The sequence below is a fragment of the Microbacterium sp. AR7-10 genome, from assembly GCF_001878835.1.
Taxonomy (GTDB): Bacteria; Actinomycetota; Actinomycetes; order Actinomycetales; family Microbacteriaceae; genus Microbacterium; species Microbacterium commune.
In genome coordinates this window covers 1-56,748 of sequence record NZ_MJIR01000075.1, presented here as the reverse complement: position 1 = coordinate 56,748, position 56,748 = coordinate 1, and the positions used below count along the sequence as shown (strand labels likewise).

Genomic DNA, 56,748 nt, shown 5'->3' with positions numbered 1-56,748 from the left:
GTCGATCCGACCAGCGACTTCCTCACCCTGCTCAACCTGTGGAACCACCTGCGCGAGCAGCAGAAGGCCCTCGGCTCCAGCGCCTTCCGGCGGATGTGCCGCACCGAGCACCTGAACTACGTGCGCGTGCGAGAGTGGTTCGATGTGCATCGGCAGCTGCGCACGCTCGTCAAGACGGGGTCGCGTACGGCTCCCGAGCGAGGCGCCGAGCGACCAGGCGAGGGCGCGGATGCCGTCCACCGGGCGATTCTGGCCGGCCTGCTCTCGCAGATCGGCATCCTCGACGAGCGGACGGCAGCCGGCAGCGCGAACAAGGCGAAGGGCGAGAAGGGCCGGCGCATCGCGGAGTACCGGGGCGCCCGCGGCATCCGGTTCTCGATCTTCCCCGGGTCGGGTCTGCGCAAGAAGTCCCCGCAGGCGGTGATGGCGGCCGAGATCGTGGAGACGTCGCGCACCTTCGCCCGCACGGTCGCCGCGATCGATCCGGCGTGGGCAGAGGCCCTCGCCGGCGATCTCGCCAAGCGGCAGGTCACCGAACCGCACTGGTCGAAGGACGCGGGAGCCGCCGTCGCCTACGAGAAGGTGACGCTGTTCGGCGTCGAGATCATCCCGAAGCGTCGGGTGCAGTTCGCGCGCATCGACCGCGCCGGCGCCCGCGAGCTGTTCCTGCGGCACGCACTCGTCGAGGGCGAATGGGACCCGCACCGCTCGGACAAGCGGGTGAGTGCGTTCTGGCGGGCCAACGCCGAGCTGCGCCGCCGGCTCGAGAAGCTCGAGGAGCGCGAGCGTCGCCGCGACATCCTCGCCGGCGACGAGTCGGTGTTCGCGTTCTACGACGAGCGCATCCCGCGCGAGGTGTTCGACGTGCGATCGTTCGAGAAGTGGTGGCGCGACGCGCTGCAGACCACGCCGAAGCTGCTCGTGATGCGTGAGAGCGACCTCGTCGACGACGACAGCAGGTCCGACCAGAGCGAGTTCCCCACCCGCTGGCAGCAGGACGACCAGGTGCTGGGACTCGCGTACCGCTTCGAACCCGGCGCCGACGACGACGGCGTGAGCGTGGTGGTGCCGCTCGCGCTGCTGCAGCAGATCCGCGACACCGGCTTCGACTGGCAGGTGTCCGGCCTTCGTGCCGAGCTGATCACCGCACTGCTGCGATCGCTGCCGAAGGCGATCCGCCGGCACGTCGTGCCCGCGGCCGACTGGGCCGAGAGGTTCGGAGAGCAGCTGGCGGCCGACGGCCCCGAGCACCACTCCGGCGTGCCGGCGCGCTCGCTCAAGGAGGCGCTGGCGACGCTCATCCAGCCGCTCGCCAATCAGCCGGTCTCCGCCGGCGACTTCGAGGATGCCCGCGTTCCCGGGCACCTGATGATGAACTTCAGGGCCGTCGATGAGAGAGGACGGGTCGTCGGATCCGACCGCCGGCTCACGGTGCTGCAGCAGCGGCTGTCCGACCGGTCGCGGCAGAGCGTGACCCGGTCGCTCAACCGGCCCGAGCAGGCCCGCACGCCTCGCCCTGGGCCTCTGAGCGCGTCGACGGGCGAGGCGTCCGCCCGCGGACCGATCGAGCAGGACGACCTGACCGACTGGACCTTCGGCGATCTTCCCGAGCGGCTCGACACGAAGGTCGCGGGCGGCACGGTGCGCGGCTACCCCGCGGTCGTCGACCGCGGCCGGTCGGTCTCGCTCCGGGTCGAGGCGACGGCGGATGCCGCGACGGATGCCATCCGCGACGGCGTGCTCCGCCTCGTTCTGCTGACCGTGCCGTCTCCCGCGTCGTATGTGCAGAACCACCTGACGGCGCCCGAGAAGCTCGCGCTCGCGGCCTCTCCCTACCCGAACGTCGCGAACCTCATCGAAGACGCCCGCACGGCGGTCGTGCGGGCCCTCATCGACGAGCGCGTGCCGGGCGGTGTGATCCGCACCGAGGCGGAGTTCCGTCGTGTGCGCGACGAGGTGAACGCCCAGCTCGTCGATCGTCTCTTCGCGTGCGTGTCGCTCGTCGCGAAGCTCCTGACGAAGAGCCGCGACGTCGAGCGCGGCATCAAGTCGCAGAACTCGCTCGCGCTGCTCGGTCCGCTGAACGACATCCGCTCGCAGCTGAGCGGTCTGATCCGCTCCGGGTTCATCGCGGCCACGGGCGTCGAGCGGCTGGCGCACCTGCCCCGGTACCTGGATGGGATGCTCGAGCGGCTGAAGACCCTCGCGAACGAGCCGGGCAGGGACCGCGCGCGGATGACCGAGTACGAGCGGGTCGCGACGGCGTTCGCTGACGCGGGCGGCAGCATCCCCCTCGACCCGGGAGCACCGGCAAACCTCGTCGAGGCGCGCTGGCTGCTCGAGGAGTACCGGATCAGCGTCTTCGCGCAGCGGCTGGGCACCGCACAGCCGGTCTCGCCGCAGCGCATTCTGAAGGTCCTGAGCAGCTCGAGCGGGTCCTGACGAGTCCGGGTAGCGTGGGCGGCATGGCTCACGCAATCGTCTATTCCGAGATCGGCACCCCCGACGTCCTGCGGCTGACCGAGATCCCGGATCCGGTCGCCGGCCCCGGCGAGGTCGTGGTGCGCATCGAGGCGGCCGGGGTGAATCCGCTGGATGCCAAGCTGCGCCGTGGCGCACGCCCCTCCCCGCCCATCGTCGAGCCGCGTCGCGTGGGCTTCGACGGTGCCGGCGTCGTGGCGAGCCTCGGGGAGGGCGTCACCGGATTCGCGATCGGCGATCGCGTCGTCATCGACAATGTGCTGGGTACCTACGCCAGCGCACTCGCCGTGCCGGTGTCGAAGGTGTTCCGCCTCTCCGACGGCGTCACGATGGCGGAGGGCGCGAGCCTGGGAATCCCCGTGGGCACGGCGTATCAGTGCCTGCGGTCGCTCGGCGTCGCGAAGGGCGACACGCTGCTGGTGCACGCCGGGTCGGGCGCGGTCGGCCAGGCCGCCGTGCAGTTCGCGGTGCTCTGGGGCGCGCGGGTGATCGCCACGGCCAGCCCCGGCCGCTTCGATCAGCTGCGCTCGCTCGGCGCCGAACCGGTCGCCTACGGAGAGGGGCTGACCGAGCGTGTGCGCGAGCTCGCCCCCGAGGGGGTCACCGTCGCGCTCGACTGCGCCGGCACCGACGAGGCGATCCAGACCTCCCTCGCCCTCGTCGACGACCGCGAGCGCATCGCGACGATCGTCCGCGGTCCGGATGCGGCCGATTTCGGCATCCGCGCCTTCTCCGGTGGCAGCCCCGTCCCGCTCACCGACGAGGAGCAGAGCTGGCGGCAGGACGCGATCCCGCTGACGATCAACCTCATCGAAGCCGGCGACTTCCAGGTCGAGCTGGGCCCCGAGCTCCCGCTCGCCGACGCCGCCAGAGCGCACGAGCTGATCGAGCGGCACGCGGCGAACGGCAAGATCGTCCTCGTTCCCTGATCAAGCACGATGCCAGGCACGCGCGCCGGGCAGGTCGCAACAGTTCGACACACGAGGGGCGTCCGCGCGGCGCCGCAGAGCATCATGAGCACATGACTTCCCCGTGTAGCGCGACTCCGCAGGGCTTCGCGACCGCCCAGGTGCAGGCCGGGTACCAGCCCACCGGCGTGGTCAGCGCCGTGCCGCCGATCCACCAGACCGCTGCCTACGAGTTCGCATCGCTGGCCGAGGCCGCCGACCTGTTCGCCCTGCGCCGTCCCGGCATCATCTACAGCCGCAACGCCAACCCGACGCAGCAGATCCTCGAGGAGCGGGTCGCGCTGCTGGAGGGCGGGGCGAGCGCGGTGGCCGTCGCGTCGGGGCAGGCCGCGGTCGCGGTCACCATCCTCGCGCTCGTGCACCGCGGCGGGCACGTGGTCGCCGCCGACCAGCTGTACGGCGGCACCATCGATCTGCTGCAGGAGACGCTCGACGACTTCGGCATCTCGGTCACCTTCGTCGACCAGGACGACATCGCCGCGTGGCGGGATGCCGTCACACCGCGCACCCGCCTGCTGTTCGCCGAGTCCGTGGCCAATCCGATCGCCCAGGTGCTCGACATCCGTGCGGTCGCCGACGTGGCGCACGCGGCCGGGGTGCCCCTCGTCATCGACAACACGGTCGGCACCCCGCACCTGGTGCGCCCGGGCGAGCACGGCGCGGACTTCGTCGTGCACTCGGCCACGAAGTTCCTCTCCGGTCACGGCAGCTCGCTGGGCGGTGTGGTGGTCGACCAGGGCACCTTCGACTTCGGCGCCGAGCCCGCACGGTGGCCGCAGTTCACCGCGCCGTACACCCGCTTCGGCGACCTGATCCTGTGGGATCGGTTCGGCAGCGGCCAGGCCTTCGCGGCACTCGTGAAGTCGAAGTACGTGCACGACCTCGGCCCGTCCCTGTCTCCGTTCAACGCGTGGCAGATCCTGCAGGGCATCGAGACGCTCGACCTGCGGGTCTCCCGGCAGTCGGCGACAGCGCGTCTGATCGCCGAGCATCTGGCCGGGCATCCGGCGGTCGCCCGCGTGCACCACCCTGCGCTCGCCGACAACCCGTGGCACGGCGCCGCAGCACGCTACCTGCCGAACGGCGCGCCCTCGGTGTTCTCGTTCGACATCGTGGGCGCCGAGGACGACGGGTCGTTCGACCGCGTCGCCGCGGTCGTCGACGAGCTGCGGGTGTTCCGGCTCGTCGCCAACATCGGCGATGCCCGCAGCATGGTGGCGCACCCGGCGTCGATGACCCACTCGCACCTGACCGCCGATCAGCGAACGGCGGCCGGCATCTCGGTGAACACCGTCCGGGTCTCGGCAGGCCTCGAAGACCCGGCCGACCTCATCGCCGATCTCGACCGGGTGCTCGCGCCGCTGCTCGAGGACGCGCTGGTGGCAGCCCGCTGACCTGAGAGCCTCCTGGCCCTGGATGTCGCTCGCCCCGATACGCTGATGCCATGACCGGACTTCGATGGGGCATCCTCGCCACCGGCGGCATCGCCGCAGCCTTCACCTCCGACCTGCGCACCGCAGGCCTCGACGTCGTCGCGGTGGGCTCACGCACTCAGGAGTCAGCCGACGAGTTCGCCGCGCGCTTCGACATCCCCCGCGCGCACGGCTCGTACGTCGACCTCGCCGAAGACCCCGAGGTCGACATCATCTACGTCGCGACCCCGCACCCGATGCACCACGAGGATGCCCGTCTGGCGCTGCAGAACGGCAAGCACGTGCTGGTCGAGAAGGCGTTCACCGTCAACCGCGCCGAGGCCGATGACCTCCGCTCGCTCGCCGCGGGGAAGGGCCTGCTCGCCATGGAGGCGATGTGGACCAGATATCTGCCGCACATGGTGCGGCTGCGCGAGGTCATCGCCTCGGGCACGCTCGGCGAGATCCGCTCGGTGTCCGCGGACCACACCCAGAGCCTTCCCACCGACCCCGCGCACCGCATCAACGCCCTCTCGCTCGGCGGCGGTGCGCTGCTCGACCTCGGGATCTACCCGATCTCGTTCATCTGGGACGTGCTGGGCGCGCCGACGCAGATCACCGCGGTCGGGCGCCTGCTGGACACGGGGGCGGATGCCGAGGTCGCCACGATCATGACCCACGCCGGCGGGGCGATCTCGACCTCGCTCTCCTCGTCGCGCACCGTCGGGCCGAACACGGCCGCCGTGCTCGGCACCGAGGCTCGCATCGAGATCGATCGGGTCTGGTACACGCCGACGTCTTTCCGTGTGATCGCCGCCGACGGCACCGTGCTCGAGGAGTACGAGTCGCACGTCGAGGGCCGCGGCATGCAGTACCAGGCGCTGGCTGCCGAGGCGGCTGTCGCCTCAGGCGACACCGCCGGCGCTCGACTCGCGCTGCCGACCGCGGAGTCGGTCGAGATCATGGGCGCCCTCGATGAGATCCGTCGCCAGATCGGCGTCGTCTACCCGAGCGAGAGCTGACATGGCAGAGACCACGGGCCGCGTGGCGGTCTACCTCGACTTCGACAACATCGTCATCTCCTGGTACGACCGGGTGCACGGGCGCAACGCCTACGGCAAGGATCGCCAGCGCATCACCGACAACCCGAACGACGCCGAGGTCGCCGAGCGCCTCAAGCAGGCGACGATCGAGGTCGGAGCGATCATCGACTACGCCTCATCCTTCGGCACGCTCGTGCTCACCAGGGCGTACGCCGACTGGTCGTCTCCGGTGAACGCCGAGTACCGCTCGCAGCTGGTCGCTCGTGCGGTCGATCTCGTGCAGCTGTTCCCCGCAGCGGCGTACGCGAAGAACGGTGCTGACATCCGCCTCGCGGTCGATGCCGTGGAAGACATGTTCCGGCTGCCGGATCTCACGCACGTGGTGATCGTCGCCGGCGACAGCGACTACGTACCGCTGGCGCAGCGCTGCAAGCGGCTGGGCCGGTATGTGATCGGCGTGGGGGTCGCCGGGTCCACGGCCAAGTCGCTGGCCGCGGCCTGCGACGAGTTCGAGTCGTACGACTCGCTTCCCGGTGTCGTGCGCCCCACGGCGGATGCTCCGGCCGAGGTGTCCGCGAAGGACAAGCCCGAGCCGAAGAGCACCACCCGAAGCCGTCGCACCCGCACCGCCGCTCCCAAGCAGGACGACCAGTCCGAGGCGACCTCGCTTCTCGTGCGAGCGCTGCGTCTCGGCCACGACAAGACCGACTCCGATGAATGGCTGCACGCCTCGGCCGTGAAGACGCAGATGCGCCGGATGGACCCCTCGTTCAGCGAGAAGGCGCTCGGATACCGGTCGTTCAACGACTTCCTGCGCTCGCGCGACGACGTCGCCGCTCTGGAGGAGAGCGGACACGAGCGTCTGGTGCGCCTGCAGGAGGCCTGACCGGCGGCGGGGCGGCGCGGCCCCGTGCGCGTCGTCCACCGTGCGAGGGCTCAGTCCTCGCTGACGCTGTCGCCGCGTTCCTGCTTGCGCTTCTCGATCTCCTGACGCAGCCGCCATTCCTCGATCTCACGATCGAGGTCGGCGATCTGCTGCTCGGTCGATCGGGTGTCGACCGGCGGTGCGCTCACCACCGGCGAAGCGGGCGCCGTCCGGTGCCGTGCGGGACGCCCGAGCCGGATGCCGCCCTCGGGGTACTCGCGACCGATCGCGAACCAGAGCGCGCTGCCCAGCAGCGGCAGCAGCACGACGAGCAGCAGCCAGACGAGCTTCGGCAGGAACCGCACCTGGCTGTCGTCGCGACGGATGATGTCGACGAGCGCGAACACCATCAACGCGATGGTGATCAGGGTGAACAGGAACGGCATGATCTCAGATTAGACGACCGGTGAGACGGTGTCGCCGTCACTCCACGCCGGTCGCGATCGGCAGTCCCGGTGTGTTCGACCACGCGCTCCACGAGCCGGGATACACGCTCACCTCGCGGGCCGCTATGGACCCCGCGAGCGCGAGCTGCGCCGCGGTGATGCCCGAGCCGCAGTAGGCGGCGATCGGTGTGCCCTCCGCCGCTCCGACGGCGTCGAATGCGGCGGCGATGTCGGTCGTCGCCCGGAACCTGCCGTCCTCGGTGAGCACGCGGGCGATCGGGAGGTTCTTCGCACCGGGGATGTGACCTGCGACCGGGTCGATCGGCTCGACCTCGCCGCGGTAGCGCTCGGCGGCGCGTGCGTCGAGCAGCACCCCGGCATCCGGCCAGCTCGCCGCGGAGCGCGTGTCGATGACACCGGCATCACCGGGCGCGAGGAGGTCGACGTCCCCCTCGGCAGCCGTGGTCTCGCCCGTCTCGACCGCTCCGCCCGCCGCAAGCCATGCACGCCAGCCGCCGTCGAGCACCCGCACCTCGATCCCTGCGCGCCGCAGCGCCCACCAGGCGCGTGACGCCGGCAGCATCCGGTCGTCGTCGTAGACCACGACGGGCACGCCCTGACGGAGTCCCCACCGGCGCGCGGCGCCGGCGAGCGCCGCGTCGTCGGGCAGCGGGTGACGACCTTCATGCGGTTCGCCATGGCGGGTGAGGTCGCGCTCGACATCGACGAACACCGCGCCGGGGATGTGGCCGGCGACGTACTGCGCGTGTCCGTCGCTGCGACCCAGCGACCAGCGGACATCGAGCAGGTGGAACGCGCCGAGCCGGTCATGCAGGTCGGCGGCGGAGATCAGCGGATGCACGGGTGGGTCCTCGTCAGGGAACGATGTGGCCGCCGACGCGGAACAGCTCGTACCATTCGGGACGGGTCAGCTCGATGTCGGCGCCCGCCGCCGCATCCGCCACCCGCCGCGGTGTGGTCGTGCCGAGCACGACCTGCATGTTCGCCGGGTGGCGGGTGATCCACGCCGTGGCGATCGCCGTCGGCGTGACGTCGTACTTCGCTGCGAGGCGGTCGATGACGGCGTTGAGCTCGGCGTAGGCGGGGTTGCCGAGGAACACGCCGTCGAAGAATCCGGCCTGATACGGCGACCAGGCCTGCACGGTGATGCCGTTGATGCGGCAGTATTCGACGATGCCGCCCCCGTCGAGGACGACGCTCTGCTTCTCCCCCGTCATGTTGGCCGCGATCCCCTGGGCGATGATCGGCGAGTGCGTGATCGACAGCTGCAGCTGGTTCGCCACGAGCGGCTGCTCGACCGCGGTGCGCAGCAGGTCGATCTGGCGGGGGGTGTGGTTCGAGACTCCGAACGCGCGCACCTTCCCGGCCGCCTCCAGCTCGTCGAACGCACGGGCGACCTCGTCGGGTTCCACCAGGGCGTCCGGGCGATGCAGCAGCAGCACATCGATGTAGTCGGTCTGCAGCGCCGAGAGCGACCCCTCGACCTGGGTCATGATGTGCGCATACGAGAAATCGAACATCTGCTGCGACGGCACGATGCCGCACTTGGTCTGCAGCACGATCTCCTCGCGCTCGGCGGCGCTCAGCTGCAGCGCAGCCGCGAAACGGTCCTCGCAGACGTGCATGGCGCCGCCGTAGATGTCTGCGTGATCGAAGAAGTCGATCCCCGCCGATCGGGCGGTGTCGTACAGCTCGCGCACCTCGGCATCCGTCTTCTCGGGGATGCGCATCATCCCGGCGATCACCGCGGGTGCGGTGCGGGTTCCGAACGGGATGGTCTTCATCGTTCCTCCTGAGGTCGCTGACCACGCTACCGGCAGGCGGCCGCCACGTCATCGACCGCGTCGAGATGCGGTCGCGGCGCTAACGTTGCTTGCATGAGCGCACCGATCGACCCCACCTCCACGTCCGCCTGGGCTGAGCTGTCGGCCATCCGGGATTCGTTCTCGCCCGACCTGCGCGGCTGGTTCGCGCCGGATGCGACGCGCGTCGAGCGCCTGTCGCTGCCGCTCGCGGATCTGCACGTCGACCTGTCGAAGAACCTCGTGACCGACGAGATCGTCGGCGCGCTGGTGCGGCTGGCGGAGCAGACCGGGGTCGCGGAGCGCTACGCCGCGATGCTCGAGGGAGCGCACATCAACACCACGGAGGATCGTGCGGTGCTGCACACGGCCCTGCGTCGGCCGGAGGGCGCGTCGCCCGAGCTCGTCGTCGACGGGCAGGACGTGGATGCCGACGTGCAGGACGTGCTGGCATCGCTGTCGGCGTTCGCCGACCGGGTGCGCTCGGGCGATTGGCTGGGCACCACCGGCAAGAAGGTCACGCACGTCGTGAACATCGGCATCGGCGGGTCCGACCTCGGGCCGGTGATGGTCTACGAGGCGCTCAAGCCCTACGCCGACGCCGGTATCGAGGCGCGCTTCGTGTCGAACATCGACCCGACCGACATCGCGCAGAAGACCGCGGATCTCGACCCCGAGACCACTCTGTTCATCGTCGCGTCGAAGACGTTCACCACGCTCGAGACCCTGACCAACGCCCGCCTCGCGCGCGAATGGCTGTGGGCGGGCCTTTCGGCTGCGGGTGCGATGGACGACGACGACGCGAGCCGAAAGGGAGCCGTCGCGCACCACTTCGTCGCCGTCTCGACCGCGCTCGACAAGGTCGAGGCGTTCGGCATCGACCCGAAGAACGCCTTCGGCTTCTGGGACTGGGTGGGCGGTCGCTACTCGGTCGACTCGGCGATCGGACTGTCGCTCGCCGTGGTCTTCGGCCCGCACGCGTTCCGTGAGCTGCTCGCGGGCTTCCACGCCGTCGACGAGCACGTCCGCACGACCCCGCTCACGCAGAACGTGCCCGTGCTGATGGGTCTGTTCAACATCTGGTACACGAACTTCCTCAACGCGCAGACCCACGCCGTGCTGCCGTACGCCCAGCAGCTGAGCCGCTTCGCCGCGTATCTGCAGCAGCTGACCATGGAATCGAACGGCAAGTCGGTGCGCTGGGACGGCACACCCGTCACGACCGACACCGGCGAGGTGTTCTGGGGCGAGCCGGGTACCAACGGTCAGCACGCCTTCTACCAGCTGATCCACCAGGGCACGAGACTGATCCCCGCCGACTTCATCGCCTTCGTCAACCCCGCCTATCCGCTCGCCGATGACGGGCGCGACGTGCACGGGCTCTTCCTCGCGAACTTCCTTGCGCAGACCAAGGCGCTCGCGTTCGGCAAGACCGCCGAGGAGGTCGAGGCGGAGGGCACGACAGGCGCTCTCGTCGCCGCGCGCACGTTCGGCGGCAACCGTCCGACCACGTCGATCTTCGCGCCGTCGCTGACGCCCGCGGTTCTCGGTCAGCTGATCGCGCTGTACGAGCACATCACCTTCACCCAGGGCGTGATCTGGGGCATCAACTCCTTCGACCAGTGGGGCGTCGAGCTCGGCAAGCAGCTCGCGCTTCAGATCGCTCCCGCGCTCGAGGGCGATGCGGATGCGCTCGCCGCGCAGGACCCATCCACCAAGGCGCTGCTCGCGTACTACCAGGCCAACCGGAAGCACTGAGTCACCCGCGGTCGTCGTCTCCTCGCGCCAGCCGCTCGAGGAAACGTGCGACGACGTCGCGCTCGCCCGGCGTGAGCTCGGCGACCGCGGCGAACCGGTCGGCGTGCACCCTGCCGACGCTGTCGCGCACCTGCTCGTGCGTGTCGGGGGTGATGCTCACCGTCACCGCGCGCCGATCCGTCGGGTGCGGGGTGCGGGTGACGTGCCCCGCCCTGGCGAGGCGGTCGAGCATCTTCGTCGTCGAGCTCGTCGAGATGCGCAGATGATCGGCGAGCATGCCTGCGGTCACCAGGACGCCGTTGTTGAGCGATGCGACGAGGAAGCGCAGTGCTTCCATGTCGGTCTCGTTGAGCTTCATCTCGGTGCGCGATTGCCAGCTGATGCGCTGCTCGGTCTCCCGCCAGCGGCGCAGAGCCGACAGCACGCGCACGACCTGGTCGATCTCGCTGTCGGACAGGCCCTCGACGCTGACCAGCTGCTGGCCGGGGTCGATCACGCGCGGATCGATCATGGCGCTTGCGCGCGCGGCAGCACCTTCCCTGCGCGAGTTCATGCGCACAGCATATCGGTGCGGCTGCAAGCAAGCCAGGCTATTTGCATGCTCGGCTAGGTAAACCGTGGCATTCTTGCTCGGTGATCATCGCACCGCACAAGTGGCTCAGCCTCGTCTTCATCAGCGTCGCCGTGTCGCTGATCATCGTCGATTCCACGATCGTCAACGTCGCCATCCCGTCGATCGTCGACGAGCTCGCGATCAGCTCGACGCAGGTGCAGTGGGTGCAGGAGAGCTACACGCTCGTGTTCGCCGCACTGCTGCTGGTCTTCGGCACGCTCTCCGACCGGTATGGACGCCGACTGATGCTCCTGGTCGGCATCGCCGTCTTCGTCGTCGCCTCTGTGCTCATCGCCCTCGCGCCCACGGGTGATCTCCTGATCGGCGCACGGGTGATTCAGGGAGTCGGCGGCGCCATGGTGCTCCCGACGACGCTGTCGCTCATCAACGCGGGCTTCCGCGGGCGCGAACGCGGCATCGCCTTCGCGGTGTGGGGGTCGACGATCGGCGGCATGGTCGCCCTCGGCCCGCTCCTGGGCGGCTGGTTGACCACCTACTTCTCATGGCGGTGGGCGTTCGGGATCAACATCCCCCTCGGTCTGATCGTCGCCGTGGGCGTGCTCCTCACCGTCGCGGAATCGCGCGATGCTCACGACGGCCGCCGCATCGACGTGGTCGGCGCCGTGCTGTCGGTGCTCGCCAGCGCCGGACTCGTGTTCGGCCTCATCGAGGGCCGCACCTACGGGTGGTGGCTCAGCGAAGGCGAGCGTCGGCTGACGATCGGCGACTGGACCTGGCCGTTCGGCCTCTCCCCCGTTCCGGTGTCGTTCGCCGTCGCGGCGCTCTCGACGGCGCTGTTCATCTGGTGGGGTGTCCGGCGCGCCCGCCGAGGGCAGCCGACGCTGCTCGCGCTGTCGCTGTTCGCGATCCCGTCCTTCCGCAACGGCAACATCGCGGCGCTCATCGTCTCGCTCGGAGAGTTCGGCATCGTGCTGTCGCTGCCGCTGTGGCTGCAGAACGTCGTGGGCTACGACGCCCTGCAGACGGGTTTCGTCCTGCTCGCTCTCGCCGGCGGCTCGTTCGCGGCGAGCGGATTCTCTGCGGCCGTCAGCTCCCGGGTCACTCCGATCATGCTCGTGCGTGCCGGCATCGCGGCCGAGATCGTCGGCGTCGCAGGCCTTGGGCTGGCGATCAGCGCGACGGCGTCGTGGCTGCAGGTGGTGCCCTTCCTCTTCCTCTACGGCATCGGGCTGGGCCTGGCCACCGCGCAGCTGACCGGCGTCGTGCTGAAGGACGTGCCGGTGAGCTTCAGCGGCCAGGGCTCGGGCACGCAGAGCACCGCGAGGCAGATCGGATCGGCGCTGGGAATCGCGGTGCTCGGAACCGTCCTGTTCACGTCGACCGGCGCAGCCCTCGACACACGCCTCGCAGACATCCCGACCCTCCCCGACTCCGCGCGGACGCAGATCGTCGATGCCGTCGTCACGAGTGCGGGCGGCGCGATCCCCGCCCTCGCCGCGCGCGACGCCGCCGTCGGCGCCGCCGCGCGCGAGGCGTTCAGCGACGGCACGCGGGCCTCGGCCTTCGCGGCGGCGGGGTTCCTCGCCCTCGGGCTGATCGCGACCCTGCGCCTGGGGTCCGGCTCACGGCGCGACGACGAGAGATCGGATGCCGAGGCCGGGCCCGACCTGGCCGAGACGCAGGACGTCTAGCTCATCCCCGTGCGGTACGAAAGCCCCTCCCGCGCCTCGCGGATGGCTGGTTTGGTGCCTCTCATGGACCAGAAGCTCACCGCACTTCTCATCAACTGCACCCTCAAGCCCTCCCCTGCCGGATCGAGCACAGAGGTGCTCGGCGAGCAGGTGCTCGACGCTCTCGCCGAGCACGGCGTGACCGCCGACCGCATCCGCGCGGTCGACCACGACATCCGCCCCGGGGTGCAGGCCGACATGGGCGACGGCGATCAGTGGCCGTCGCTGCGAGAGCGGGTGCTCGCCGCCGATATCCTCGTGTTCGCCACGCCGACCTGGATGGGGCAGCACTCCAGCGTCGCGCAGCGGGTGCTCGAGCGGCTGGATGCCGAGCTGAGCGAGACCGATGAGCAGGGCCGGCCGACCCTGTTCGACAAGGTCGCGCTCGCGGTCGTGGTCGGCAACGAGGACGGCGCGCACCACATCGCCGCCATCGTCTTCCAATCGCTCAACGACGTGGGCTTCACCATCCCCGCACAGGGCTCGATCTACTGGAACGGCGAGGCGATGGGATCGACGGATTACAAGGATCTGCCCGAGACGCCTGAGAAGGTCGCCCAGACCATCACGACGGCCGCGGCGAACGCCGCGCACCTCGCTCGTGCCCTGAAGGCGTCCGCGTACCCGAAGGCCTGACCCCGACTGCTCGTCCGCCGCGCCACGGGGCCGCACGGCACGTTCCGGGGGCACGTTCCGGGGGCCGACACTCCAGATGTCGGACGCTTCTCCATGATGCGTCCGACATCTGGAGTGTCGGCCCCCGATTCGTCGCACGTCCACGCCCGCGAAGCGCGGGTTGCGACAGCGCCTCAGGCGCGGCGGAAGCTCGTGGCTGCGGGGCAGTCGAACGGATCGGCGCCGGCTGCGAGACCGACCCGGTTCAGGTACTCGATCACGATCGCGTAGGAACGGCCGAGGCTGGTCTCCGTGTACGGCACGTTGTTCGACGCGCAGTAGTCGCGGACGATCGCGCGGGCCTTCGACAGGTGCGGACGCGGCATGCTCGGGAACAGGTGGTGCTCGACCTGGTAGTTGAGACCGCCCATGAGCGCCGTGGCCCACCATCCGCCGCGGATGTTGCGCGAGGTGCGCACCTGCTTCGAGAAGAAGTCCAGGCGGGCGTGGGGATCGATGATGGGCATGCCCTTGTGGTTCGGTGCGAACGAGGCGCCCATGTAGACGCCGAACACAGCCAGCTGCACACCCATGAACGCGAACGCCATGCCGAGCGGCAGCATCGTGAACACGGGGATCAGGATGATCGCGAAACGGAGGGCGATGATGCCGAGCTCTGTCCAGCGTCCCTTGACATTCTTCTTGGTGAAGAGGTGCTTCAGTCCGATGTAGTGGAGGTTCAGACCCTCGAGGGTGAGCAGCGGGAAGAACAGCCAGCCCTGCTTGCGGGTGATCAGACGCACCAGGCCGCGCGATTTCGCGGCGTCCTCCTCGAGGAACGAGATGGTGTCGACCTCGATGTCGGGATCCTTGCCGACCTGGTTGGGGTTGCCGTGGTGCTTCGTGTGCTTCGAGTCCCACCACGAGTAGCTCATGCCGATGCTGCCCGCGAGGATGCGCGCGAGCTTGAAGTTCGCCGGTCCCGAGGTCAGGATCTGCCGGTGAGCCGCCTCGTGCGAGAGGAAGGCGATCTGCGTGAAGATAATGCCGAGCGCCGCGGCGATCAGCAGCTGGAACCAGCTGTCGCCGAGCAGGATGAAGCCGGTGACGGCTCCGCCCAGCGCCAGCGCGATGCCGGCGGCGACGAAGATGTAGAACCACGAGGTGCGCTGCAGCAGCCCGGTCTCGCGGACCACCTGCGACACCTGCTTGTACGCGTGTGCCATCGGAGGGAACTCCGCGGTGCCGGAATACGTCTGCCGAATCGGTCCGAGAGTCGCTGCTGCGGTGTCGACGTCGGTGTCGATGTGCGTGGAAGTCATGATGCTCTCCTGCCGATCGGATGCCCTTGAGCTATGTAGCCAAGGGCGGATGCCGATCGCTGGTGCCAACGCTACGCGGGGCTGTATGCAGGGGAAGGCATGTGTCGGACGACGCAGGCGGCGGCTGTCGTCGCGCACAGAACCGCGGAGAGGGACCGACGCCGAACTGCATCCGTCCCTCTCGCCTCGCTGAAGCGGTTACGAGCTGATGACCGGAGCCCAGGCTCCGATGCCCACCTCCGCGAGCTCGCCGCCGGAAGTGAAGCGCTCCAGCCGGAAGGCATCAAGCACCGGGGACGGCTTTCCAGTAACGATCTCCTCTGCAAGCAGTTCGCCCAGGATGAGCCCGAGCGTTGCACCCGAATGCGTGAACAGTGTGAACAGGTTTGCGATCGGCGACACCGGTCCGACAACGGGCTCACCGTCGCCCGGAATCGGCTTGAGGCCGGCTGCGACTCGCTCGGCGACCAGCGCGGGATGGCCCGCGAGCACACGAGAGCCCTCCTCCAGCAGCCCGCGCACCGACTCATCCGGCACCGTGAGCGACCCATCCGGCTCGACGACGACCGACTTCTCGGCCCAGTCCGCATCGAGCACGAGGCGTCCATCCGGCATGGGACGCACGGCCACTCGCGGAGTGTTCAGCACGGTCTTCACCCGAGGCTCGACCGGTTGCGTGACGACGACGAAAGCAGCGGGAGTGGCGTCCGGTACCGTAACGCCGAGCGCCGCGAGCTGAGCAGGCACATCGCCGCCGGTCGCCAGTACCACTCGGTCGGCCGCGAGTCCGGTGCCATCGCCGAGCGTGACGCCGACAGCGGCACCGTCCCGCACGTCGACCCGCACGTCTCCCGCGTTCTCGATGACCTCCGCGCCGTCGGCCGACGCCTCGCTGAGGAGAGCGTCGATGAGATCCGGAAGGTTCACCCAGCCTTCACCCCTGTTGAAGATCGCTCCCTCGTCAGATACCGCATCCGCATCCACGTCGGGGGTGAGCGCGGCCACCTGCTCGCGGTCGAGCCACAGCGAGTCGTAACCGCCCGCTCGCTCGTAGTCGAACGTGTCACGGAAGCTCTCGTCTTCCCCGCCCCACTTCAGTGCGCCGTCGAAGCGCAGGTACGAAGCGCTGTCCGGATGCCGTTCACGCCAGGTGCGGTACCGATCGAGGCCAATCAGGCGCAGGTACCGGTACTCCGTCGAGCGAGCGCCCGACGAGTTCAGCCAGGCGATCGAGCGGCCGGACGCGCCGTCCGCGGGCTTACCCGACGTGACGAGAGTCACGCGGGCGCCGCTGCGCGCGAGGTGGGCTGCCGTGGACGTGCCGAGGATACCGGCACCGATCACGACGACGTGGAGAGGTTGCGAGTTGGTCATCTTTGTTCTTGGTGACCTTCCGCAGCTGGTAGTTCAGCGACTCGATCGCGTTGGTCGTGTAGATCACCCGCCGAACCTCGGGCGGGAACGCCAAGAACGGCGTGAACCGCTCCCAGGCGTCGGCGAACACCGCCGCCGCGTGCGGGTTCGCCTGACCCAGCGGGGACGCCTTGAACGCCTCCAGCTCGCGTTCGGCGGCGTCCGCGTTCGGGGCCTGGTAGATCGGCTTCAACGCCGCGGCGACGGCCTTGCGCTGCCCGTAGCCGACGAACCGCATCGCATTGCGGATGAGATGGACCACGCAGGTCTGGACCATCGATTCGGGCCAGGTCGCCTCGATCGCCTCGGGGAACCCGGTGAGCCCGTCGCAGCAGACGATCAGGACGTCGCGGAGCCCGCGGTTGGCGAGCTCCGCGCAGACCCCCGCCCAGAACCTCGCGCCCTCGGTGGCCTGGATCCAGATGCCCAGCACGTGCTTGATCCCGTCCATGTCGACGCCGACGGCGATGTGCGCGGCCTTGTTGCGGACGTGCCCGCCGTCGCGGACCTTCACGATCAGAGCGTCGAGGTAGATCACCGGGTAGAACGCCTCCAATCCAACGGGCGCTGCTGCCAGGCCAGGACCTCGTCGGCGATCTCGTCGACGATGTTCGAGATCGTCTCGTGCGACAGCTCGGTGCCGACCGTCGAGGCCAGGTGATGCTCGATGTCGCGGACGGTCATCCCGCCGGCGTAGAGCGAGACGATCATCTCGTCCAGCTGCGACAACCGCCGCGACCCGGTCGGAACCAGCCGGGGCGTGAACGACCCATCCCGATCCCGCGGGATCCGCAACTCGACATCACCGACGCTCGTGCCGACCGTCTTCGGGAACGACCCGTTGCGGGAGTTCGGGAACACGTGCGCCTCGGGGTCACCCTTCTCGTAGCCGACGTGATCGGTCAGCTCCGCCTGGAGCCCCCGCTCCAGGCCTCGCTTGATCAGCTGCTGAATGAACCCACCGTCGCCGTCGAGCTGGACCTCACCCGCGTCGATCCGCGCGAACAGGTCATCGAAGACGCCCGCTTCCTCGAGGCGCTTCGCGCCTTCTTCCTGAACCTTGCGGCGCGCTTCGCGCGCCTGCTTGTCGATCGCCAATGTGGTGCTTCCTTCCGTAAGGAGACCCACCCCTTACACACACCATTTGACAGGCTCGGTGTGGCTGTTCCCTCCCTGCCATTGCCTTTCGGCACATGCCGAGAAAAGGGGCCAGGAATGAATGTGCAAGGCCGAAGAGTCAAAAAATCTCCTCCCCCACTCCAGGGGAAGGAGATCGACTATCGGGGAGAATTTTTGCGTGCCTTGCGCAGAAGGGAATGGTCCCGCACAATCAAGCAGCCGAAAGGCAATCCGCAGGATTGCCCAACCAGCACTGCCACCGCGTCAGCGGTGACCGCCCGACTATCGGCGAAGAAATCGCGACAGCGTCAGCCGTGGCTCATGGCGTGCAACCGTCATGATCGGCTGGCATTGCACGGCCTCAGGAAAGCTATCCGAGCTTAGAGCAGCACGCGCCGTCACGGAGCTCCGCCGTGTCTTGGGGTGGGACTCCCGTACCTGTCTTCACGAATAGCCGATCCGAGAACGGTCGGCGCGGACGTGAAGGCGGTGGTCTGGGTGGCCCGGATGAGACGTTCCCCCGCGGAGGCGCAGGCGGCGCGTGAAGCCAAGCTCGAGCTGATGGCGGAGAAGCTGCAGGCGGCGGTCGAAGGGCTCACGACCGGTGAGGACTGGAAGCGTGCGATCGAGTTCGCAGCCCGGTTCCGGGCAAAGAGTTTCCGGAATACCCTGTTGATTTTCGCTCAGCATGCTGAGGCATATGAGCAGGGGAGGGTCTCGGAGCCGGTGCCGACGTATGTGGCGGGCTTCAAGCAGTGGCAGCAGTTGGATCGGTCGGTCGCGGGACAGTCCGGCTACATGATCTACGCCCCGGTGATGGGGCGTTTCGCGTCCAAGAACCCGTCCGATCCGATGTCGTGGCGTCGCCTGGCGCAACGAGAGAAGCCGGCGGCGGGCGAGGTGGTCCGCTCGAAGATGGTGAACGTGAAGCCTGCCTACGTGTGGGACGTGTCGCAGACGACGGGAGCGGAGATCCCGGAACGGCCAATGCCGCGGCTGCTGGAAGGGGAGGCGCCGGCGGGACTCTGGACGGGGCTTGCCGGCCAGGTGACGGCAGAGCGCTTCACCCTGGCGGACGCCGCTGGAGCGTCGGCGATCATGGGCGCAAACGGGATGACCGACTACGGGAGCCGCGTCGTCACCGTCCGGGCCGACATGGACGACGCGGCCCGCGTGAAGACCCTCGCCCACGAGCTGGGGCATGTACGCATGCACGACCCTGCCGAGTCGGTCACCCATCATCGGGGCATCCGGGAGGTGGAGGCGGAGTCGGTGGCGATGATGATCGGCGCAGCGCACGGCATGGACACCAGCGACTACACGATCCCCTACGTCGCGTCCTGGGCATCATCGGTGGCTGACAAGGAACCGGTCGACGTGGTCCGCGAGACCGGCGAGCGGGTGCGTCGCGTCGCACTGGATATCCTCGACAAGCTGCCCGACACGGGCATCGGCGACGGCTACCCGCCCGGGCTTGACCGCTCCGGTCCGGACGCGGAACGCGAGACGACAACGGAGCGGACGGCGGAGCTGGGCGCGGCGGCGCCCATGCGGTCGACGGCGAGCGTCGACGTGGCCGTGCCGGCGTTGTGACGGTGCCTGTGAGCGGGCCGGGTCAGCGCCGGGTGGGCGCATGGGTGGTGGGCGCGTCGATCGTGGGCACGGTGCTGCTAGGCGTCGGTGCGTTCTGGTTGTCGTTCACCGCGCTCGCGGATCTCGCGGCGCAGGCCGGCACTCCCGAGGGGCTGGCGTGGGTGTGGCCGTTGATCGTCGATGGGGTGATCGTGATCGCGACGATGTCGGTGGTCGCCCTCTCCCCGTACGGGCGGGTGGCGACCCGGTATCCGTGGCTGCTGCTTGGCGGGGCGGCGCTGGTGTCGGTGGCGGCGAACATCACGCATGCTCTGGTCGCCGCCGATAACACAGTGCCGGAGATGTTGGCTGCGCTGGTCGCATCGGTGCCACCGATCGTACTGCTTGCGGCCACGCACTTGACCGTGGAGCTGGGCCGCTACCGCCGCGCCGTGCCGACCGTCCGTGAGGATGCCGATGTCGCCCCGGCCACGACCCTGGTGCAGGAAGGAAGGTCAGAGCGTACGCCGGTTCGAGCGTTGGCGTCCGGAACAGTGAGCACAGCAGTCACAGCGGAAGACACGCGCGCAGCATCATCTACGCCGATCCGGGCGCCCACGGATACGGGCGGGACCGAAGAGGCGATCCGATTGAGTAAGCAGGGTCTGTCGAACCGACAGATCGCGCTCGAGCTCGGTGTCCATCCGACGACCATCGGACGGTGGCTGAAATCAGTCGGGAAGCGGTCCGAGACCACAGTCGAGAAGGAGGAATCATGAACACGGGTGACGACGAGCGGTACATCCCGCTGAAGCAGGATGGCAGGGATGCGGTAGTGACTGTGGCGTCGGGACGAACGGCGGAGCCGGAGCATGTGGAGACGGCGCAAATGGATTCGGACGCGCTGGCTCGCTTGTCGGACCCGGCGTTGGCGGCGCGTCGAGAGCGCATCGCCGCTCAGGTGAAGGACCGTTCGCGGCTGACGTGGATGCCCGCATCGGAACTGATGCGACACAGCAGCCAACGTGCCGCGGACGCGATCAGTCACGGGCAGGCCAGACTGCACCGGGCTGTGCGGGACACCACGGTAGCCGGTACAAGGAAGGTGGCGCAGGCCATCGGCGAGCGGGTACGAGGGTTGGGCACGCCGCGCCCCGTCATCGGGCGACCGCAGCAGAGCCAACCTTTGGTGAGTCGTCAGAGCATCTGAGCGGCACCGCGTCGGAGACCGACGCCTTGTGCACTGCGCAGCGAAGAGCCGGTCGGTAGTGTGCGCTTAAACGCGATGAACGGAGCCGTGATCGCCGGCGCAGCCACGATCATCGCCGTCGACGTGGCGGACAACAAGCTCGAGAAGGCCAAGCTATTCTGTGCCACGCACACCATCAATTCGACCACCACCGATCCGGGGGTCGTCGAAGTACACCGGATCACCGAACGCGGTGCGGATGGCGCGTTCAATTTCGTCAGAATCCCGCCGTCACCCAGCAGGTCCTGGACATAGTTCGCCCGAGTGAAGGCCTATGCTGTACCGGCATCCGGGACCCGACCGCTACAATGCCGATGCAGACGATCGGCCTCATCGGCGCTGAAAAGTGCATCCGGGGCGTCGACATAGGCTCTACTACGCCCGAGCACGACATCCCGCTTTACGCCTACCTGTACCTGCAGGGCCGCTTCCGACTCCACGAGCTCATCTCGAAGGAGATCGCTCTGGACGAAATCGACGCCGGTTGCGACGCGCCGCACGACCCCGCGGTCACCCGTGCGGTGATCACTGGCGGACTCGACTGAGATCCATTCCCCCATAAGACGAGCAATGACGACCGACTGATGAGGATTGTCACAGTTGCCCAATGGCCCGGCGCGCTGTTCGGCTAATGTCAAGTGGTCAATGATTACTCGGAAGGTGCCGGAGGTGTCCCATGGCCTCGTCGAAGAGATCTGCGACATGGTCGTCGAACAGCGCGTAGTGAACGTGCCGTCCGTCACGATCTCCGCGGACCACGCTGAGATTCCGGAGAAGTCGTAGGTGGTTTGAGAGCGTCGTCTGTCCGGTGCCGAGCTGCATGCCGAGGTCGGTCACCGTGCTGGGGCGGATGCGCAACACGCTCAGGATGCGCAGTCGGACCGGTGATGCCAGCGCCCGCATGATCTCAGCTAGCCGCTCGGCATCCCCCGCTGAGAGCGGAGCAGACGCCGATTCCACCGAATCGGTCATAGTTGACTTCCTCCCTCATGAGCACGATTATCATTCACATACATCACAATATCATGTTCTTGTGATGTATTGTCGAGGCATGACCACCTCGACTGCCACGAACTCGCCCGCCGCCATGGAGGAGCACGCGCACGGCTCCGCTCGATGGGAGCTGTGGTTCGCCGTTGTGGCGGGCATCACCTACGCCGCGGGGATGATCGCAGAGTATGCGGTCGGCTTGCCGCTCATGGGCCTGCCCTTGATCCTGTTCATCGCCACCTACTTCTTCGGTGGCTTCTTCACTGTCCGCACGGCGGTCACGTCGACATTGCGGGGCAAGTTCGAGGTCGACTTCCTCATGATCGTCGCCGCAATCGGCGCCGCCCTGATCGGGAAGTGGGCGGAGGGCGCGGTGCTGCTGTTCCTCTTCAGCCTCGGCCACGCCCTCGAGGAGTACGCGATGAGCCGCGCCAGCAAGTCGATTGAAGCGCTGGCCGAACTCGCACCACGGACCGCCCTGGTACGCCGCGGGGACGACGATCCCGTCGAGGTCCCGGTGGAGCAGATCGTGGTGGGTGATGTCGTGGTGGTCCGCCCGAACTCGAGGATCCCGTCGGACGGGTTCGTGATCACTGGGATCTCGGCCGTCGACCAGTCGGCGGTCACCGGTGAGTCGATGCCCGTCGAGAAGGAGCCGGTCGCCGATCGCGAGCGGGCGATACGCACCGTCGATACCCTTCCGGCTGCGAATCGCGTGTTCGCCGGTACAGTGAACGGCTCCGGCGTTCTCGAGGTCGTAGTGTCGGCGACGGCCGCGGACTCGACGTTGAGCAAGGTCGTCGAGCTGGTTCGCACAGCCGATCAGGCCGCGTCACCGACGCAGCAGTTCATCAACCGTTTCCAGCGGTGGTACGTGCCCGCGGTGATCCTCGCCGTGGCCGCAACCCTGCTGATCGCGATGTCCATACTCTCGCAGCCGTTCACGGATGCCTTCTACCTCGCGATGACCGTCCTCGTCGCCGCGAGCCCGTGCGCACTGGCCATCGCGACGCCGGCGGCCGTTCTCGCTGGAGTCGCCCGAGCGGCGCGCGCCGGCGTGCTGGTCAAGGGCGGCGCTCCGCTGGAGACCCTGGGGCGCGTCAGGGCGATGGCCTTCGATAAGACCGGCACCCTCACCTGGGGCAACCCGCAGGTAACGTCGGTCACTCCCGTGGACGGCGTGGACGGGAGCCTCCTCGTCCCCACACTAGTCGCCGTGGAGTCTCTCAGCGATCACCCACTCGCCGCAGCGATCGTCCGCGACCTCGCGGGTCAGGTGTCCGCGGCGGAGCGTGTCGAGGCATCGGATCTCAACGCCGTCGTCGGCCGCGGTGTACGCGCCGCGGTCGAGGGAGAGGTCGTCGAGGTCGGCAACCTGCGGATGTTCGACGAACAGGGTCTCACCCTTCCCTCGTCAGTCGAGGACGCTTACACGGAGGCTCGCGATTCCGGCCAGACGTTGATGATCGTCCGGCGCGGTGATCGGTTCCTGGGGGTCGTCGGCGTGATGGACACCTCTCGCGCCGAGTCCGCGCAGGTGCTCCGCGTGTTACGCAGTACGAACGTCGGCCAGCTCGTGATGATATCCGGCGATAACCAGCGCGTCGCGGATGCCGTCGGCCGCGAAGTCGGCGTCGATACCGCCATCGGTGAGCTGCTGCCGGAGGACAAGGTAGCGCAAATCAGGCGCCTCGCCGAAACGCATCGCCCCATCGCGATGGTCGGCGACGGCGTGAACGACGCGCCTGCGATGGCTCGCGCGGACATCGGCATCGCGATGGGGGCTGCCGGTTCCACCGTCGCGCTGGAGACCTGTGACATCGCGCTCATGAGCGACGATCTGGGGCGCGTTCCGTTCGCCGTGCGTCTGAGCCGTGCGACTAGCCGGATCATCCGTCAGAACCTGATCGCGAGCCTCGCGATCGTCGTCCTCCTGGTGATCGCGACCTTCATCGGGCTGAACATCGGCGCGGTAGTGCTCATCCATGAGGGTTCGACACTCATCGTCGTGGCCAACGCGCTTCGACTCCTCGGCTTCGAGCGTGGCAAGGAGCACGCCGGTATAGACCACGAAGACCGCCCCTCGCGTTGATCCTCGTGGGACAAGTCCAGACATGGTCGATGTCGGGTCGAGTAGCTGACGGAATGCTCATGGAGATCGGATGGTGGATAGGAGCGCTGGCGTTGCCCACTGCTCTCTTGGTGATCATCTTTCTCATCGCAATAGGAGCTCCCCAACGACAGGAAGAGGAAGAATCGCCTTCTCTCGCCGAAGAGTGGGACGATGTGACATACCGGTTTCGAAAAATCGGCGCGTGGGTGCGTAGCCGCTGGCGAGGAAACTCTAAGTAGGCCACTATGCGTTACTCGCAACCGGTCAAGAGTTACGCGTTCGCGCTCTCACCGCCGCAGCAGGGCTGCTCAACAGAAGACGCACCGTCCGTCATTGACATCACGTAGTCTCACTCCCCCGCCGCTGCGCGGCAGCAGAGAACTGCCCCGGGTTGCCCATCGTAGGCACCGGTGAGGTTCCTCACTCTGGCGCGCCGCATCCGTATTAGCGCTGTGGGGACTCCTCGCGGGTCCCGCGGCTCAGACGCTGCCGAAGAACTTCTTCATCCGGGGCATGCGGCGGATCAGCAGCTGGTCGAGCGCGAGGATGACGATGAGGGATAGGCCGAACAGGGGCAGGAAGATCCCGAGGCCGATCATCACGACGACGAGCAGCCAGTTCCCCCAGATCGGTAGCTTTGCGCGGGGGGCGGCCATGCCGGATGCGGTGCCGCGCCTGGTCCACCACATGATCGGTGCGGAGACGCACATGAACATCACGGCGAGGCAGAACAGGGTCGACAGGATCGTGTTGACCACACCGAGGCGGCGTCCCTCGTGGACGGCGATGCCTTGTGAGACGACCTGCGCGGTAATGCTGTAGTCGTCGTATCCGTAGGTCCCGACGATCTCTCCGCTGTACTGATCGATGTGGATGGTGCGTTCGAGGCTTACCTCGGATTCGGCGGGGTTGCCGTTGTCGTTCCACTGGCTCGACATGACGCTGAACACACCTGTCTCCCCGTCGGGGTAGATGACCGAGTACGGTTCGGGGGCTCCCTCGGCACGGGCAGCGGCGACGGCGTCGTCGATGGAGATCGGTGTCGTGCCGGTGCTCGTGCTGGTGCCGGTCGGGCCGTTGCCGATGGCCCAGCCGGCTTCGGCGTTGGTGCCGCTGGTGCTTTCGATGAGCTCGTCGATCGTGGATTCTGCGCCCGGGTCTTCGCCCCACAGGGACGAGCCGTTGTCTGAGGCGATCTGCTGTGCGACCGATCCCCATACGCCGGTCCAGGGTAGGCCGGAGACGACGAGCATGAGGATGCCCAGACCCACCGGGAGGCCGACGATCGCATGCCATCCGCGCAGGCGTGCCCCTTTCATCTTCCTGTCCTGTGAGGCTTTGCGGGGTCGGCGTCCGAGGAAGAAGATGATGAACCCGGTGATGGTGAGCACGATCGCCCAGCTGCCGCCGAGCTCGACGACACGGTCGCCGATGCCCTCCTCGCCGATCAGCAGGTCGCCGTGGATGCGCTCCGCCCAATCCGAGATCAACTGGTCCGCGGTGAGCTCCCCGGTCACCACCGCCGTATACGGATCGACGTAGACGTTCGAATTGGCGCCGTCTTCCCGGGCAGTGACGAACACCGTCGCCCGATCACCGGTCTGATCGACGACAGAGAGGATCGGCCGGTCCGGGAATGCATCGCGGACGGCGTCTTCCTGCGCGGACAGCTCCTGCCGTTCCGCATCCTCGGGCACGGCCACCGTGAGGACTCCGGGGTGGGTGAAGGCATCCACTTCCGCACGGAACATGTAGGTCATGCCGGTCACAGCGAGGACGAACAGAACCGGGATGACGATCAACGAGCCGTAGAAGTGCCAGCGCCAGAACGCGCCGTACCAGTTCGTCTTGCGTCGTTTCGGTGGCGGCGCAGTGCGAGGCAACGTGCCTGCGGTGTCGGTGTGGACGACGGTCATCAGGAGGCCTCTCGGAACAGCAAACGATTTAACTCTACATATTGTAGTAGTAAGCTGATGGCGTGATCGCATCACCCTGGGACCTCATCCTCACCGCCACCTTCCTCACCACCGGCCTCATCTGCCTCGGCGACCTCATCGCACGGCGCATCAGACGCCCCGCACGCACGGAGGGCCTGGCGGATGAGGAGCTGATCGACATCAACCATGCCGTGATGAGCGCCGCGATGATCCTCATGACCTGGGTCACGGTGCTGGATGCGGTGACGTGGGCACAGATCGCCCTGTTCGCGATCTTCGCCCTCGCGCTCGTGCCCGCGCTGACCCGGGCCCACGGCTTTCCGCATCGCGTGGATCTGGTCGGGCACATCGTGCTGAATGCGGCGATGATCTGGATGCTCGCAGCGATGCCGCTCCTGATGGCGGGGATAGACATGGGCGGCGACGGAGGGTCGGCGCATGCCGGGCACCACGGTGGCAGTGACGAGATGGGGCTGATGGCGACTCCCGTGTGGGCCGATGTCGTCAACGCGGCCTTCATCGTCACGTGCGCCATGGGGGCACTGTGGTGGCTGTATCGCGCGGTCGCGATCCGAGGGCATCGGATGCACGTGCTGTGTCACGTTCTGATGGCTGCGGGCATGGGGCTCATGCTCTGGCTGATGAACCTCTGAATGCCTGTCTCGCCAGCGGTGTGTCGAGGGAGCGGTAGCAGCGCGCGTTGATGTGAGAGTTGCGAGCGTACTCTTCGAAGTCACGAGGATTCGACTCTGGGTAGGCTAAACGGTGGAGGTGTCATATGGCAGGTGAGCGCACGCGTGAACGCGGGGAACTCGAAGGCGAGGTCATGCGCATCCTCTGGGAGGCATCCGAGCCTTTGAGTGCACGCGAGATCCAGGCCGTGTTCACCGGTCACGTCCCGGCGTATACGACGTTGATGACGGCCCTGGAGCGGTTGCAGAAGAAGGGTGATGTCGTCCGATCAGGAGACTCCCCACGCAAGGTCCGCTTCCATGCGGCGCGCAGTGGCGACGAGCATGTCGGACGGTCCATGATGAGCGCCCTGGACGGAGCCGGCGACCGGCAGGCAGCACTGTTGCAGTTCGCCGGACACCTCGCCGAGGAGGACCTCGACCTGCTCCGCAGCGCGATCACCGGCAAGACCTCGCGCAAGCGCAGGTGATCACGTGATCGCCACGGGCTCCTTCCTTGCAGCAGCAGCGCTGATGCTCCTGTTCGCACCGCTCGTGCTGACCGCCGGCAGGTGGCAGGTGCACCATCCGCGCACCGCCCTGACGCTGTGGTTCAGTGCCCTCTTCGCCGGCATCGGATGCGCGGTCGCCTCTGCCACGACTGCGCTGATGTGCTGCGTCGAGGCTGTCGAAGTGCACGGCCCCGCCGAAGGCCTGCTCTTGACGATCGCGGGCTGGCTAAGCCTTGGAGTATTCGCGGCGGTGATCGTCTTGGTCTCCGCATCCGCGGAGCCCCTCGCCGATTCCTGGCGGGAAGCGGTCGGACGCCTCGCACCTGTCGCGGTGTCCCGTGAGGACTCGGACGGGGTCACCCTCGTCTGGTTCGAGTCTGAGGAGCCTGTCGCATGCGCCGTGCCTTCGGGGGCACCGGAGATCTTCCTCTCCACGGCCCTCAAGGAACTGCTGAGCGGCCCGCAGCTTCGCGCGGTGATCGAGCATGAGCGCGCTCATCTGCGCCAGCACCACGGGTGGGCCGTGCGGATCGCTGAGATCAACGCCCTCTGCCTCCCCAAGCGCTTCCCAGCCGGACGAGCGCTGAAACGAGCCACACTACTGCTGATCGAACTCATCGCAGACGATGCCGCCGCCCGCCGCGCCGGCGCCGTCCATCTCGCGAACGCCCTCGCGACCATGGGACGCACCACAGGCGATCCCGGTCTCGAACTTCGCGCCGACCGACTCACCCTCCGCCGCTGGAAGACACCCCGCAGTCGCCGCGCCGCCCTCGCACGTGCCTAACCCGTCCCCGCCACCACTCACATCTACGACACGATGTAGAGTTAATGGCGTGGTCCGGCATCAGGAGGAGCAGTCATGGCCGAGTTCGAGTTCTGGGTGAACGGGATGACGTGCGAGCACTGCGAACGCGCCGTCACAGCGGAGCTGACCGCGCTGCCGACCGTTCTCGGCGCCCACGTTGATGCTGTGTCCGGACGCGTCTTGATTACGACGTCGGCGCGAGTCGACCGCGCCGATGTCGAACGCGCGGTCGAGGAAGCCGGCTACGCAGTGAGTTCTTGGCCATCCCTGTCGCAGAATGACTGAACCATCTCCCGCTGCAATCGACCCGCACAAGACGAAAAGAACGTCTGTCCGGAGTGTTCGGGGCAGCGCCATCACGTCCCTCACCCTGGGGTTCTCTGTCCTGGGGATTGCTTTCCCGGTCACGGTGGCCGTGCTGCTCGGGGAGGCACCGTACCGGAAGATCTTCGTCAGCTACCCAGGGGTTGACGTCGCCGTAATCACCACGGTTCTGCTCGTTGCGGCACATGCTGCGAGCCTGGTCAGCGTCGGCGCGATCGTACACCTGTTGTTCCTGCGCGACGCCCCCGCTCAGCGAGCACAGTATCTTTCGCAGGGGTTCGAGATCAGAGTCTTGCGGATCGCATCCGGCGCCTGGGCGCTCTGCGCGGGGGCGCTGGTGATCTTTGAAGCACTCGACGCCAACGGCGCCCCGCTGGAGCGGCTCAGCATCAGCTACGCCCTCCCTTTCTTATGGGACGCCAGCGATGCGCCGAAAGCTTGGACGATCAGCCTCATGGCGGCGCTGATCGTCTTGTTCGCGTCGTACTTCGCGGACCGATGGACAGGGTTGCTCATCCCGCTGTGGGTATCCGCGATCGGAATTCTTGCGCCGGTGGTCACCGGGCAGGTTCTGGTCGGCCCTGACCACGACTTCGGCGGCGATGCCGCGGTCTTCCAGACCGTCGCGGTGTACGCGTTCTTCGGCGCAGTCTGTGTCTCCGGCCTGCGTGTCGCTTCCGGGCGCTTCGTACCCCCGGAAACGCTGCGTCGCCTGTTCCTGCTCGGAATCATCGCGCTGCCGCTGATCATCGTCAGCGATGCGGTTATCGGAGTGTTCAAGCTCGCCGGTTCTCCCGTCACCGGTTCGGTGACGGGATGGCTGATTCTGTCCGGTGGTGCGTGCTTGGCTGTCCTCACCGGGGCCATGTCATACGGATGGTGGCAAGCCCGACGCGGCCGAATGCGCGCCGGCGCCCTCACAGTTCTTCTGACCGTGTGCGGTGTGGCGGTGGCCGGGTGGATCGGCACAGGAGTGGCGATGACTCGGCAGCCCCCGCCGCAGTACTTCGTGCCGACAAGTATCGAGCAGGTCTTCATGGGCTTCGAGGTGCCCGACGCGCCGACCCTACTGGTGCTGTTCGGACAGTGGCGACCCAACCTCCTCTTCCTCGGCATCGCGGCCGCGGCGATCACCGTCTACCTGGTCGCGGTGCGTACGCTGCACCGTCGTGGAGACACGTGGCCCATCGGACGAACGACCGCCTGGCTGGCCGGATGGGCCGTGGTAATCGTGGCGACCAGTTCCGGGTTCGGGAAGTACTCCGCCCCCGATTTCGGGGTGCACATGATCGTGCACATGTCGTTGAACATGCTCGCCCCCGGACTCCTCGTCCTCGGCGGCGTCGTCACCCTGCTGCTGCGCGCGAGCCGCTCCGACCGGAACAGGCCGGCAGGTCTGCACGACTGGATCACCTGGGTGCTGCACTGGCGGGTGCTGCGCTTCCTCTACAACCCGCTGATCGTCTTCATCCTCTTCGTCGGCTCATACTATGGCCTGTACTTCACGGGGATCTTCGGCGAGTACATGCGGTTCCATTGGGCGCATCAGCTCATGAACCTGCACTTCCTCATCGTCGGCTACCTCTACTACAGCCTCATCATCGGCGTCGACCGCCCCCCACGACCCCTGCCGCACATCGGCAAACTCGGTTACGTTCTCGCGGCGATGCCGTTCCACGCCTTCTTCGGAGTAATCCTGATGACCACCCCCGAGATCATCGCCGAAGACTTCTATCTGCGACTCGACCTTCCCTGGGCTGACCTGCAGGCGCAGCAGTATCTCGGCGGGGGTGTCGCCTGGGCGGGCGGAGAAATCCCGCTGATGATCGTCATCGTCACCCTCGCCATCCAATGGAGCCGCCAGGACGCCCGCGAAGCCCGTCGAAAAGATCGCCACCTCGACACCGGACGGGATGATGAATTCGATGCCTACAACCGGATGCTCAACCAGCTCACCGAACGCGAGGCATCTCGTCCCGGCCCGAGACCGGCGACCCAGGAGGAGCCACTACCATGACGATCTCTGACACCAGAGCCAGACGAACGTCGGCTGCGCCTGTCGAACTCGACGTCTCAGGCATGACCTGCGCCGCGTGCGCCGGACGCGTCGAACGAGCCCTGAACAAGCTCGACGGCGTGACAGCGAGCGTCAACTACGCCACCGAACGCGCCATCATCACGGGGCTTCCCGACAGCGAGGTGCCCACGGCGATTCGTCAGGTCGAGAACGCCGGATACGGTGCGCACCTGCGTGATGGCAGCGGCGATGCCTGGTCCGCGCGCGCCACCGAGGTGCGGATCTCCTCCCTGCGCCGCCGCCTGGCGGTCTCTGCGCTGCTCACCGTGCCGCTGATGGACATCACCATCGTCCTCGCCCTCGTGCCCGGGTGGCGGTTCCCCGGCTGGGAATGGGTGTGTGTGTTGATGGCGCTGCCGATCGTGACCTGGGCCGCATGGCCGTTCCACCGGGCCACGCTCCGCAACCTCCGCCACGGCGCGGTCAGCATGGACACCCTCGTCTCCCTCGGCATCGCCGCCTCCTTCGGTTGGGCGATCCTGACCCTGCTGCTCGGGTTCGGAACCACGGAAGCCGCCGGCTACTGGCTCGGATTCGGCGTCACCCCCGCAGGAGCCGACTCGATCTATCTCGACGTCGCTGCCGGGATGACGACCTTCCAGCTCGCCGGCCGCTACTTCGAAACCCGCTCCCGCCGCAAAGCCGGAGACGTGCTCGGCGCCCTCAACGCTCTCGCCGCCACCCACGTCCGGGTCGTCCGCGACGGCGTCGAGACGATCGAACCCGCCACCACGCTCCGCGTCGGCGACACCTTCATCGTCCTCCCCGGAGAGACCATCCCCGCCGACGGCACCGTCCGCGCGGGCACGGCCGCCGTCGACGCGAGCATGATGACCGGAGAACCCGTCCCCGTTCCCGTCGGCCCCGGCGCACCCGTGACCGGCGGCACGATCAGCACCGACGGCCGCCTCGAAGTGACCACGATCTCGGTCGGCGCCAACACGCAACTGGCGCAGATGGCCGCCCTCACCGAACAGGCACAGGCACGTAAAGCGCGCGTCCAGAACCTCGTCGACCGCATCGTCACCTGGTTCGTCCCCGCCGTCATCACCCTCGCGATCATCGTCACCGCCGCATGGGCGCTCACCGGAACCCCGTTCGCGCAGGCATTTGGCATCGGGATCAGCGTCCTCATCATCGCCTGCCCCTGCGCCCTCGGGCTCGCGACCCCCACAGCGCTCATGGTCGGCATCGGCAGGGCCGCGACCCTCGGCATCCTCATCAAAGGCCACGACGCCCTCGAAGCCTCCGGCACCATCACCACCGTCGTCCTCGACAAGACCGGCACCCTCACCACCGGCCGCATGACCGTCGAGACCGCGACCGCCTACGGCATCGAAGAGCATGAGCTCTGGCGCCTGGCCGCATCCGTCGAGCAAGGCTCCGAGCATGCGATCGCCCGCGCCATCCAGGAAGCCGCTCGCAACCACATCACCGACCTGCACCCGCTCGAGGAGTTCACCGCGCTCCCCGGCCTCGGCGCCGCCGCCCGCATCGCAGGGAGCACCCTCCTCGTCGGAAACGCCGACCTGCTCCGCGAACACGACATCGACCTCACCCCCGCCGACCTCGCACTCGCGGACGCGCACGAGCAAGGACACACCGTCGCGCTCGTCGCCCGCGACGGGCACCTGATCGGCCTGCTCGCCCTGGCCGACACCATCAAACCCGGCGCCGCCGACGCCATCAGAGCGCTCCACGCGCAGAACCTCACCACCGTTCTCCTCACCGGAGACAGCCCCGCCGCCGGCGCCCGCATCGCCTCCGAGCTCGGCATCGAACGCGTCCACGCCGGCGTCGCCCCCGCGCAGAAAGCCGACGTCGTCCGCGAGCTCCAAGCAGCCGGGGAGAAGGTGGCCATGGTCGGTGATGGCATCAACGACGCCGTCGCCCTCGCCACCGCCGACCTCGGGCTCGCGCTCGTCTCCGGCACGGACATCGCCCTCAAGGCCGCCGACATCATCCTCGTCCGCGACGACCTCCACGTCATCCCCGACGCGATCACGATCTCCCGCAAGACACTCCGCACGATCCGCACCAACCTCGGCTGGGCCTTCGGATACAACATCGCCGCGATCCCCATCGCCGCAGCCGGCCTCCTCAACCCCCTCATCGCCGCCGCCGCAATGTCTTTGTCCTCCGTCCTCGTCGTCTACAACAGCCTCCGCATCCAACGCGTCCGCAGCACCGAGACTGGGTCTGTCCGCTGAACGGGGACTGTCGACGGACTCGAGATCGTCGCGATATACCCGGAGAGATCGGTGCTGTTTCGAAAGTAGGGTCTAGCGGTGCTCAGGCAGTCGTTGCCTCCGCATTGTCCCCTCGTCGTGCGGTGAGGAACAATCGGACACCGGTGACGATGTAGACGATGAGCAGGACGAACGTCACGGTGCTGGCCACAATGGCCAGCGGGCGCTCGGCTTGGCCGGAGATGAGCTCGCCGACTTTCAGTACGTTCATGCTGGTTCCGAGGACTCCGAGGACCGATATCACGAGTGCGATCGAGAGCCCGATCGTAGTGTTCTTGAGCGCGATGAGCCCGCAGATCGCGATGAGCAATCCGAGGAAGGCGGGGATCAGCGCCGTCCAGCTGATGAAGCCGGTCACGGCGTAGGAGATGATTCCGACGGCAATGAGCAGGCCGCCAAATGTGAGCGTTGTACGGGGCATTTTCCTCCAGAGGTGGGTGCGAGAGCGGGGATGAGGGAGTGTTGCGACGCGCAGGAAGCTAGCTCTCGTTCCGTCTTCGGGAGAGGCTGGCGAGGTACTCGTTGTAAGAGTCGAGTTCGGCGTCCTCGGCTTTCTGTCGCTGTCTCGAGGTGCGCACGTCGCGGGCTCGCCAGCGGGACAGGCAGACGATGAGCACTACGAACATCGGCAGCTCCGCGTAGGTCCATACCAGCGTGCCGGCGATCGCCTGGTCGATGACGGGGTCATGGCTGCCTGTGGGGGTGGCGTATGCGCTGAACAGCGGTGTGGCGGTACGGAGCAGGATCAGGCCGAAAATGGCGTGGATCTGGATCTCGACGGCGATATCGACGAATCGTGCGGCGAAGGAGGGTTGGCGCGGTAGCGGATCGGAGGACCATAGCGGTGTTGCCGAGACGATGCCGAGGACGAGGATGACGAAGAGCAAGGCGTCCTGGCCGAAGGGGATGCGCATGATGACGCTGATCGCGTCGGTCAGGTAGAGGACCGGGTACAGCAGTATCGCAATAACGATGGCGACCACAGGGTGCAGTGCGGCGCTCCAGAATCGTGAGCGCAGTCCCCCGTGCGCGGCACGGAGCACGAGACGCCCGAGGCCGGTGTGCGGTGTGCTGCGCAGGAGCAGCAGCCCGGGTGACCCTGCGATGAGGAGCGGCGGAACGACGGTCAGCAGGGTGATCTGCTGGAACACCAGCGCTGTGATGGATTCCGTCGCGAGACGGTTCACACCGAACATCGTGATAGCGAAGATCAGGGCGCACCCGATCAGGAACGATGCTGTGCGGGCGATCGCCCAACGGCGCCTGTTTCGCCACATCCAGATCGCTCCTCGCAGATACAGTGCCGCGAACAGCAGAGCGGCGATGCCGACGGGTGAGCCGGTGAGGGGTTCGAACGTGACCCACTGGTCGATCGGCGGCATAGCGAATTTCCCTTCATCGAGGCGATCAAACGTCGGCGACTTCGGCCGCGGTGGTGGTGCCGGAGCGGGGTCAGGTGAGGCCGGAGTAGGAGTGCAGGCCGGGGAAGTACACGTTGACGACGGTGAAGTTGAACAGCACGGCGGCAAATCCGATGATGCACAGCCAGGCCGAGCGGTTGCCGCGCCAGCCGCGAGTGGCACGGGCGTGGATGTAACCGGCGTACAGCACCCAGATCACGAACGTCCAGACCTCCTTGGTGTCGAAGCCCCAGTAACGCCCCCAGGAGTCGTTCGCCCAGATCGCTCCGGCGATCAGAGTGAAGGTCCAGAACATGAAGCCGACGATCACGAACCGGTAGGCGAGCGTTTCGAGAACTTCGCCGGAGGGCAGGGTACGCAGGAACCCGCTGCGTCGCCCTGCGGATTCAGGGGAAATACTCGCGCGGCGTTCACGGCGGGATTGCAGCAGCTGCGTAGCGGAGAGACCGCAGGCCAGGGCGAACAAGGCGGTGGCGAGGGAGGCAACGAAGACGTGGATGACGAGCCAGATGCTCTTGAGCGGGTCCATCAGCGGGACGACTTCGACGTAGAAGCTGAGCGTGGCACCGCCCAGCAGCAGCACGATCATGCCCACCAGGAACGCACCGAGGAATCGCAGGTCGTACCAGCGGAGAGCGAACAGATAGACCGCGACGATCAGGACCGTCCCAGTGAGAGCGAACTCGTACATGTTCGCCCAGGGAACTCGCTCTGCGGCGATGCCGCGGGCGATGGTCCCGCCGAGCTGGAAGAGGAAGGCGAGCACCGTGAGCGCCGTGCCGATCCTCGCCCACAGCAGGCGGGGACGCTGAGAAGGGGGAGCGTAGATGTCGTCCGGCTGCGCACGGTCGGCGGCGAGCGGAGCGCCGCGGTTTGCTGGGTCGGCGGTGCCGATGAGGACCGGTGTGCGCTGACGCTCCCGGGCCGAGGTCGTGCGTGCGGAGCGCTGGGCGAGATCGACGGTGTAGGCGACGAACGCCAGTACGTAGGTGGCGATGGCCGTCCACACTAGCAGCAATGAGACGCCATCGAGGGAGAGCGTTTCTGTTCCGGGCATGGTGAGCTCCTTCATACGGACGAGCGGTTGCGGAAGCGGTGGAGGATCCCGAGCGCGGTTAAGGCTCCGAGAGCCCCGAGCGGGACCAGCACACTGATCCAGGGGCCGAGAATCGTGGCAGGGGTGAGGCCGGTGCGCAGGGGGATGGTGGTGATCGCGGCGGCAGCGGTGTCGATGGGGATGGTGGCGATAGTTTTCCCGTCGGGGGCAATCACCTGGCTGGTGCCGGTCGTGGAGACATTGACGACGGCACGGCCGGTCTCGATCGCGCGCATGCGGGCGAAGGCGAGCTGCTGCCGGTTCTCGGCAGTGCCGCGGAAGTCGGCGTTATTGGTCTGAAAGACGTACAGCTGCGCACCCTCGCGTGCGCCGTCCCAGATGACCTGGTCGTAGATCACGTCGAAGCAGATCGCCAGCCCGACCCCGACATCATCGACAGTGACCAGGGGCGGAAGTGAGCCCGGCGTGTACTCACGCTGGATCAGCCCGACAAGGTCCGGGACGATCATCTCGTACAGCCAGCGATCGGGCACGTACTCCCCGAACGGGACAGGATTGATCTTGTCGTGCCGCTGGCGTTTATCAGGCTGCGCGGTCCAGAGGAGGGACGAGTTGAACACGTCTCCTCCCCACGCTGTCGCAGCGTTCATCAGTAGCGGGGCGTCGGCTTCGCGGACGATGCGGTCGAGCGTGGCAGCGGTGGCAGTATCGGCAAGGGGATCGACGTCCACTCCCCCTTCGGGCCAGGCAAGCAGATCCATCGGTTGTCCGAGCAGCGGAGCGGTCGCCTCCGCCTGTGCGGCGAGCACGTCACCAGGTTCTCGGGTGTCGAAGTATGCCGCCGGGCCGTTTCCTTGCACCCACCCGACCTCGAACGTGCCCGCGGGCGAGGTCGGGAACTGCGGGGCGAGGAGCAGGAGAGCCATGAGAGCGGCGGCCGGAAGGGTGCCGCGCAGGAATCTGAGACCGCCGGCGCGCGCCCACTGCACGACGCCGGCGCACATCGCGACGAGCAGGAAAGAGAGCCCTGTCACGCCCGTCCAGGAGGCGACTTCCGCCATCGGGCTCTCGACGAGCGTCATCCCGATGCGTGCCCAGGGAAACCCAGAGTACGGCCACGAACCGAGAACGACTTCCCTGCCCGCCCACAGGCCGCCAACTAGTAGGGGGGTCCCGACCAGCTGCGCTGCACCCCGATGTGGGAGTCGTGCCGCCCACCGGTAGGCGAGAGCGATCAGGACGGCACCGATGCTGAACAGGATCGTCTCCAGACCGGCGAGAGCAATCCACGGAACAGGACCAAGAAACGTTCCCACCCAGATCAGATGGGTGAAGAAGAACACTCCCCCGAAGGCGGCGCCGACCAGCGCTGCACCGCCGATGCTCTGGCCGACGAGGGTGATCAACGCCAGGGTCACGCCAAGCAGAGCCAGCGGCCACCACCCCATCGGCGGCGAGGCCAGGCTCAGCGCGAGCCCTCCGATGACCGCGGCGGGGATCGCTGCCCAGAGCGGCAGCCCTCTCGACGGGGAAAAGACGTCGGCGGTGGGCACGGCACCGGCCGCGGGTGTCAGGGTCAGCTGCATCGGTCAGGTGTCCTTCTTGCGGAGGGCATCGAGATAGGCGTTGTAGGCGTCGAGCTCGGGATCGCCGTGGGCGTCGGCGTACTTGTCGGCTTTGGCGGCACGGGCGGTGTCATCACGGAACCACCGGTGCATGACGTAGAGGAGCATGACCACGGTGGGGCCTTCTCCATAGGACCAGGCCAGGGCGCCGGCGAGCCACTGATCGTCCAGCGGGTCGATGCCCAGCGCCGTCGTGGGGCCGGCGAAGGTCTCGACGAACAGCGTCGGGCTCATCATCAGGAACACGCCGAAGAACGCGTGCAGGGCTGCTTCGGCGAACAGGTCCATCGCCCGGCCGGGGTACGTCATCCGCACCGGGAGCGGGTCGTTGGACAGGATCGGGATAGTGAACAGCACGCCGGCTGCCAGGAAGGCGATCTCGAGCAGCGGATGGCCGCCAGGGGTCTGCAGGATCGGGTCGGCGAGACCTCCGAGGTAGAGGCCGTAGAACGACATTAGGAACAGCGGCATCGCGATCCAGGGGCTCAGCGCCCATCGTGCGATGCGGCTGCGCAGCCCGGCCAGGGCGAGGCGGAGAATCACTCGCCCGAGGCCGCGATGCGGGGTGGCGCGCAGCAGCAGTGTGCCTGGGGAGCCGAGCACGAGCAGCGGTGGGATGGCCATCATCAGGGTGAGCTGCTGGAACATGAAGACCGAGAACAGCAGGTACCCGTACCCCTCGACCGCCAGGCCGGTCACGGCAACCAGGACGATGCATCCGAGGAGGAAGCACACCGTGCGGGCGACCGACCAGCGCCGTCCCTGACGCCAGAGCCGGATGGCGCCGGCCAGGTACAGCACGGCCATGAGCAGACCGAGCACCGGCAGCACCGGAACCGGCGGCAGGATCGGCGTGAGGAACGCCTCCAGCGTCGGCGGTGTGTCGGGAATCCAGTCGTTCATGGCGTGTCATCGGTCGGCGGGCTCAGAAGTCGAAGAGATCGCCGAGGAAGCCCTCGCGTCGTCTCTTGCCGCCGCGGTCATGCCGGGAGCGGCGATGCTCGTCTTCGGGGTAGTCCGGGGCCTGGTAGCCGGATGAGCGGTCGATGATCTTGTCGAGCTCACCGCGGTCCAGCCACACGCCGCGGCATTGCGGGCAGTAGTCGATCTCGACGCCGGAACGGTCGGTGACCAGGAGCGTCGTGCCGTCAACGGGGCAGTTCATCGGTTCTCTCCTACTGTGGGGATGGGTCGGAGACGCCGGTGAGCGCCTCCGTGTGGGTGTCGGCGATGTCGACGACGGCTTTACGGAGGGTGGGGTCTTCGCCGCGGGCCAGTCCCGCGTACTCGAGGCGGACGCCGTCGTCGGTCGGGTGGGCTTTGACCCAGACGCGGCGACGGGGCACGAAGAGCCCGGCGAAGAGGCCGAGCATCGCGAGGATCGAGAAGGCCAGCACCCATCCGGCGGTCGGGTCGCGCTGGATCTGCAGCGACGCGAATCGCTTGACCGGATCCTCGGGCGACGCGATCTCCCAGGTGACGGTGCCCCACCCGTTCGGCAGCTCCGCGGTCTCCCCCGGCGTCAGCTCGATGGAGTCGACTCCGGTCTGACCGCCGGTGTGCTGGGTGAGACCGTCAGTCTCGAGGGTGTACACCGATCGCGGGGTGCCGTCGTCGATGCCGAGGTCGCCGCTGTACACGTTGAAGGTGAGCAGCGGGTTGACGACGTCGCCGTAGATGGAGGTGTAGGCGCCGGAGTCGAGCACGCCCGCGGTGGGGTAGAAGAACCCGACCAGCCCCACCTGCTCAGGCAGCCCGTCGGGGATCTTGATGATCCCGAGTGAGGTCATGTTCGAGTCCTGCGGGAGGAACGGCTGCGACTCGGTGTACACGAGCTCGCCGGCCGCGTCGCGCACGGTGATCGTGGGGGCGTAGCCGTTGCCGAGCAGGTGGATGCGGTCGCCGGCGACGGAGATGGGGTAGTTCACGATCACGCTCTCGGTCCGATCCTCCTCACCGGGGATGCGGACGGTGACGTCGGCGGAGAAGTCCCCTGCCTGCCCGGCCCCCGGCGTGCCGGGCCGCTGATACGTGACCTGGAACTCGTCGAGGGTGAGCGAGTACGGGGCGAGACCGGTCCCGTCGATGAACCGGCCGGCGTCGAACGAGGAGTAGTCGCTGAGGGCGTTGACGAAGGTGGTGCCCTCGACGACGACGCGCTGGCCCGTGTAGGAGAACCCGCCTCCCAGGCCGACCGAGACGAGCACGCCGATCAGCGCGGTGTGGAAGACGAGATTGCCGGTCTCGCGCAGGTATCCGCGTTCGGCGGACACGGAGAGCCATCCGCGGCCGTCGTAGCGGTGCACCCGGTAGCCGGCGCGGCGCAACTGCCGCTCGGCGACGTCGACGGCCTCTCGCGCCTGGCTCGCGGGGTCGGCGGCCGGGACGGTGCGCTCCTCGTAGTCATCGAGCCGGGACAGCCGCACCGGCGTGCGGGGCGGCTGGGATCGCAGGGCCTTGTAGTGGTGCTTCGTGCGCGGGGTGACGCATCCGATCAGCGAGGCGAACAGCAGCAGGTAGATCGCCGAGAACCACGGCGACTGGTACACGTCGAACAGCCCGATGGCATCCACGATCGGATAGGCCTCGGGGTTGTCACGCTGCCACTGGATCACCCCGTTGGGGTCGGCGCTGCGCTGCGGGAACAGCGATCCGGGCACCGCGGCGACTGCCAGGAGGAGGAGGAGGAGCAGAGCGGTGCGCATGCTGGTCAGCTGACGCCACGCCCATCTCGCCCATCCCATGATCCCCAGCGCCGGCTGGGCGATGGCGGAACCGTCGCCGTCGGCGTGGTCGTCGGGCCGCAGGGGGTCGACGGGCGCGTCGGTGGCGGTCTCAGAGCGGGAGGGGGACATTGATCACCACCTGCTGGAGGGCGGACATCAGCGCGGTCCACAGCCCGGTCACCATCAGGATGCCGAGGAGGACGAGCACTCCCCCGCCGACGATGTTCAGGGTGCGGATGTGGCGGCGCAGGAACGCGACCGACCGAGACGCCCACCCCCAGCCGAGGGCAAGCACGAGGAAGGGCAGGCCGAGGCCGAGCGAATAGGCCAGGCCCAGCAGGCCCGCACGGGCCGGGTCGCCGAGGTTCCAGGAGACCGACAGGATCGCCGCGAGCGTCGGACCGATGCACGGGGTCCACCCGACGCCGAGCGCGAACCCGAGCAGCGGCGCGCCGAGCAGCCCGGCACGGGACTGCATGCGCGGGCGGAGGGTGCGCTGCGCGACGCCGAAGAACCCGATGAAGACCAGGCCGAGGATGATCACCACGACGCCGAACACACGGGTCAGGACGTTCGCGTACTGCAGCAGCAACAACCCGAACGTCCCGCCCAGGATCGTCACGGTGACGAACACGACGGTGAACCCGGCGATGAACAGCGTCACCCCCAGCAGCAGCCGCGTGCGCTCCGCCGTCGCCGTGCGGGTCGATCCGCCCCCGACAGCGGTGGCGGTCGAGGCGCCGCCCAGATATCCGAGGTATCCGGGCACCAGCGGCAGCACGCACGGGGAGACGAAGGAGATCAGACCCGCAAGGGCCGCGATCGGGATCGCGACCCACAGCGCCCCGTCGGCGACGAGATCGCCGGGGTTCATGGCGATTCCCCGAGAGCGTCGCGGACGAGGGTCGACAGGATGGATGCGCTCTGCAGCTGCCCGATGATGCGCGCGGCAACCCGCCCCTCCTTGTCGACGACGAGCGTCGTCGGAGTCGCCTGGATCGGGGTGACCTGCGCGAATGCCAGCTTGACCTTGCCGTCGTTGACGTCGATCACGCTGGGGTAGGTGACGTTGTTGTCCCGAGCGAAGGAGAGCGCCGTGGCGGGCTGATCGTAGGTGTTCACTCCGAGGAACGACACGCCCTGGTCCTGGTACTCCTGCCACACCTCCTCGAGCAGCGGCGCTTCGACGATGCACGGCCCGCAGGCGGCGTACCAGAAGTTCACCACCAGCACCTCGCCGCGGTAGTCGTCGCTGGAGACCGTCTCCCCGGTCTCGGTGACCCCCTCGAAGACGACCGGGTCGCCCCGCTCCCCCGCCGCGATCTCCACGACGCGGAAGTCTCCGGCGATGTACCCCTTCTCGTTCCCCTCCTGGTATTGCTGCGCCAGGGAGTCGTTCGCGGAGCATCCCGTCAGGGCGATGACGCCCAGGAGCAGCGCTGTGGCTGCGGCGATCATCCGGCGGATCATGTGCGACGCACCTTGATAATTGCCCCCGCGACCAGGAAGACGATGGCTGCGGCCGGCTGCGCCGCCGCCCAGACGGGCCCGGTGAACGGGAAGGGCGCGACCGGGTTCCACAGCACGAGGACCGCGACGAATACCGGGATCCACCACCATTGGCGCGCCTGTCCCGCGAACCAGGCCACGATCGCCGCGAGGATCGCTGTGACGAACAGCACCACCTGGAACAGGCCGGCCTCGGTCCACAGCGGAGCGGTGAAGAGCACCGCTCCCGCGAGCAGCCCCGGTGCGAGCGCGTTGCGCTGGAAGGTGGACGGCGTGCGTTGTTTCGCGCTCATGCGGCACCTGCTTCCACTCGTGCTGAAGGAGCCAGCTCGACCTTGCGCCGCCGGGTCCAGGTGATGCCGAGAAGGAGGATGACGCCGATGCCGAGCGCGACGTCGGCGAGGTTCCCGATGAACAGGGTCCCGTAGGCGAGGAAGTCGGTGACGTGCCCGACCCCGAAGCCGGGCGGTGAGAACAGCCGGTCGATCAGGTTCCCGAGCGCCCCGCCCAGGATGAACCCGAACGCCACCGCGAGCCCAGCCGTGCGTGCACGGAGCGCGGCGATGATCAGCCAGACCACCGCGCCCGCTCCGACCAGGGTGAGCACTCCGGTGAATCCAGACCCGAGGGAGAGGATCGCACCCGGATTGAACGCGAGCTGGAGACCGAACAGGTCGCCCAGGAGCGGGATCCGCGTCTCCTCGCTCAGCGTCGCGAGTGCGGCCGCCTTCGTGGCCTGATCGATCACGACGATCCCCGCCGCCACAATGGCGGCGACCGCGAGGTGTCTTGGCCGGTTAGGACTCATCGGCATTCTCCTTCTCCTTCTTCTGCTGTGCCGCCCGATCACGCCGGCGCCGATCGCGACCGGCCATGAACATCAGGAGTGCTGCGCTGCCCAGGAGGGCCGCTCCCCCGGCGACGACCAGGATGGGAAGCGCATCGAGATCCGTGCTCGGTTGGCTGTGGATGTCGCCGTAGCCGGACTCGGCGGTCGGCGTCGCGGCCGGCGTCGTGGTCTCCTCCGATGGGGTGGGACTGCTCGTCGGCGTGGGGCTGCTCGTCGGCGTCCCCGTCGTCTCCACCGTGAAGGTGTACTCGTCGCTGATCGGGTGTCCGTCACTGGACACCACCCGCCACCTCACCGTGACCTCTCCGACGACCAGCTGGTCGGACAGGTTCTGCGTGACCGTCGCCTCGAAGACCTCGGGAACGCCGTCGACGAGGCTGCTGCCGTCTTCTGCGATGACCTCGATCGCCGTGGCACCCTCGAGCGTCTGCAGCTCGCCCGTGAAGGTGAGGGAGATCTCCGCCGGGGCGCCAGGTACGGTCGCGGATGCCTCGGGGTAGGTGGAGAGCAGCTCGTCGTGAGCGGCGGCGGGACTCGCCGTGCCGAGAACGGCTCCGCCGATGACCAGCAGAGCAGACAGGCTGGCGGACGCGGCGAAGCCACGGCGCCGCTTGCTCGACGTTCGAGAGGCCGAGAGCCTTCGGCGGCGGATGGATGTCATGAGTTCTGCTTTCTTCACGGGCGTTCGATGATGCGGCGGGCGATTGGTCGTGGCATCCCGCCAGACCCCTGCGATGGTGTCGGAGCCTCTGCCGCCGTACTGGGGGATCCCGGCGACGAACAAGCCCGGTATCCCGGTCATGGCCCGCTGGGGAGGATCGATCCGGGCGCTGTCCGGTAGCCAGTCGTCTCCGGGAACGAATCCGGTGGCGAGGATCACAGAGCTCGGCGTCGCCACCGTTCCGTCGACGAAGGTGACGGTGCTCTTCCCGGCCTTTGCCACTGCAGGGCAGATCCTCACCCCAGCGTCACGCAGTTGCTCGTAGCTATCCCCGAACACCGGCTCCGATCGCGATCCTCGACCAAGGAGCTGCCGGCGCGGATAGCGCGTTACCGACTGGTGCCGACGAGCCGTGCGGACAGCCAGGGTCACCGCATGCGAGGGCGCGAGTTCACGGGCCAGCTGCACACCGCTGTTTCCGCCGCCGACGATGAGCACATCGTTCGTGGAGATCTGCCGCGGATACAGGTACTCGCTGCTGTGCAGCACGACTCCGGGCACCTGAAGTTCCGCGGCCCATGTCGAGATGCGCGGATGCGCGGCGGCGCCGGTCGCACACACGACGTTGCGAGTCTGCACCTCGCCTTCCGTGGTCGACAGGTGCAGGACCGAGCCCGACCCGCGCCGCTCCACGCCTGTCGCGCGCACACCCCAGATGGTCTTCACGCCGAGATCGCCTTCGACGTAGCTGAGGTACTCGATCATCTCGTCGACACGCGGCCGACGTCGTTGATCGCCCAGGAAGGGCAGGCTCGGCAGAGCGCTGTGACGGGCGTCGCTGAGAAGCACCATCGAATGCCACCGGGAAGCCCAGCTGCGCAGGCCTGGCGCGGCCCCGTCGATCACGACGAAGTCCTGCTGGGGCTGCAGTCCTCTCGCGACCAGGGCGGCCGCCACTGCGAGGCCGGCCTGACCGCTGCCGACGACGATCACTCGTCTATGCGACAGGCCTGCCCGCATCACTCGTCACCGTTCACCGCTGCTTCGATGGCGTTCTCGAGGTCGTCCAGCTGCTGCAGCTGGAGCTGCTCGCCCTCGAGGAAGAACGTCGGCGTGCTGTTGACGCCGAGCTCCTGCCCCGCGTTGAAGTCGAACTCGACTCGTTCCAATGTGGCGGGATCCGCGATGGCGGTGTCGTACGCGGCCATGTCCAGTCCGATCTCCTCAGCGAAACCCCGAAAGAGATCAGCACGGGATTCCTGAGCCTCGCCCCACTCCGCCTGCGTCTCAAACAGTCGGCTGTACATCTCCTCCAGCCGATCCTGCTGGGCAGCAGCCTCCGCGGCCAACGCCGCGTTCTGTGAGTTGAAATGTCCGGGAAGCGGGAAGTACCGCACCACGTAGGTGATCTCTCCCGCGAATCTCTCACGAAGATCCTCGACGATCGGATAGAACATCCCGCAGGCCTCGCACTCGAAATCGAGGAACTCCACGACCTCGACAGCACCCTCCCCACCGTCGTCGAGGATGTGCGAACTAGCGTCAACAACCGCGGGGGGCGGGACTGTCTGCCCGTCCGGTACCTCGGCTGAAGGGGCGGTCGGGCCTTGGCTGTTGATCACCACATAGATGATCGCTGCCACGACAAGGGCGGCGACGATCCCTGCGCTGATCAGGATCGGCCGCCAGTTGAAAGCGGGGTCGCGCGGCTTTCCAGAAGGGTTCATCAATTACTCCAAACAAGAACAATCGGCATGGAACAGGCACCGGGAGGGTATCCGGGTGCGAAGTGCCGTCCGCACGAGACGGCATGCCAAATATCAGGTTCGGGAAAGACCCAACTGTGTCAGCGACAGTGCCCCGGTCCGGGCAACGATGATGCGCACCGGGACGAGCCAGAGTGCCATCCATCGAGGGACGAGATATGCGACCCCCCGACGGCGCGAAACCATCCGAGCAAAGATCACGAAGACGAGCCCGCACAACATGCCGAGGGCGCACAGCGCTGCCCCGACGAGGACCCCCGCCGTCGAGGCATCGGCGGCTGCCATATGCTCGTCGACGGTACTCCCGGGCTCTCCCGAAGCAAGGTGCGGATCGAGGAGTGTGCTCGCCACGAGCAGTGAAGACGAAGCCTCCTCGCTCTCGGAATGCGATGCACCCGCTGCCCCCAGAAGCAGGAGGAGAGCCAAGCCGACTGCCGTAATGATCCTCGTTATCAGAAGCTGCTCACTGAGCACCCTTGAGGGTTGCACTTGAGCCGAGGAGATCATCTCTCCAAGGGTACCGTGCCAACCTTCTGAGTCTCCTCCATGTACGCGGATCCAGCTCTCTAAGCAGATGCTGTGAAAGCGCATCTCAATTTGACCTAAGCGAATCGGACTATCTACCGTTACAGATCAGTAACGATCGGGTCTGCGATCGAGATAAGTATTCTGCTCCACCGGAAGGATCACGATCATTTCTGGGTTACCCGAGCGCGCATCCGAAAAGGCGACGACGACGTCGACAGACCCCGGGTTCCCCGATCGCCCCCTCCTTCGTCGCGATCTCCGCGGCCAAGGCCGCCCGGTGTCACAGGAAGCTCCGACGACCCGCCAGGCCCCCGTCATCCCGCGGCACGGAACTGAAGCCCCCGTACAGGCAGTGTCTGCGACACCTCCCCACCGCCCGCGCGCCCGGAGCTCGTGGGCTCGAGCGAAGGCACTCGGAGCCGTCCTCGCCGTCAGCGTGTTGATCACCGGCGCCGCCCTTCCGGGAATATCCGACGCAGAACCGGAGCAGGTCGAGGCCGCGGCCACCGTTGACGCACAGTCCTACACCGCAGGAGAAGACATCCGGGTCGAGGTCTTCCCTCGCGGGGACTTCTCCGCAACGACAGAGAAGGAGATCGCCGCGTCGCGCGCGAAGGCAACCGCTGCCGCCGTCGCATCTGGCCGGCCCCTCTCGACAGCTGTGAACCTGCCAACAGCTCAACAGGTTCTCATGCCGTTACCCTCCGGAACCTACTCGGTCAGCGACGGGTTCGGTGCCTCTCGTCCGGGTCGCTCGCACATGGGTCAAGATCTCGCGGCGTCAGTCGGGACGCCCATCTATGCGGCTGTCGAAGGCTGTGTTTCGCTCTCAACCGAGAGCAACAGTGGCTACGGCGTGAGCATTCAGGTCGAGAGCCTGTTCAACGGAGAGACAGTCAGCACCCTCTACTCACATCTGAACAGTGGGACCCGCGCGGTAGAAGTCGGGGACTGCGTCGCTCCCGGCCAGTATCTCGGCGACGTCGGCTCCACCGGCTACGTCTTCGGATCCTGCCTGCATTTCGAGGTCGACATCAACGGTCGCCCCATCGATCCCATGCCGTGGCTCAGGAAGAACGTGCAGTGAGATCAGTTCAGCTCCGGAAAAGGGGCTGAACAATTATCGACCTACTGAGGCCGAACAGCGCGCCGACGCCCGTGGGGAGAAAGGATGGTCCGCCCGGGGCATCCCTCCTCAGCGGCCGCAGCACACTACTGGGCCACTCCCCATCTCGTACACTCGCGGCGTGGGCTATGTCGGTGAGCCCGAAGCCAACGTCTCGCAGAACCCAGGGCAGTGCACAGCAGGATGCGGGACACTATCGGGATATGGAACGCTTCTGGTGCCGCAATTCAGGTGGTGGCCTTCATGTTTTCTCGGCTGGGACGACCCCGCGAAGGAGAATACCGTCTGGGACTACTGCCTCACCGTGCTGCGCCCCTATCTGAACTGACCAAACATACCCCACCTGAGCAGACGTATCAACGGGCAACTCTTCATCGCCCAACAGAAAGTGAGCACGCCATGACCAGAGAACGTACCGCGACCGATTCATTCGCTGACATCAGAGAACTGTTCGAGAGCAAGCTCGACAGCAACCAAGAGCTGGGCGCGTCGATCGCGCTCGATATCGACGGCCAGCGGGTTTTCGGTTTCTGGCGCGGCTACCGCAATCCCGAGCGGACCAACCCCTGGACTCGCGACACCATCATGAACGCCTTCTCGACTACCGAGCTCGCCACTGCCCTGACAGTGCTCGCGCTCACCGACCGCTGACAGCGCGCCGTGCGCCGCTTCGCGGCTACGCGAGAGGACTCATTCGAGGCCAGGCATGACCTGCCGCTCCCTCCGCCGCTCGGGGTCACGCTCTCCTACCCAGCGATCCAGATACCAGGTGACATCGCGGCCATCGAGATGGTGCGCACGATCCCGTCAAGCCGTACCGTTTTCCGGCATGTGAAGGTGATCAATGTCGTCGAGGGCTCTTGCGCCTTCGAGACCGCAGAGAGCATGCACATCCTGCGCCCGGGCATGTCGCTGGCACTCGGCACCGGCAAGTGGTGCCGTGTTTGGCCAGCACCCACAGCACGCATCTGGGCCATCTACGCCGACGAACAGTTCTGGCGCACACAGATGGCATGGTTTCTCCCCGATGCGGATCGAGTGCTCCGAGGAGTGCACCCCCTCGAGTGGGACGGTCGCGCGATTGTCCTTGCACCGGGCGTCGCCGCACTGCAACAGGCCGAACCGCTATGGCGACAGATGAGCGCCATACGCAGCAAAGCCGAATCACCCGAAGTCGTCGCAACTCACACTCTCGAGCTTCTCGCACGGTGGATGAGGCTGGTGCTGCCGACCTTCTTGAATGCGGCGCCAGCCACTCCCCCAGCCCCGTGGACGCCCATTAGTGGACGACTGACCGACACTGGATCTATCGGCTACATCGGTCGGGCAATCCAGTTGCTCCGCGGGCGCATCGCAGAACCGTGGACTATTGCGGCACTCTCACGAGAACTCTCGCTTTCACGAACCCACCTCACCCGCTTGTTCGTACAGCACGCCGGTGCCGCACCGATGCGCCTGCTCACTGAACTCCGGCTCACCGAGTTCACACGGCTCATAGAAGAAACAGATCTTTCAGTGATGCGTGCCGCGAACGATGTTGGATGGAACGATCCGCGCGTCGCGTCCCACTGGTTTCGTCGTCGCTACGGCACCACGCCCACGCAGTACCGGCGTACGCCACACACGGTTGCTGAGGATTGACAAGGCCACGTTATCCCAGTCAACCGCACGGAGCTCGATCCGACGTCGTTGTCCCAACGAACTTGCTCATCAGATTCTCGGAAACTACTGTTGGCTGGCCACCTCGGCGTCTCTTACCGCTACTCGCCGCATGAACCGTGATTCTCGACGAAGGGCTCACGTTCGTCATGTGCATCTCGACGGATGCGCCGCAGGCCAGTAGACCGAAGCAGACACGTCGGGTTCGTTGTGGAGCCTGACGGTCGGCACTCCGTCCGCCATCCGTCCTCGCTCCGCTGATCTTCCCGGTGCACCACATGGTCGCAAGGCCGTCCGCATCTTGTGGGAGCCCTGGGAAGGAGTAGCGCATGGCTATAGAGGCGATACGGGACGACGCTCGCAAGACCGGCCACGGGTTCGCGAAGGTCATGACCAACTTACGCCAGCGGCAGTCGGCCAAAGCTGTAGGCCGCGAGTTCGCTGCGGCATGTCCACTGGCGGAGGTGGTGATGGTCGAGCGTGAGCGAAGAGCAACACTCATGGCAGACCCGTCGCCCGAGTGCAAAGGATCGATTCCGTGCCGCGAAGAGAATCTGGGGTCGCGGTCACACACCTATTGGTCACCTCGTCCTAAGGAGTTGACCTCATGAGAGAGCCTTCATCTGAACCGCTTCCCGACTTCACCACCGGCGAAGGACTCCGCGTCCTGCTGGAGCAGCTCACCGCCGAGCAGCTCTGGCGCACGCACCCCGCCGCCCGCGCGTTGATGCAGTATGCGCAGGAGAAGTACCTTCCGCTGGCACGGTCCTGGCACCGTGACCCCGCCGATGCCGCGTATGAGGCGTTCATGGCGATGCGGACGCCAGCGATCCGCCGTGCCGCGGACCCGTGGGCCGCGATCACTCGCGCGGTGGAGCTTGGCATCGCCGCCGAGGTGCACGCCGAACGTCTCCTCACCTCAACCGACAAGGCCCGCAGGCCCGATCATCGTCCCGACGAGTACCCGATGCGGGCCGGCCACTACGAGACGTTCTTTTACCACGTGCTCGCCGCCGCAACCCCGCCTGCCTCACCGACCGTGGCTGTGGAGAGGGTGGTGCGATCCGCGTCCGTCTTCCTGGTGACCACCGGCTGGTATCCCCGCACCATCGAGACCGCGGTGGAATACATCTGCCACCGCCTCACGACTCTGGCGAGCGCCCAGTCCGCGATCGACGTGCTCCGCAAAGACGACGCGATGCGGCAACGACTCGGGTTCTCCGCCCGCGACTGGAACGGGCTGCTGCGTTTGCTACTCGGGCCGCGGTCAAAGAAAGAAGCCACCGGCGCCGACCCCGCACGGCTGGGGATCTTCGCGCGGCTGCTGCTCGGCGACCGCACCGAAGACCTCCTCGCGGATCACCAACTCGCCGCCATCTCCCGCAAGTTCACGCGAGGGACCGCAGCATGAACACCACGGCGTCCGCGAGCGAGCAAACCGTAGCCCAGTTCCCCATCGAGAGCCTCGTCCTGGGTCGCTCCTACCGGCGTGAGCTCGGTGACCTGACCGACCTGACCACGTCGATCCAAACGCTCGGGTTGCTGTGCCCGATCGTGATCACCTCCGACGGGGTCCTCATCTCCGGCAGGCGCCGCCTGGAAGTGATGCGGCAGCTTGGGCACGCGACCGTCCCGGTGTGGATCGCGTCTGAGGTGTCGGACAAGCTGCGGACGCTGCTGGCGATCCAGGACGACAACCTTCTGCACAAGCACTTCACCACCACGGAGAAGGCAGCCCTGTACGCGGAGTACAAGACGCTCCTCACCGAGGAGAACGCCCGCCGTCAGGCCGCGACCCGGTTCGGCGCCGCCGCCCTCCCGGGCTCGGACGACGGCGAGGCCGATGACACCGACCCGGATGAACGAGAAGCGATGATCGTCGCGACCTATCAGGGCAGCGGCAGCGGCCGTTGGGATTCACAACCGCCGTCGAAACGGAAGTCCCGTGTGCAGGCCGCGACCGCGGTGACCGGTCGGGACTCTTCCCAACAGCTCGAGCAGGTCCTCGCGCTGGAAAGGCTGGCAACCAACGAGGACGAAGACGAACGGGTCCGGCGAGCAGCAGCCGAAGCGGTCGTGGAGATCAACGGCGACGCGAAGGTCCACGGCCGTTACCACGAGGTCATCGCCCTGCGCGGGGTGTGCTGGCTGGAGAAGACCGCAGTGAACGAGACCGCCACCGCCGCCGTCCGGGAAGCCGCCGACGACGAACTCCGCGCGGTGCGACAGATCGACCGGCCGGTAGAACGATCCCGGGCGGTCGCAGCCGCCATCGCCCGCGTCCGCAAGCTCGCCCTCACCCCGACTTCCGCTGCGACAACCGCGGAGAGCGGCGAGTCGGGCGCGGAGGACGACGGGATGTCCGCTGACGGGGTACGGGGCCGCTACCACGCCCGCCGACTGGTCGACATCCTCGCAAAGGCCGAGGGGTGGTGGGAGATCAACGACGCCGCCCTCGTCGGCCAGTACGCCACCGACGAGCAGTGGGACGCGATCACTCGCCACCGTGACCAGGCGAACGCGTTCCTCGACACCGCCGCCCACGCACGGGGCGCCACCAGCGGGGCGGGCGTCCTGCCGTGAAGTGACCGGTGGGGTCAGGCGTCCGCACCTGCATGGCACACACCGTTGACCGTTCTGCTGTGAAAGGACGTCCCTTGCCATGTCGACTGATTTCTCCGATGCGGCCCCGCGTAAGCGGGGCCGCGCCCTGTTGATCGCCGGTATCTCCGGAACGGTCATCCTCGTCGTCCTAGTGGGGCTGGGTGTGTACGGGCTGATCGCCCGCCCCCACGAGAACACCCCCGCCCCGGTGCCGACTACCTCTGAGCAGCGGCCAACTGCCCCGGCGCCGTCCGGACCGCCCGATCTGACGCCGCTGCCGCGGACGAACGATCCGATCCGGTACGCACGCGCCGTCGCCGAGGCTCTCTTCACCTGGGACACCGCCTCCGGGCTCGGTCCCGCCGACTACGGGCAGGTGGTGCTCTCCGACGCCGACCCCACCGGAACCGAGACCCCCGGTCTCGCCTCGGACATCGCCGGCTACTACCCGGCGTCAGACGCCTGGCGGCAGCTCACCGGGCACGCCACCACCCAGCGCCTCACCATCGCGGATGCGGTCGTGCCCGATGCCTGGGCCGACGCGGTCGCGCAGGACCGGTCCGGCACGCTCGTGGAGGGGATGATCGCGGTCACCATCGACGGCGCCCGGCACCGCACCGGCACCGTCTCCGGGCAGGAAGCGACCAGCGAACACCCGGTGTCGTTCACCGTGTTCCTCGCGTGCGAGCCCGCGTTCGAGTCGTGCCACACGCTGCGCCTGTCCAAGCTCGACAACCCGCTGCGCTGATCGGGACGCCGTCGTGCTGAAGAAGATCCTTGCCGCGCTGGCGTTCCTCGTCCTGTGCGTGGGACCGGCGACCGCGCTGGTCGGGGTCGGGGTGCTGATGAATCCCGCCGCGAACGCAACCTGCGGTCCCGGGTCGTCGATGACTGTGGGGCCGATCCCGGACGAGCTGGAAGTGACCACGCGGGACGGTGAGACATTTGCGCTGAACAAGAAGCAGCTCACTCACGCCGCCACGATCATCACCGTCGGCGGGCAGACCGACGGCGTCGATGCCCGCGGGGCCACGATCGCCCTCATGGCGGCGCTGACCGAATCGACGCTGCGGCAGCTGGCGAACACCGGCACCTACCCGGAGTCGGGGAGCTATCCCAACGACGGCAACGGGTCCGACCACGACTCGCTCGGCTTATTTCAGATGCGCCCGCAGGCCGGGTGGGGAACCGTCGCCGAGCTGATGGACACCACCTACCAGGCCAGAGCGTTCTACGGCGGGCCTTCGGGTCCGAACTTCCCCTCCCCACGAGGCATGCTCGACATCCCGGGCTGGGAAACGATGGACATGGGCGAGGTCGCGCAGGCCGTCGAGGTCAGCGCGTTCCCGGAGCGGTATCAGAACTACCAGCCCGTCGCCGAAGCGATCCTCGATGCCCTCACCGTGCCCGCTCCCTCCGGCACTGGCGGCGGCACGGGGTCGGTGCCGGAGACCACCCGCATCATTTTCCCGCTGCCTGAGGGGACGTGGACGAAGACCAGCGACTGGGGGTATCGGTCTGACCCGTTCACCGGGGAGACCACCTACCACGCCGGCACCGACTACGCCGCCGCCGACGGCACCCCGATCTACGCGGCCGCCGACGGGCGGGTCGTGTGGGCCGAGTTCAACGGCGGCTACGGCGGCCTCATCATCATCGAGCACACCGTGCAGGGCGAAGCCGTCCGCTCCGTGTACGCGCATATGTGGGAACGCGGCATCCACGTGCAAGAAGGACAGACTGTTACCGCTGGCACTCACATCGGCGACGTCGGCTCCTCGGGCCGCTCCACCGGCGCAAACCTGCATTTCGAGATCCGGCCCGGCTCCACCGGCACCGAGTCGATCGACGCCGACCAGTGGCTCGCCGACCACGGCGCCACCGAACCCGACGGCACCAGCACCCCCGGGCCCGGCTGCGCACCTGGCGGGGCCGGGGCGGACGCGGCGGAGTTCACCGGGGACGGCGGGAAGTTGGTCGATGACCCGACCGGCACCGGCGGGCAGGTCACCGCCCGCACCGCGCATATGGTCGTCCAGACCCGCAACGCGTTCCCCGGCACCGGGTGGGCGTGTTACTCGCCACGTCCCGGGACACGGTCGGATCATCCGCTCGGGCGGGCCTGCGATGTCACCGTCGGCAATCAGATCGGTCACTACCCGAGCGCGGAGCAGGTCGACTACGGGTGGCGACTGACCGACTGGCTCGAGACGAACGCTGAGACCCTCGGGATCAGTTACCTCATCTGGCAAGGACAGATCTGGTCGACTGCTCGCGCAGACGAGGGGTGGCAGCCGTACGGCGACGGTGGGATGCACGACCCGGGGAACGTCACCGGAGGGCACTTCGACCACATCCACATCTCCGTGAAAGAAGGGTGACCCGCCGATGACGTTTTCCTTCTCCCGGCTGCAACCGGCCGGATTCCTGGTCTCGGGGAATGTGTTCCCCGACTTCGGCGCCGTGGGCGGCTCCAACGAGCTGGAGAGCATCATCGGCGCGCTGTTGACGATCGTGCTGATCCTGTCGGTGTTGATGATCGTGGTGAGCGCGGTGATCTGGGCGATCGGCTCCGCGAACGGGCACCACCAGGTCGCCACGAAAGCACGCATCGGCGTGTGGACGGCGCTCGGCGCGGCAGCTCTCGCCGGCGCCGGGATCGCGTGGATGAACTGGCTGATCGCTCTCGGCGGGCAACTCTAGCCCGGACGCGACGAACCGGCGGGGGCGGTGGAGGCGACGGGGCTCCACCGCCCCCGCTTCCTGCGCCGTGGGGTGCGGGGAGCGCACCTGTGCGATACCCGGCCGATGCCGGCCGGGTATCCCCGCTTGGTTCATGAAGGAGCACCCGTGTCCGCCATTCTCGATCTCACCACCACCGTCCTGCCTCACCTGGCCGCGCTCGTCCCGATGCAGGTCGATATCGACCCCAACAGCTCGGGGCTGCCCGGCATCGCCCAGCTGCGCACCATCGTCGGCGCCGTGATGACGGTCGGCCTGATCCTCAGCGTCCTGGCGTTGATCATCTCGGCGATCATCTGGGGCTTCGGCGCGAACAGCAGCAACCCGCATCTGGCCGGGCGGGGAAAGATCGGCGTCCTCGTCTCCTGCGGGGCCGCGATCATCTGCGGCGCGAGCGTCACCCTCATCAACTTCTTCTGGAACGTCGGCCAGGCCGTCTGAGTAGGCCCGCTCACCGGTCCCGGAAGGAGGAACACCGTCATGGCACTGTGCGACGTCCCGGTCATCTCCAACGTCTGCGACGCCGTCGGAGAAGGGGCCGCGACGCTCGTCGCGGCCCCTTTCGACTGGCTCGCCCAAGCAATGGGACAAGCCGCCGCCTGGCTGTTCGAAGGCGTCTGGTACGTCTTCGACACCACCACGCTCGTCGACGTCCAGTCCCCGGAGTACGTCGGCGTCTACAACATCCTCTTCGGCGTCGCCGTGCTGATCATGCTCGTGTTCTTCTGCCTGCAACTGATCACCGGCCTCATCCGCCGAGACCCCACCGCCCTCTCTCGGGCGGCGCTCGGACTCGGCAAGAGCGTGCTCGGGTCGTTCCTCATCATCACGCTCACCGCGACGCTGCTGGAGATCACCGACCAGCTGACGATCGGCATCATCCAAGCCACCGGCAACTCGATGGAAGCGATGGGCGACAAGATCGCCCTGCTCGCCGCGGGACTCACCGCGATCAACCTCACAGCCCCCGGTGTCGGCGCGATCATCACCATCTTCTTCGCCGGCCTCGCGATCACCGCCGCGGCGATCGTGTGGTTCTCACTCCTGATCCGCAAAGCGCTGCTGCTCGTCGCTATCGTGCTAGGACCGATCGCGATCAGCGGCGCGAGCTGGGACGTCACCCGCGGCTGGTTCGGGAAATGGGTGTCGTTCGTGATCGCCCTGATTCTGTCCAAGCTCGTCCTCGTCGTGGTGTTCCTCGTCGCGATCACCCAGGTCTCCCAGCCGATCGACTTCGACCTGGCATCCATCGCCGACCCCATCGCCGGGATCGTGCTCATGTTCGTCGCCGCATTCGCGCCCTACATGGTCTACAAGTTCATCTCATTCATCGGATTTGACATGTACCACGCGATGAGCGCGGAGCAAGAGGCCAAGCAGTCCATGAACCGGCCCGTTCCCACTCCGTCCAAGCCCGCTGGCGACGGCCCACAGAAAGTCCTCGACGGGAAAGGTCAAGGCGATGGCCCACCGCCCGGCAGCGGGGGTGGTGGAGGCGGCGGCACGCCGCCCCCGCCCCCGGACGGCGGGAGCGGTGCGACCGCTGGTACCGGTGGAGCCGGAGTCGGCGCTGCGGCTGGTGGCGGCGCAGCCGGTGGTGCTGCCGGTGGTAGCGGGGCTGCTGGGGGTGGCGGTGCTGCTGCGGGAGGTGCGGCTGCAGCAGCACCCGCCGCAGTCGCGGTCGTCGCAGCGGCAGCCGTCAAGGAAGCCGCCACCGCCGGCCCCAAGCTCGGCGGTGCGATCGGCGGTGCCGCAGAGGACCAGGCATCAGCGGCCGGCCAGGACAGCGCCCCGCCTCCGTCCGGGAACGCACCCCCGCCGTCTGACCCATCGGCACCGCAGGGCCCGCCGTCCAGCACACCGCCGGCATCGTCTGGCCCGTCATCGACGCCACCGCCGACGGACCCGCCGCCACCGAACACGGCGCCCGAAGGGAAGGAGTAACCCGTGGCAAAACCGCAGAACACGAAAGACGACTACCCGCTGACGGCGGTGAAGTTCTCCCGCCTCACCCGGAGGGGCCTCATCCTCGGCTTGTCGCTATCGCAGGTGATCGCGCTCGCGATCGCCGGACTGGCGTTCATCGGGTCGCTGTACGCGGGAGGTGGGATGATCCTCGCCTACACCGCCCCGATCTGGGTCACCTGCCTGGCGATCACCTGGGTCCCGATCGCGGGCCGCAAGACCGTCGAGTGGCTACCCGTCGGGATGCACTGGCTGTGGCGGGTTACCGTGAAGCAGACGATCTACCGGATGCGGGTCGTCAAGCCCCGCCCCGCCGGGACACTCGCGCTCCCCGGGGATATGGCCGCGCTACGTCAGTACGAAGACCCGATCACCGGGGCGGTCATGGTGCATCACCCCTACGCGGCCACGCTGACGGCACTGCTGGAAATCACCCATCCCGCGTTCGTGCTCCTGGACCCCGGCGAGCAGGAACGCCGCGTGACCAGCTGGGGGCGAGTCCTTGCGACATGCTGCCGGTCCGGGCGCATCGCCCGCCTACAAGTGCTGGAGCGCACCCTCCCCGACTCCGGGACCGGGCTGGCGCAATGGTGGGCCGAGCACGGCAACCCCGACGACGAGTCGTGGACGTCGCGCACCTACGCCGAGCTCATCGACCGGGCAGGCCCTGCCGGGGAACGGCACGCGACGACGATCTCCCTCGCCCTGGACATGAAGGCCGCCGCCCGGGCGATCCGTACCGCCGGCGGCGGCATGAAGGGTGCAGCCGCTGTGCTGCGGCAAGAGATGAACACCCTCACCGCAGCACTCCACTCCGCCGAGTTGAAAGCCACCGGATGGCTCACCCCCGGCCAGCTCGCCGTGATCCTGCGCTCCGCGTACGACCCGGCGATCGCCGCGACCCTGGAACGCTCCGGGAACCTCGGGCAAGACCTCGCGACGGCAGGACCGGTTGCGCTGGAGGAGACCTGGAACGGTCTGCGCTCCGACAGCGCACACCATGCGGTGCTGTGGGTCAGCGAATGGCCCCGGTCGCTCGTGTATCCGGGGTTCCTGTCCCCGATGCTCCTCGCTTCCGGGGTGCGGAGATCGTTCTCGTTGCTGTGTACCCCGATCAGGTCGGATCAAGCAGCCCGTGACATTCGGAAGAAGAAGGTCGAGTACATCTCCGACGCCGCACAACGCCAGAAGATCGGGCAGGTCGAGGACGCCCAGCAGTCCGCCGAGTACCAGGACGTGCTGCAGCAGGAAGCCGACCTCACCAGCGGTCACGGCATCCTCCGCTACACCGGGCTGATCTCCGTCAGCGCTCCCACCCCGGACGAGTTGGAAGCGGCGGTCTCGAAGATCGAGCAGGCCGCCATCCAAGCCTCCTGCGAGACCAGGCGGCTGGTCGGACAGCAGGCGCAGGCGTTCACGGCGGCCGCGCTGCCGCTCGCACGCACCGTCTGACCCTGGGGTGCCGGCCCCGCACCTCCTTCCTGCACGCCGCCTGCCCGGGCGGGTGCAGGAAGGAGTCGTGCTGTGAGCACCCCGAAACGTCGCGTGTACTCGACGGTGTTGATCGGACCGGAGTCCGAGCACCGCAAGCAGCGTCGCGCCCGTCGGAAGGCCGCCGCGCAGATCCAGGCGGAGGACGCCGCCGCGCGCAAGGCCGAAGCCCGCGCCCGGTGGGAGGCGGAGCAGGCGGAGCGCCGCGACACCACCTACCTCCCCCGGTCCGGTGAGCCCGGTCCCGCCGCACTGCGCTCGCACCGAGGGCTGCGGCTTCCCTCCCATCAGGACACCAGCGCCGCGCTCGCCGGCGCGTACCCGTTCCTCGCCGAAGGCGGACTCGGGCCGGAAGGCGTGTTCGTCGGACAGGACATGTACTCCGGCGGGTCGTTCGTCTACGACCCGTGGGAGCTGTACAAGCGCGGCGTCATCACCGCCCCCAACATCGTCCTGGCCGGCATCGTTGGCTCTGGAAAGTCGTCGCTGGCGAAGTCGCTGTACACGCGGTCGATTCCGTTCGGGCGTCGCGTCTACGTCCCCGGCGACCCGAAAGGCGAGCACACGCCCGTCGCCGAAGCTGTCGGCGGGAAGGCGATCGTCCTCGGCCACGGGCTGAGGAACCGGCTGAACCCGCTGGATGAGGGCCACCGGCCCTCTGGTCTGACGGATATCGAGTGGGCCTCGCAGGTCGCCTCCCGGCGGCGAGAGCTGATCGGGGCCCTCGCGGAGACCGTCCTCGAGCGGTCGCTGTCGCCGTTGGAGCACACGTCGATCGACGTCGCCCTCGCAGCGGTCGTCGCCCGCAACGACGTCCCGATCCTGCCGATGATCGTGGACCGCATCCTCACCCCCGACAGCACGGACGACACCGACGGGCGGCTCGCCGAGGATGGTCGGCTCGTCGGGCACGCACTGAGGCGCCTGGTCGCCGGGGACGTAGACGC

Annotated in this window: 53 protein-coding genes and 2 pseudogenes (1 of these 55 only partly in view); 32 read left to right on the top strand and 23 right to left on the bottom strand. The window is 67.5% G+C overall.

Annotation, left to right across the window (positions count from 1 at the left end; translation table 11 throughout):
* From hrpA to BFN01_RS10630, 5 genes are all read left to right on the top strand, one after another.
* Positions 1-2,442, top strand: partial view of an ATP-dependent RNA helicase HrpA gene (gene hrpA, locus BFN01_RS10650; RefSeq protein WP_371261023.1) — the 3' portion only. It extends 1,596 nt beyond the left edge of the window; only the last 2,442 of its 4,038 coding nucleotides appear in the window; the start codon falls outside the window, past its left edge; it ends in the stop codon at positions 2,440-2,442.
* 23 nt (positions 2,443-2,465) lie between these two features.
* A complete protein-coding gene (locus tag BFN01_RS10645) occupies positions 2,466-3,410 on the top strand; it encodes an NADP-dependent oxidoreductase (RefSeq protein ID WP_071644230.1) in 945 nt (314 codons plus the stop codon).
* Positions 3,411-3,502: 92 nt separating this feature from the next.
* Positions 3,503-4,843 (top strand): O-acetylhomoserine aminocarboxypropyltransferase/cysteine synthase family protein, encoded by a 1,341-nt coding sequence (locus BFN01_RS10640; RefSeq protein WP_071644210.1) that lies wholly within the window; start codon positions 3,503-3,505, stop codon positions 4,841-4,843.
* Positions 4,844-4,893: 50 nt separating this feature from the next.
* Positions 4,894-5,883, top strand: coding sequence for a Gfo/Idh/MocA family protein (locus BFN01_RS10635; protein ID WP_071644208.1), 990 nt, complete (start codon positions 4,894-4,896; stop codon positions 5,881-5,883).
* 1 nt (position 5,884) lies between these two features.
* Positions 5,885-6,790: an NYN domain-containing protein gene (locus BFN01_RS10630; RefSeq protein ID WP_071644206.1), complete on the top strand. Its 906-nt coding sequence runs from the start codon at positions 5,885-5,887 to the stop codon at positions 6,788-6,790.
* A gap of 50 nt (positions 6,791-6,840) precedes the next feature.
* Here the strand turns inward: BFN01_RS10630 and BFN01_RS10625 are convergent, their stop codons facing one another.
* Genes BFN01_RS10625 through BFN01_RS10615 form a run of 3 tightly spaced genes read right to left on the bottom strand, consistent with a single transcriptional unit; the run spans position 6,841 to position 9,020 of the window.
* A complete protein-coding gene (locus BFN01_RS10625; RefSeq protein WP_071644204.1) occupies positions 6,841-7,215 on the bottom strand; it encodes a PLDc N-terminal domain-containing protein in 375 nt (124 codons plus the stop codon).
* A 37-nt stretch (positions 7,216-7,252) separates the two neighbouring features.
* Positions 7,253-8,077 (bottom strand): sulfurtransferase, encoded by an 825-nt coding sequence (locus BFN01_RS10620; RefSeq protein WP_071644202.1) that lies wholly within the window; start codon positions 8,075-8,077, stop codon positions 7,253-7,255.
* A 13-nt stretch (positions 8,078-8,090) separates the two neighbouring features.
* On the bottom strand, positions 8,091-9,020 hold the full coding sequence (locus BFN01_RS10615; protein WP_071644200.1) for an aldo/keto reductase family oxidoreductase: 930 nt from the start codon (positions 9,018-9,020) through the stop codon (positions 8,091-8,093).
* A 93-nt stretch (positions 9,021-9,113) separates the two neighbouring features.
* On the opposite strand from BFN01_RS10615, the gene pgi reads away from it, so the two are divergent.
* Positions 9,114-10,796, top strand: a complete 1,683-nt coding sequence (pgi, locus tag BFN01_RS10610; protein WP_071644198.1) for a glucose-6-phosphate isomerase — start codon at positions 9,114-9,116, stop codon at positions 10,794-10,796.
* A 1-nt stretch (position 10,797) separates the two neighbouring features.
* On the opposite strand, the gene BFN01_RS10605 is transcribed toward pgi, so the two are convergent.
* A complete protein-coding gene (locus BFN01_RS10605) occupies positions 10,798-11,349 on the bottom strand; it encodes a MarR family winged helix-turn-helix transcriptional regulator (RefSeq protein ID WP_071644228.1) in 552 nt (183 codons plus the stop codon).
* 83 nt (positions 11,350-11,432) lie between these two features.
* Here BFN01_RS10605 and BFN01_RS10600 point away from each other — a divergent pair, with 83 nt between their 5' ends.
* Both BFN01_RS10600 and BFN01_RS10595 read left to right on the top strand, forming a co-directional pair.
* On the top strand, positions 11,433-13,061 hold the full coding sequence (locus tag BFN01_RS10600) for an MFS transporter (protein ID WP_083428776.1): 1,629 nt from the start codon (positions 11,433-11,435) through the stop codon (positions 13,059-13,061).
* 63 nt (positions 13,062-13,124) lie between these two features.
* On the top strand, positions 13,125-13,736 hold the full coding sequence (locus BFN01_RS10595; RefSeq protein WP_071644194.1) for a flavodoxin family protein: 612 nt from the start codon (positions 13,125-13,127) through the stop codon (positions 13,734-13,736).
* Between the two features lie 173 nt (positions 13,737-13,909).
* Here the strand turns inward: BFN01_RS10595 and BFN01_RS10590 are convergent, their stop codons facing one another.
* The 3 genes and pseudogenes from BFN01_RS10590 to BFN01_RS10580 form a co-directional block, all read right to left on the bottom strand.
* Complete coding sequence (locus tag BFN01_RS10590; protein ID WP_071644193.1) at positions 13,910-15,037, bottom strand: acyl-CoA desaturase; 1,128 nt, start codon at positions 15,035-15,037, stop codon at positions 13,910-13,912.
* A gap of 198 nt (positions 15,038-15,235) precedes the next feature.
* Positions 15,236-16,411 (bottom strand): FAD-binding oxidoreductase, encoded by a 1,176-nt coding sequence (locus tag BFN01_RS10585; RefSeq protein ID WP_071644192.1) that lies wholly within the window; start codon positions 16,409-16,411, stop codon positions 15,236-15,238.
* A 1-nt stretch (position 16,412) separates the two neighbouring features.
* Positions 16,413-17,542: pseudogene (locus BFN01_RS10580) on the bottom strand (IS256 family transposase); the annotation flags it as partial.
* A 534-nt stretch (positions 17,543-18,076) separates the two neighbouring features.
* Between BFN01_RS10580 and BFN01_RS10575 the strand changes: the two are divergent.
* From BFN01_RS10575 to BFN01_RS10555, 5 genes are all read left to right on the top strand, one after another.
* A complete protein-coding gene (locus BFN01_RS10575) occupies positions 18,077-19,162 on the top strand; it encodes an ImmA/IrrE family metallo-endopeptidase (RefSeq protein ID WP_071644226.1) in 1,086 nt (361 codons plus the stop codon).
* A 32-nt stretch (positions 19,163-19,194) separates the two neighbouring features.
* The gene (locus BFN01_RS10570) at positions 19,195-19,920 is read left to right on the top strand and encodes a DUF2637 domain-containing protein (protein WP_256221124.1); all 726 of its coding nucleotides are present in this window, start codon (positions 19,195-19,197) and stop codon (positions 19,918-19,920) included.
* Positions 19,917-20,351 (top strand): hypothetical protein, encoded by a 435-nt coding sequence (locus tag BFN01_RS10565; RefSeq protein ID WP_071644189.1) that lies wholly within the window; start codon positions 19,917-19,919, stop codon positions 20,349-20,351. The genes BFN01_RS10570 and BFN01_RS10565 overlap by 4 nt, the downstream gene beginning before the upstream one ends.
* Positions 20,352-20,426: 75 nt before the next feature.
* A complete protein-coding gene (locus BFN01_RS10560) occupies positions 20,427-20,645 on the top strand; it encodes a zinc-binding dehydrogenase (RefSeq protein ID WP_071644186.1) in 219 nt (72 codons plus the stop codon).
* A 59-nt stretch (positions 20,646-20,704) separates the two neighbouring features.
* Positions 20,705-20,935, top strand: coding sequence for a hypothetical protein (locus BFN01_RS10555; RefSeq protein WP_071644184.1), 231 nt, complete (start codon positions 20,705-20,707; stop codon positions 20,933-20,935).
* 97 nt (positions 20,936-21,032) lie between these two features.
* Here the strand turns inward: BFN01_RS10555 and BFN01_RS10550 are convergent, their stop codons facing one another.
* Complete coding sequence (locus BFN01_RS10550; RefSeq protein ID WP_071644182.1) at positions 21,033-21,362, bottom strand: helix-turn-helix transcriptional regulator; 330 nt, start codon at positions 21,360-21,362, stop codon at positions 21,033-21,035.
* A gap of 79 nt (positions 21,363-21,441) precedes the next feature.
* Here BFN01_RS10550 and BFN01_RS10545 point away from each other — a divergent pair, with 79 nt between their 5' ends.
* Positions 21,442-23,472 carry a heavy metal translocating P-type ATPase gene (locus tag BFN01_RS10545; RefSeq protein ID WP_177243849.1) on the top strand — a complete coding sequence of 677 codons (2,031 nt, stop codon included), beginning with the start codon at positions 21,442-21,444 and terminating at the stop codon, positions 23,470-23,472.
* A 500-nt stretch (positions 23,473-23,972) separates the two neighbouring features.
* On the opposite strand, the gene BFN01_RS10540 is transcribed toward BFN01_RS10545, so the two are convergent.
* Positions 23,973-25,409: a PepSY domain-containing protein gene (locus BFN01_RS10540; protein ID WP_071644178.1), complete on the bottom strand. Its 1,437-nt coding sequence runs from the start codon at positions 25,407-25,409 to the stop codon at positions 23,973-23,975.
* 62 nt (positions 25,410-25,471) lie between these two features.
* On the opposite strand from BFN01_RS10540, the gene BFN01_RS10535 reads away from it, so the two are divergent.
* The 6 genes from BFN01_RS10535 to BFN01_RS10510 all read left to right on the top strand — a co-directional run bounded on the left by BFN01_RS10535 (position 25,472) and on the right by BFN01_RS10510 (position 32,032).
* Positions 25,472-26,083 carry a DUF5134 domain-containing protein gene (locus tag BFN01_RS10535; RefSeq protein WP_071644176.1) on the top strand — a complete coding sequence of 204 codons (612 nt, stop codon included), beginning with the start codon at positions 25,472-25,474 and terminating at the stop codon, positions 26,081-26,083.
* 125 nt (positions 26,084-26,208) lie between these two features.
* Complete coding sequence (locus BFN01_RS10530; protein WP_071644174.1) at positions 26,209-26,592, top strand: BlaI/MecI/CopY family transcriptional regulator; 384 nt, start codon at positions 26,209-26,211, stop codon at positions 26,590-26,592.
* Between the two features lie 43 nt (positions 26,593-26,635).
* Positions 26,636-27,400 (top strand): M56 family metallopeptidase, encoded by a 765-nt coding sequence (locus tag BFN01_RS10525; RefSeq protein WP_071644172.1) that lies wholly within the window; start codon positions 26,636-26,638, stop codon positions 27,398-27,400.
* A 75-nt stretch (positions 27,401-27,475) separates the two neighbouring features.
* On the top strand, positions 27,476-27,706 hold the full coding sequence (locus BFN01_RS10520) for a heavy-metal-associated domain-containing protein (RefSeq protein WP_071644170.1): 231 nt from the start codon (positions 27,476-27,478) through the stop codon (positions 27,704-27,706).
* 124 nt (positions 27,707-27,830) lie between these two features.
* Positions 27,831-29,762 (top strand): cytochrome c oxidase assembly protein, encoded by a 1,932-nt coding sequence (locus BFN01_RS10515; protein ID WP_256221123.1) that lies wholly within the window; start codon positions 27,831-27,833, stop codon positions 29,760-29,762.
* Positions 29,759-32,032, top strand: a complete 2,274-nt coding sequence (locus tag BFN01_RS10510; protein ID WP_071644166.1) for a cation-translocating P-type ATPase — start codon at positions 29,759-29,761, stop codon at positions 32,030-32,032. Before BFN01_RS10515 ends, BFN01_RS10510 begins: the two co-directional genes overlap by 4 nt.
* 82 nt (positions 32,033-32,114) lie before the next feature.
* On the opposite strand, the gene BFN01_RS10505 is transcribed toward BFN01_RS10510, so the two are convergent.
* The 14 genes from BFN01_RS10505 to BFN01_RS10435 form a co-directional block, all read right to left on the bottom strand.
* The gene (locus BFN01_RS10505) at positions 32,115-32,492 is read right to left on the bottom strand and encodes a hypothetical protein (protein WP_071644164.1); all 378 of its coding nucleotides are present in this window, start codon (positions 32,490-32,492) and stop codon (positions 32,115-32,117) included.
* 58 nt (positions 32,493-32,550) lie between these two features.
* Positions 32,551-33,453, bottom strand: a complete 903-nt coding sequence (locus tag BFN01_RS10500) for a cytochrome c oxidase assembly protein (protein ID WP_036317477.1) — start codon at positions 33,451-33,453, stop codon at positions 32,551-32,553.
* 70 nt (positions 33,454-33,523) lie between these two features.
* A complete protein-coding gene (gene ccsB / locus BFN01_RS10495) occupies positions 33,524-34,549 on the bottom strand; it encodes a c-type cytochrome biogenesis protein CcsB (protein ID WP_071644223.1) in 1,026 nt (341 codons plus the stop codon).
* Positions 34,550-34,560: 11 nt separating this feature from the next.
* On the bottom strand, positions 34,561-36,135 hold the full coding sequence (lnt, locus tag BFN01_RS10490) for an apolipoprotein N-acyltransferase (protein ID WP_071644162.1): 1,575 nt from the start codon (positions 36,133-36,135) through the stop codon (positions 34,561-34,563).
* A 3-nt stretch (positions 36,136-36,138) separates the two neighbouring features.
* On the bottom strand, positions 36,139-37,077 hold the full coding sequence (locus BFN01_RS10485) for a cytochrome c oxidase assembly protein (RefSeq protein ID WP_071644160.1): 939 nt from the start codon (positions 37,075-37,077) through the stop codon (positions 36,139-36,141).
* Between the two features lie 22 nt (positions 37,078-37,099).
* Positions 37,100-37,339, bottom strand: a complete 240-nt coding sequence (locus BFN01_RS10480; RefSeq protein WP_071644158.1) for a zf-TFIIB domain-containing protein — start codon at positions 37,337-37,339, stop codon at positions 37,100-37,102.
* Positions 37,340-37,349: 10 nt separating this feature from the next.
* Positions 37,350-39,029: a cytochrome c biogenesis protein ResB gene (locus tag BFN01_RS10475; protein WP_071644156.1), complete on the bottom strand. Its 1,680-nt coding sequence runs from the start codon at positions 39,027-39,029 to the stop codon at positions 37,350-37,352.
* Complete coding sequence (locus BFN01_RS10470; RefSeq protein WP_071644154.1) at positions 39,010-39,774, bottom strand: cytochrome c biogenesis CcdA family protein; 765 nt, start codon at positions 39,772-39,774, stop codon at positions 39,010-39,012. Before BFN01_RS10470 ends, BFN01_RS10475 begins: the two co-directional genes overlap by 20 nt.
* A complete protein-coding gene (locus BFN01_RS10465; RefSeq protein WP_256221122.1) occupies positions 39,771-40,358 on the bottom strand; it encodes a TlpA disulfide reductase family protein in 588 nt (195 codons plus the stop codon). Before BFN01_RS10465 ends, BFN01_RS10470 begins: the two co-directional genes overlap by 4 nt.
* A gap of 8 nt (positions 40,359-40,366) precedes the next feature.
* Positions 40,367-40,702 (bottom strand): DUF6804 family protein, encoded by a 336-nt coding sequence (locus BFN01_RS10460; RefSeq protein ID WP_071644150.1) that lies wholly within the window; start codon positions 40,700-40,702, stop codon positions 40,367-40,369.
* A complete protein-coding gene (locus BFN01_RS10455; protein WP_071644221.1) occupies positions 40,699-41,217 on the bottom strand; it encodes a signal peptidase II in 519 nt (172 codons plus the stop codon). The genes BFN01_RS10460 and BFN01_RS10455 overlap by 4 nt, the downstream gene beginning before the upstream one ends.
* Positions 41,207-42,913: a copper resistance protein CopC gene (locus BFN01_RS15860; protein ID WP_256221120.1), complete on the bottom strand. Its 1,707-nt coding sequence runs from the start codon at positions 42,911-42,913 to the stop codon at positions 41,207-41,209. The genes BFN01_RS10455 and BFN01_RS15860 overlap by 11 nt, the downstream gene beginning before the upstream one ends.
* Positions 42,914-42,939: 26 nt before the next feature.
* A complete protein-coding gene (locus BFN01_RS10440; RefSeq protein ID WP_256221119.1) occupies positions 42,940-43,563 on the bottom strand; it encodes a thioredoxin domain-containing protein in 624 nt (207 codons plus the stop codon).
* Between the two features lie 177 nt (positions 43,564-43,740).
* Complete coding sequence (locus BFN01_RS10435) at positions 43,741-44,193, bottom strand: hypothetical protein (protein WP_071644144.1); 453 nt, start codon at positions 44,191-44,193, stop codon at positions 43,741-43,743.
* A 457-nt stretch (positions 44,194-44,650) separates the two neighbouring features.
* Here BFN01_RS10435 and BFN01_RS10430 point away from each other — a divergent pair, with 457 nt between their 5' ends.
* From BFN01_RS10430 to BFN01_RS10375, 12 genes and pseudogenes are all read left to right on the top strand, one after another.
* A complete protein-coding gene (locus BFN01_RS10430; protein WP_256221118.1) occupies positions 44,651-45,301 on the top strand; it encodes a M23 family metallopeptidase in 651 nt (216 codons plus the stop codon).
* 438 nt (positions 45,302-45,739) lie between these two features.
* On the top strand, positions 45,740-45,991 hold the full coding sequence (locus BFN01_RS15505) for a serine hydrolase domain-containing protein (RefSeq protein WP_071644135.1): 252 nt from the start codon (positions 45,740-45,742) through the stop codon (positions 45,989-45,991).
* 138 nt (positions 45,992-46,129) lie between these two features.
* Complete coding sequence (locus tag BFN01_RS10420) at positions 46,130-46,981, top strand: AraC family transcriptional regulator (RefSeq protein ID WP_143187215.1); 852 nt, start codon at positions 46,130-46,132, stop codon at positions 46,979-46,981.
* Between the two features lie 625 nt (positions 46,982-47,606).
* Positions 47,607-48,410 carry a hypothetical protein gene (locus BFN01_RS10415; RefSeq protein ID WP_071644131.1) on the top strand — a complete coding sequence of 268 codons (804 nt, stop codon included), beginning with the start codon at positions 47,607-47,609 and terminating at the stop codon, positions 48,408-48,410.
* Positions 48,407-49,582 (top strand): ParB N-terminal domain-containing protein, encoded by a 1,176-nt coding sequence (locus BFN01_RS10410; RefSeq protein ID WP_071644129.1) that lies wholly within the window; start codon positions 48,407-48,409, stop codon positions 49,580-49,582. The genes BFN01_RS10415 and BFN01_RS10410 overlap by 4 nt, the downstream gene beginning before the upstream one ends.
* A 79-nt stretch (positions 49,583-49,661) precedes the next feature.
* A complete protein-coding gene (locus BFN01_RS10405) occupies positions 49,662-50,351 on the top strand; it encodes a hypothetical protein (protein ID WP_071644127.1) in 690 nt (229 codons plus the stop codon).
* 13 nt (positions 50,352-50,364) lie between these two features.
* Positions 50,365-51,984, top strand: coding sequence for a M23 family metallopeptidase (locus BFN01_RS10400; RefSeq protein WP_256221117.1), 1,620 nt, complete (start codon positions 50,365-50,367; stop codon positions 51,982-51,984).
* A 7-nt stretch (positions 51,985-51,991) separates the two neighbouring features.
* Positions 51,992-52,306: a DUF6112 family protein gene (locus BFN01_RS10395; RefSeq protein WP_071644125.1), complete on the top strand. Its 315-nt coding sequence runs from the start codon at positions 51,992-51,994 to the stop codon at positions 52,304-52,306.
* A gap of 207 nt (positions 52,307-52,513) precedes the next feature.
* A complete protein-coding gene (locus tag BFN01_RS10390) occupies positions 52,514-52,786 on the top strand; it encodes a DUF6112 family protein (RefSeq protein WP_071644218.1) in 273 nt (90 codons plus the stop codon).
* A gap of 39 nt (positions 52,787-52,825) precedes the next feature.
* A complete protein-coding gene (locus BFN01_RS10385) occupies positions 52,826-54,289 on the top strand; it encodes a conjugal transfer protein TrbL (protein ID WP_071644123.1) in 1,464 nt (487 codons plus the stop codon).
* Positions 54,290-54,292: 3 nt separating this feature from the next.
* Entirely contained in the window at positions 54,293-55,762 is a 1,470-nt protein-coding gene (locus BFN01_RS10380; RefSeq protein ID WP_071644121.1) for an SCO6880 family protein, read from the top strand.
* A 72-nt stretch (positions 55,763-55,834) separates the two neighbouring features.
* Positions 55,835-56,748 (top strand): annotated as a pseudogene (locus BFN01_RS10375) (ATP-binding protein); the annotation flags it as partial.

Bases quoted from the DNA above. Each gene is read 5' to 3' on its own strand.
- BFN01_RS10645 (WP_071644230.1), top strand. From the start codon at position 2,466: ATGGCTCACGCAATCGTCTATTCCGAGATCGGCACCCCCGACGTCCTG.
- BFN01_RS10640 (WP_071644210.1), top strand. From the start codon at position 3,503: ATGACTTCCCCGTGTAGCGCGACTCCGCAGGGCTTCGCGACCGCCCAG.
- BFN01_RS10635 (WP_071644208.1), top strand. From the start codon at position 4,894: ATGACCGGACTTCGATGGGGCATCCTCGCCACCGGCGGCATCGCCGCA.
- BFN01_RS10630 (WP_071644206.1), top strand. From the start codon at position 5,885: ATGGCAGAGACCACGGGCCGCGTGGCGGTCTACCTCGACTTCGACAAC.
- BFN01_RS10625 (WP_071644204.1), bottom strand. From the start codon at position 7,215: ATGCCGTTCCTGTTCACCCTGATCACCATCGCGTTGATGGTGTTCGCG.
- BFN01_RS10615 (WP_071644200.1), bottom strand. From the start codon at position 9,020: ATGAAGACCATCCCGTTCGGAACCCGCACCGCACCCGCGGTGATCGCC.
- pgi (WP_071644198.1), top strand. From the start codon at position 9,114: ATGAGCGCACCGATCGACCCCACCTCCACGTCCGCCTGGGCTGAGCTG.
- BFN01_RS10605 (WP_071644228.1), bottom strand. From the start codon at position 11,349: ATGAACTCGCGCAGGGAAGGTGCTGCCGCGCGCGCAAGCGCCATGATC.
- BFN01_RS10595 (WP_071644194.1), top strand. From the start codon at position 13,125: ATGGACCAGAAGCTCACCGCACTTCTCATCAACTGCACCCTCAAGCCC.
- BFN01_RS10590 (WP_071644193.1), bottom strand. From the start codon at position 15,037: ATGACTTCCACGCACATCGACACCGACGTCGACACCGCAGCAGCGACT.
- BFN01_RS10585 (WP_071644192.1), bottom strand. From the start codon at position 16,411: ATGACCAACTCGCAACCTCTCCACGTCGTCGTGATCGGTGCCGGTATC.
- BFN01_RS10575 (WP_071644226.1), top strand. From the start codon at position 18,077: ATGAGACGTTCCCCCGCGGAGGCGCAGGCGGCGCGTGAAGCCAAGCTC.
- BFN01_RS10565 (WP_071644189.1), top strand. From the start codon at position 19,917: ATGAACACGGGTGACGACGAGCGGTACATCCCGCTGAAGCAGGATGGC.
- BFN01_RS10560 (WP_071644186.1), top strand. From the start codon at position 20,427: ATGAACGGAGCCGTGATCGCCGGCGCAGCCACGATCATCGCCGTCGAC.
- BFN01_RS10555 (WP_071644184.1), top strand. From the start codon at position 20,705: ATGCAGACGATCGGCCTCATCGGCGCTGAAAAGTGCATCCGGGGCGTC.
- BFN01_RS10550 (WP_071644182.1), bottom strand. From the start codon at position 21,362: ATGACCGATTCGGTGGAATCGGCGTCTGCTCCGCTCTCAGCGGGGGAT.
- BFN01_RS10545 (WP_177243849.1), top strand. From the start codon at position 21,442: ATGACCACCTCGACTGCCACGAACTCGCCCGCCGCCATGGAGGAGCAC.
- BFN01_RS10540 (WP_071644178.1), bottom strand. From the start codon at position 25,409: ATGACCGTCGTCCACACCGACACCGCAGGCACGTTGCCTCGCACTGCG.
- BFN01_RS10530 (WP_071644174.1), top strand. From the start codon at position 26,209: ATGGCAGGTGAGCGCACGCGTGAACGCGGGGAACTCGAAGGCGAGGTC.
- BFN01_RS10525 (WP_071644172.1), top strand. From the start codon at position 26,636: ATGCTCCTGTTCGCACCGCTCGTGCTGACCGCCGGCAGGTGGCAGGTG.
- BFN01_RS10520 (WP_071644170.1), top strand. From the start codon at position 27,476: ATGGCCGAGTTCGAGTTCTGGGTGAACGGGATGACGTGCGAGCACTGC.
- BFN01_RS10510 (WP_071644166.1), top strand. From the start codon at position 29,759: ATGACGATCTCTGACACCAGAGCCAGACGAACGTCGGCTGCGCCTGTC.
- BFN01_RS10505 (WP_071644164.1), bottom strand. From the start codon at position 32,492: ATGCCCCGTACAACGCTCACATTTGGCGGCCTGCTCATTGCCGTCGGA.
- BFN01_RS10500 (WP_036317477.1), bottom strand. From the start codon at position 33,453: ATGCCGCCGATCGACCAGTGGGTCACGTTCGAACCCCTCACCGGCTCA.
- ccsB (WP_071644223.1), bottom strand. From the start codon at position 34,549: ATGCCCGGAACAGAAACGCTCTCCCTCGATGGCGTCTCATTGCTGCTA.
- lnt (WP_071644162.1), bottom strand. From the start codon at position 36,135: ATGCAGCTGACCCTGACACCCGCGGCCGGTGCCGTGCCCACCGCCGAC.
- BFN01_RS10485 (WP_071644160.1), bottom strand. From the start codon at position 37,077: ATGAACGACTGGATTCCCGACACACCGCCGACGCTGGAGGCGTTCCTC.
- BFN01_RS10480 (WP_071644158.1), bottom strand. From the start codon at position 37,339: ATGAACTGCCCCGTTGACGGCACGACGCTCCTGGTCACCGACCGTTCC.
- BFN01_RS10475 (WP_071644156.1), bottom strand. From the start codon at position 39,029: ATGTCCCCCTCCCGCTCTGAGACCGCCACCGACGCGCCCGTCGACCCC.
- BFN01_RS10470 (WP_071644154.1), bottom strand. From the start codon at position 39,774: ATGAACCCCGGCGATCTCGTCGCCGACGGGGCGCTGTGGGTCGCGATC.
- BFN01_RS10465 (WP_256221122.1), bottom strand. From the start codon at position 40,358: ATGATCGCCGCAGCCACAGCGCTGCTCCTGGGCGTCATCGCCCTGACG.
- BFN01_RS10460 (WP_071644150.1), bottom strand. From the start codon at position 40,702: ATGAGCGCGAAACAACGCACGCCGTCCACCTTCCAGCGCAACGCGCTC.
- BFN01_RS10455 (WP_071644221.1), bottom strand. From the start codon at position 41,217: ATGAGTCCTAACCGGCCAAGACACCTCGCGGTCGCCGCCATTGTGGCG.
- BFN01_RS10435 (WP_071644144.1), bottom strand. From the start codon at position 44,193: ATGATCTCCTCGGCTCAAGTGCAACCCTCAAGGGTGCTCAGTGAGCAG.
- BFN01_RS15505 (WP_071644135.1), top strand. From the start codon at position 45,740: ATGACCAGAGAACGTACCGCGACCGATTCATTCGCTGACATCAGAGAA.
- BFN01_RS10420 (WP_143187215.1), top strand. From the start codon at position 46,130: ATGGTGCGCACGATCCCGTCAAGCCGTACCGTTTTCCGGCATGTGAAG.
- BFN01_RS10415 (WP_071644131.1), top strand. From the start codon at position 47,607: ATGAGAGAGCCTTCATCTGAACCGCTTCCCGACTTCACCACCGGCGAA.
- BFN01_RS10410 (WP_071644129.1), top strand. From the start codon at position 48,407: ATGAACACCACGGCGTCCGCGAGCGAGCAAACCGTAGCCCAGTTCCCC.
- BFN01_RS10405 (WP_071644127.1), top strand. From the start codon at position 49,662: ATGTCGACTGATTTCTCCGATGCGGCCCCGCGTAAGCGGGGCCGCGCC.
- BFN01_RS10395 (WP_071644125.1), top strand. From the start codon at position 51,992: ATGACGTTTTCCTTCTCCCGGCTGCAACCGGCCGGATTCCTGGTCTCG.
- BFN01_RS10390 (WP_071644218.1), top strand. From the start codon at position 52,514: ATGCAGGTCGATATCGACCCCAACAGCTCGGGGCTGCCCGGCATCGCC.
- BFN01_RS10385 (WP_071644123.1), top strand. From the start codon at position 52,826: ATGGCACTGTGCGACGTCCCGGTCATCTCCAACGTCTGCGACGCCGTC.